General features: G+C 65.4%; 58 protein-coding genes and 1 pseudogene (1 of these 59 cut by a window edge). 35 read left to right on the top strand and 24 right to left on the bottom strand.

Features of this window, described 5'->3' with window-relative positions:
- Window positions 1–1,816, top strand: the 3' portion of a protein-coding gene (thiC, locus tag ACFSC3_RS08425) for a phosphomethylpyrimidine synthase ThiC (protein WP_380939963.1). The gene continues 29 nt to the left of window position 1, outside the view; only the last 1,816 of its 1,845 coding nucleotides appear in the window; its start codon lies beyond the left edge, outside the window; the stop codon is at window positions 1,814–1,816.
- 79 nt (window positions 1,817–1,895) lie between these two features.
- Entirely contained in the window at window positions 1,896–2,918 is a 1,023-nt protein-coding gene (locus tag ACFSC3_RS08420; protein ID WP_380939962.1) for a ParA family protein, read from the top strand.
- A gap of 31 nt (window positions 2,919–2,949) precedes the next feature.
- Here ACFSC3_RS08420 and ACFSC3_RS08415 read toward each other — a convergent pair whose 3' ends face one another.
- Together ACFSC3_RS08415 and ACFSC3_RS08410 are read right to left on the bottom strand one after the other, a co-directional pair.
- Window positions 2,950–3,216 (bottom strand): Txe/YoeB family addiction module toxin, encoded by a 267-nt coding sequence (locus tag ACFSC3_RS08415; protein ID WP_380939961.1) that lies wholly within the window; start codon window positions 3,214–3,216, stop codon window positions 2,950–2,952.
- On the bottom strand, window positions 3,213–3,464 hold the full coding sequence (locus ACFSC3_RS08410; protein WP_380939960.1) for a type II toxin-antitoxin system Phd/YefM family antitoxin: 252 nt from the start codon (window positions 3,462–3,464) through the stop codon (window positions 3,213–3,215). Before ACFSC3_RS08410 ends, ACFSC3_RS08415 begins: the two co-directional genes overlap by 4 nt.
- Before the next feature lie 44 nt (window positions 3,465–3,508).
- Between ACFSC3_RS08410 and ACFSC3_RS08405 the strand changes: the two genes are divergently transcribed.
- The 3 genes from ACFSC3_RS08405 to ACFSC3_RS08395 all read left to right on the top strand — a co-directional run bounded on the left by ACFSC3_RS08405 (window position 3,509) and on the right by ACFSC3_RS08395 (window position 6,388).
- Window positions 3,509–3,925 (top strand): VOC family protein, encoded by a 417-nt coding sequence (locus ACFSC3_RS08405; RefSeq protein WP_380939959.1) that lies wholly within the window; start codon window positions 3,509–3,511, stop codon window positions 3,923–3,925.
- A 46-nt stretch (window positions 3,926–3,971) separates the two neighbouring features.
- Window positions 3,972–4,448: a GNAT family N-acetyltransferase gene (locus ACFSC3_RS08400; protein ID WP_380939958.1), complete on the top strand. Its 477-nt coding sequence runs from the start codon at window positions 3,972–3,974 to the stop codon at window positions 4,446–4,448.
- 266 nt (window positions 4,449–4,714) lie between these two features.
- Entirely contained in the window at window positions 4,715–6,388 is a 1,674-nt protein-coding gene (locus ACFSC3_RS08395) for an SGNH/GDSL hydrolase family protein (protein WP_380939957.1), read from the top strand.
- Window positions 6,389–6,671: 283 nt separating this feature from the next.
- Here ACFSC3_RS08395 and ACFSC3_RS08390 read toward each other — a convergent pair whose 3' ends face one another.
- Window positions 6,672–7,244: a PEPxxWA-CTERM sorting domain-containing protein gene (locus tag ACFSC3_RS08390; protein ID WP_380939956.1), complete on the bottom strand. Its 573-nt coding sequence runs from the start codon at window positions 7,242–7,244 to the stop codon at window positions 6,672–6,674.
- Window positions 7,245–8,417: 1,173 nt separating this feature from the next.
- On the opposite strand from ACFSC3_RS08390, the gene ACFSC3_RS08385 reads away from it, so the two are divergent.
- The 5 genes from ACFSC3_RS08385 (at window position 8,418) to ACFSC3_RS08365 (ending at window position 12,246) form a co-directional block, all read left to right on the top strand.
- On the top strand, window positions 8,418–9,305 hold the full coding sequence (locus ACFSC3_RS08385; protein WP_380939955.1) for a nucleotidyltransferase domain-containing protein: 888 nt from the start codon (window positions 8,418–8,420) through the stop codon (window positions 9,303–9,305).
- Window positions 9,302–9,931, top strand: a complete 630-nt coding sequence (locus ACFSC3_RS08380) for a Cap15 family cyclic dinucleotide receptor domain-containing protein (RefSeq protein ID WP_380939954.1) — start codon at window positions 9,302–9,304, stop codon at window positions 9,929–9,931. The genes ACFSC3_RS08385 and ACFSC3_RS08380 overlap by 4 nt, the downstream gene beginning before the upstream one ends.
- A gap of 42 nt (window positions 9,932–9,973) precedes the next feature.
- Window positions 9,974–11,131, top strand: a complete 1,158-nt coding sequence (locus tag ACFSC3_RS08375) for a restriction endonuclease (protein ID WP_380939953.1) — start codon at window positions 9,974–9,976, stop codon at window positions 11,129–11,131.
- Between the two features lie 267 nt (window positions 11,132–11,398).
- Complete coding sequence (locus tag ACFSC3_RS08370; RefSeq protein WP_380939952.1) at window positions 11,399–11,728, top strand: hypothetical protein; 330 nt, start codon at window positions 11,399–11,401, stop codon at window positions 11,726–11,728.
- Window positions 11,725–12,246 (top strand): hypothetical protein, encoded by a 522-nt coding sequence (locus ACFSC3_RS08365; protein WP_380939951.1) that lies wholly within the window; start codon window positions 11,725–11,727, stop codon window positions 12,244–12,246. The genes ACFSC3_RS08370 and ACFSC3_RS08365 overlap by 4 nt, the downstream gene beginning before the upstream one ends.
- A 94-nt stretch (window positions 12,247–12,340) precedes the next feature.
- Here ACFSC3_RS08365 and ACFSC3_RS08360 read toward each other — a convergent pair whose 3' ends face one another.
- Together ACFSC3_RS08360 and ACFSC3_RS08355 are read right to left on the bottom strand one after the other, a co-directional pair.
- Entirely contained in the window at window positions 12,341–14,044 is a 1,704-nt protein-coding gene (locus tag ACFSC3_RS08360) for a hypothetical protein (RefSeq protein WP_380939950.1), read from the bottom strand.
- A gap of 407 nt (window positions 14,045–14,451) precedes the next feature.
- Window positions 14,452–14,595 (bottom strand): hypothetical protein, encoded by a 144-nt coding sequence (locus ACFSC3_RS08355; RefSeq protein ID WP_380939949.1) that lies wholly within the window; start codon window positions 14,593–14,595, stop codon window positions 14,452–14,454.
- Between the two features lie 95 nt (window positions 14,596–14,690).
- On the opposite strand from ACFSC3_RS08355, the gene ACFSC3_RS08350 reads away from it, so the two are divergent.
- The 3 genes from ACFSC3_RS08350 (at window position 14,691) to ACFSC3_RS08340 (ending at window position 15,791) form a co-directional block, all read left to right on the top strand.
- The gene (locus tag ACFSC3_RS08350) at window positions 14,691–14,861 is read left to right on the top strand and encodes a hypothetical protein (RefSeq protein WP_380939948.1); all 171 of its coding nucleotides are present in this window, start codon (window positions 14,691–14,693) and stop codon (window positions 14,859–14,861) included.
- Window positions 14,862–14,943: 82 nt separating this feature from the next.
- Window positions 14,944–15,141, top strand: coding sequence for a hypothetical protein (locus ACFSC3_RS08345; protein WP_380939947.1), 198 nt, complete (start codon window positions 14,944–14,946; stop codon window positions 15,139–15,141).
- The gene (locus tag ACFSC3_RS08340) at window positions 15,138–15,791 is read left to right on the top strand and encodes a UPF0149 family protein (protein ID WP_380939946.1); all 654 of its coding nucleotides are present in this window, start codon (window positions 15,138–15,140) and stop codon (window positions 15,789–15,791) included. The genes ACFSC3_RS08345 and ACFSC3_RS08340 overlap by 4 nt, the downstream gene beginning before the upstream one ends.
- A gap of 27 nt (window positions 15,792–15,818) precedes the next feature.
- Here ACFSC3_RS08340 and ACFSC3_RS08335 read toward each other — a convergent pair whose 3' ends face one another.
- The 3 genes from ACFSC3_RS08335 to ACFSC3_RS08325 form a co-directional block, all read right to left on the bottom strand.
- On the bottom strand, window positions 15,819–16,109 hold the full coding sequence (locus tag ACFSC3_RS08335; protein ID WP_380939945.1) for a hypothetical protein: 291 nt from the start codon (window positions 16,107–16,109) through the stop codon (window positions 15,819–15,821).
- Between the two features lie 94 nt (window positions 16,110–16,203).
- On the bottom strand, window positions 16,204–16,977 hold the full coding sequence (locus ACFSC3_RS08330) for an alpha/beta fold hydrolase (protein WP_380939944.1): 774 nt from the start codon (window positions 16,975–16,977) through the stop codon (window positions 16,204–16,206).
- Window positions 16,978–17,003: 26 nt separating this feature from the next.
- Entirely contained in the window at window positions 17,004–17,447 is a 444-nt protein-coding gene (locus ACFSC3_RS08325; RefSeq protein ID WP_380939943.1) for a DUF72 domain-containing protein, read from the bottom strand.
- Between the two features lie 119 nt (window positions 17,448–17,566).
- On the opposite strand from ACFSC3_RS08325, the gene ACFSC3_RS08320 reads away from it, so the two are divergent.
- From ACFSC3_RS08320 to xth, 3 genes are all read left to right on the top strand, one after another.
- The gene (locus ACFSC3_RS08320) at window positions 17,567–17,758 is read left to right on the top strand and encodes a DUF3606 domain-containing protein (RefSeq protein ID WP_380939942.1); all 192 of its coding nucleotides are present in this window, start codon (window positions 17,567–17,569) and stop codon (window positions 17,756–17,758) included.
- A gap of 148 nt (window positions 17,759–17,906) precedes the next feature.
- Window positions 17,907–18,029 carry a hypothetical protein gene (locus ACFSC3_RS20935; RefSeq protein ID WP_417774580.1) on the top strand — a complete coding sequence of 41 codons (123 nt, stop codon included), beginning with the start codon at window positions 17,907–17,909 and terminating at the stop codon, window positions 18,027–18,029.
- A gap of 5 nt (window positions 18,030–18,034) precedes the next feature.
- The gene (gene xth, locus ACFSC3_RS08310; protein WP_380939940.1) at window positions 18,035–18,808 is read left to right on the top strand and encodes an exodeoxyribonuclease III; all 774 of its coding nucleotides are present in this window, start codon (window positions 18,035–18,037) and stop codon (window positions 18,806–18,808) included.
- A gap of 107 nt (window positions 18,809–18,915) precedes the next feature.
- On the opposite strand, the gene ACFSC3_RS08305 is transcribed toward xth, so the two are convergent.
- From ACFSC3_RS08305 to ACFSC3_RS08285, 5 genes are all read right to left on the bottom strand, one after another.
- Window positions 18,916–19,584 carry a hypothetical protein gene (locus ACFSC3_RS08305; RefSeq protein WP_380939939.1) on the bottom strand — a complete coding sequence of 223 codons (669 nt, stop codon included), beginning with the start codon at window positions 19,582–19,584 and terminating at the stop codon, window positions 18,916–18,918.
- A 242-nt stretch (window positions 19,585–19,826) separates the two neighbouring features.
- Window positions 19,827–20,270, bottom strand: coding sequence for a hypothetical protein (locus tag ACFSC3_RS08300; protein WP_380939938.1), 444 nt, complete (start codon window positions 20,268–20,270; stop codon window positions 19,827–19,829).
- 703 nt (window positions 20,271–20,973) lie between these two features.
- Entirely contained in the window at window positions 20,974–22,818 is a 1,845-nt protein-coding gene (locus ACFSC3_RS08295; protein ID WP_380939937.1) for a hypothetical protein, read from the bottom strand.
- Window positions 22,815–22,949, bottom strand: a complete 135-nt coding sequence (locus tag ACFSC3_RS08290; protein WP_380939936.1) for a hypothetical protein — start codon at window positions 22,947–22,949, stop codon at window positions 22,815–22,817. Before ACFSC3_RS08290 ends, ACFSC3_RS08295 begins: the two co-directional genes overlap by 4 nt.
- A complete protein-coding gene (locus tag ACFSC3_RS08285) occupies window positions 22,946–23,431 on the bottom strand; it encodes a LysR family transcriptional regulator (RefSeq protein ID WP_380939935.1) in 486 nt (161 codons plus the stop codon). The genes ACFSC3_RS08290 and ACFSC3_RS08285 overlap by 4 nt, the downstream gene beginning before the upstream one ends.
- A gap of 90 nt (window positions 23,432–23,521) precedes the next feature.
- Here ACFSC3_RS08285 and ACFSC3_RS08280 point away from each other — a divergent pair, with 90 nt between their 5' ends.
- Both ACFSC3_RS08280 and ACFSC3_RS08275 read left to right on the top strand, forming a co-directional pair.
- Window positions 23,522–24,706 (top strand): acyl-CoA dehydrogenase, encoded by a 1,185-nt coding sequence (locus tag ACFSC3_RS08280; RefSeq protein WP_380939934.1) that lies wholly within the window; start codon window positions 23,522–23,524, stop codon window positions 24,704–24,706.
- Window positions 24,706–25,188, top strand: a pseudogene (locus tag ACFSC3_RS08275) (CaiB/BaiF CoA transferase family protein); the annotation flags it as partial. The gene ACFSC3_RS08280 and the pseudogene ACFSC3_RS08275, both read left to right, overlap by 1 nt.
- Before the next feature lie 406 nt (window positions 25,189–25,594).
- Here ACFSC3_RS08275 and ACFSC3_RS08270 read toward each other — a convergent pair.
- From ACFSC3_RS08270 to ACFSC3_RS08250, 5 genes are all read right to left on the bottom strand, one after another.
- On the bottom strand, window positions 25,595–25,879 hold the full coding sequence (locus ACFSC3_RS08270) for a hypothetical protein (protein ID WP_380939933.1): 285 nt from the start codon (window positions 25,877–25,879) through the stop codon (window positions 25,595–25,597).
- A gap of 186 nt (window positions 25,880–26,065) precedes the next feature.
- Window positions 26,066–26,416, bottom strand: a complete 351-nt coding sequence (locus ACFSC3_RS08265; protein WP_380939932.1) for a hypothetical protein — start codon at window positions 26,414–26,416, stop codon at window positions 26,066–26,068.
- A 149-nt stretch (window positions 26,417–26,565) separates the two neighbouring features.
- On the bottom strand, window positions 26,566–27,126 hold the full coding sequence (locus ACFSC3_RS08260; RefSeq protein WP_380939931.1) for a YciE/YciF ferroxidase family protein: 561 nt from the start codon (window positions 27,124–27,126) through the stop codon (window positions 26,566–26,568).
- A gap of 114 nt (window positions 27,127–27,240) precedes the next feature.
- The gene (locus tag ACFSC3_RS08255) at window positions 27,241–28,707 is read right to left on the bottom strand and encodes a PAS domain-containing hybrid sensor histidine kinase/response regulator (RefSeq protein WP_380939930.1); all 1,467 of its coding nucleotides are present in this window, start codon (window positions 28,705–28,707) and stop codon (window positions 27,241–27,243) included.
- A complete protein-coding gene (locus tag ACFSC3_RS08250) occupies window positions 28,643–29,419 on the bottom strand; it encodes an MHYT domain-containing protein (protein WP_380939929.1) in 777 nt (258 codons plus the stop codon). The genes ACFSC3_RS08255 and ACFSC3_RS08250 overlap by 65 nt, the downstream gene beginning before the upstream one ends.
- Window positions 29,420–29,568: 149 nt before the next feature.
- Here ACFSC3_RS08250 and ACFSC3_RS08245 point away from each other — a divergent pair, with 149 nt between their 5' ends.
- A complete protein-coding gene (locus tag ACFSC3_RS08245) occupies window positions 29,569–30,183 on the top strand; it encodes a GyrI-like domain-containing protein (protein WP_380939928.1) in 615 nt (204 codons plus the stop codon).
- Window positions 30,184–30,227: 44 nt separating this feature from the next.
- Here the strand turns inward: ACFSC3_RS08245 and pelA are convergent, their stop codons facing one another.
- Both pelA and ACFSC3_RS08235 read right to left on the bottom strand, forming a co-directional pair.
- Window positions 30,228–31,490, bottom strand: coding sequence for a pectate lyase (gene pelA / locus ACFSC3_RS08240; protein ID WP_380940892.1), 1,263 nt, complete (start codon window positions 31,488–31,490; stop codon window positions 30,228–30,230).
- A 501-nt stretch (window positions 31,491–31,991) separates the two neighbouring features.
- Window positions 31,992–32,222 (bottom strand): hypothetical protein, encoded by a 231-nt coding sequence (locus tag ACFSC3_RS08235; RefSeq protein WP_380939927.1) that lies wholly within the window; start codon window positions 32,220–32,222, stop codon window positions 31,992–31,994.
- Window positions 32,223–32,533: 311 nt separating this feature from the next.
- Between ACFSC3_RS08235 and ACFSC3_RS08230 the strand changes: the two genes are divergently transcribed.
- From ACFSC3_RS08230 to ACFSC3_RS08215, 4 genes are all read left to right on the top strand, one after another.
- Entirely contained in the window at window positions 32,534–32,713 is a 180-nt protein-coding gene (locus ACFSC3_RS08230; protein WP_380939926.1) for a ribbon-helix-helix domain-containing protein, read from the top strand.
- Window positions 32,710–34,686: a hybrid sensor histidine kinase/response regulator gene (locus tag ACFSC3_RS08225; RefSeq protein WP_380939925.1), complete on the top strand. Its 1,977-nt coding sequence runs from the start codon at window positions 32,710–32,712 to the stop codon at window positions 34,684–34,686. Before ACFSC3_RS08230 ends, ACFSC3_RS08225 begins: the two co-directional genes overlap by 4 nt.
- Window positions 34,687–34,697: 11 nt before the next feature.
- On the top strand, window positions 34,698–37,958 hold the full coding sequence (locus ACFSC3_RS08220; RefSeq protein ID WP_380939924.1) for a PAS domain S-box protein: 3,261 nt from the start codon (window positions 34,698–34,700) through the stop codon (window positions 37,956–37,958).
- Window positions 37,959–38,335: 377 nt separating this feature from the next.
- Window positions 38,336–39,331 carry an HWE histidine kinase domain-containing protein gene (locus ACFSC3_RS08215; RefSeq protein WP_380939923.1) on the top strand — a complete coding sequence of 332 codons (996 nt, stop codon included), beginning with the start codon at window positions 38,336–38,338 and terminating at the stop codon, window positions 39,329–39,331.
- A 4-nt stretch (window positions 39,332–39,335) separates the two neighbouring features.
- Here the strand turns inward: ACFSC3_RS08215 and ACFSC3_RS08210 are convergent, their stop codons facing one another.
- Both ACFSC3_RS08210 and ACFSC3_RS08205 read right to left on the bottom strand, forming a co-directional pair.
- Entirely contained in the window at window positions 39,336–39,467 is a 132-nt protein-coding gene (locus ACFSC3_RS08210; protein WP_380939922.1) for a hypothetical protein, read from the bottom strand.
- A 2-nt stretch (window positions 39,468–39,469) separates the two neighbouring features.
- Complete coding sequence (locus ACFSC3_RS08205; RefSeq protein WP_380939921.1) at window positions 39,470–39,931, bottom strand: OmpW/AlkL family protein; 462 nt, start codon at window positions 39,929–39,931, stop codon at window positions 39,470–39,472.
- 123 nt (window positions 39,932–40,054) lie between these two features.
- Here ACFSC3_RS08205 and hemN point away from each other — a divergent pair, with 123 nt between their 5' ends.
- Together hemN and ACFSC3_RS08195 are read left to right on the top strand one after the other, a co-directional pair.
- The gene (gene hemN, locus ACFSC3_RS08200; RefSeq protein ID WP_380939920.1) at window positions 40,055–41,380 is read left to right on the top strand and encodes an oxygen-independent coproporphyrinogen III oxidase; all 1,326 of its coding nucleotides are present in this window, start codon (window positions 40,055–40,057) and stop codon (window positions 41,378–41,380) included.
- A gap of 58 nt (window positions 41,381–41,438) precedes the next feature.
- Complete coding sequence (locus tag ACFSC3_RS08195) at window positions 41,439–42,140, top strand: Crp/Fnr family transcriptional regulator (RefSeq protein WP_380939919.1); 702 nt, start codon at window positions 41,439–41,441, stop codon at window positions 42,138–42,140.
- A 38-nt stretch (window positions 42,141–42,178) separates the two neighbouring features.
- Here the strand turns inward: ACFSC3_RS08195 and ACFSC3_RS08190 are convergent, their stop codons facing one another.
- The gene (locus ACFSC3_RS08190) at window positions 42,179–42,838 is read right to left on the bottom strand and encodes a Crp/Fnr family transcriptional regulator (RefSeq protein ID WP_380939918.1); all 660 of its coding nucleotides are present in this window, start codon (window positions 42,836–42,838) and stop codon (window positions 42,179–42,181) included.
- A 161-nt stretch (window positions 42,839–42,999) separates the two neighbouring features.
- Between ACFSC3_RS08190 and ACFSC3_RS08185 the strand changes: the two genes are divergently transcribed.
- The 10 genes from ACFSC3_RS08185 to ACFSC3_RS08140 all read left to right on the top strand — a co-directional run bounded on the left by ACFSC3_RS08185 (window position 43,000) and on the right by ACFSC3_RS08140 (window position 52,158).
- Window positions 43,000–43,299: a hypothetical protein gene (locus tag ACFSC3_RS08185; protein ID WP_380939917.1), complete on the top strand. Its 300-nt coding sequence runs from the start codon at window positions 43,000–43,002 to the stop codon at window positions 43,297–43,299.
- Window positions 43,300–43,343: 44 nt separating this feature from the next.
- Complete coding sequence (gene ccoN, locus ACFSC3_RS08180) at window positions 43,344–45,008, top strand: cytochrome-c oxidase, cbb3-type subunit I (protein WP_380939916.1); 1,665 nt, start codon at window positions 43,344–43,346, stop codon at window positions 45,006–45,008.
- Window positions 45,009–45,018: 10 nt separating this feature from the next.
- On the top strand, window positions 45,019–45,753 hold the full coding sequence (gene ccoO / locus ACFSC3_RS08175) for a cytochrome-c oxidase, cbb3-type subunit II (protein ID WP_380939915.1): 735 nt from the start codon (window positions 45,019–45,021) through the stop codon (window positions 45,751–45,753).
- Window positions 45,750–45,914 carry a cbb3-type cytochrome oxidase subunit 3 gene (locus tag ACFSC3_RS08170; RefSeq protein ID WP_380939914.1) on the top strand — a complete coding sequence of 55 codons (165 nt, stop codon included), beginning with the start codon at window positions 45,750–45,752 and terminating at the stop codon, window positions 45,912–45,914. Before ccoO ends, ACFSC3_RS08170 begins: the two co-directional genes overlap by 4 nt.
- On the top strand, window positions 45,907–46,875 hold the full coding sequence (ccoP, locus tag ACFSC3_RS08165) for a cytochrome-c oxidase, cbb3-type subunit III (RefSeq protein ID WP_380939913.1): 969 nt from the start codon (window positions 45,907–45,909) through the stop codon (window positions 46,873–46,875). Before ACFSC3_RS08170 ends, ccoP begins: the two co-directional genes overlap by 8 nt.
- Complete coding sequence (locus ACFSC3_RS08160) at window positions 46,862–48,400, top strand: 4Fe-4S dicluster domain-containing protein (RefSeq protein WP_380939912.1); 1,539 nt, start codon at window positions 46,862–46,864, stop codon at window positions 48,398–48,400. Before ccoP ends, ACFSC3_RS08160 begins: the two co-directional genes overlap by 14 nt.
- Entirely contained in the window at window positions 48,397–48,855 is a 459-nt protein-coding gene (locus tag ACFSC3_RS08155; protein WP_380939911.1) for a FixH family protein, read from the top strand. The genes ACFSC3_RS08160 and ACFSC3_RS08155 overlap by 4 nt, the downstream gene beginning before the upstream one ends.
- Window positions 48,852–50,990: a heavy metal translocating P-type ATPase gene (locus ACFSC3_RS08150; RefSeq protein ID WP_380939910.1), complete on the top strand. Its 2,139-nt coding sequence runs from the start codon at window positions 48,852–48,854 to the stop codon at window positions 50,988–50,990. The genes ACFSC3_RS08155 and ACFSC3_RS08150 overlap by 4 nt, the downstream gene beginning before the upstream one ends.
- The gene (gene ccoS / locus ACFSC3_RS08145) at window positions 50,987–51,133 is read left to right on the top strand and encodes a cbb3-type cytochrome oxidase assembly protein CcoS (protein ID WP_380939909.1); all 147 of its coding nucleotides are present in this window, start codon (window positions 50,987–50,989) and stop codon (window positions 51,131–51,133) included. Before ACFSC3_RS08150 ends, ccoS begins: the two co-directional genes overlap by 4 nt.
- 440 nt (window positions 51,134–51,573) lie before the next feature.
- Window positions 51,574–52,158 carry a hypothetical protein gene (locus ACFSC3_RS08140; RefSeq protein ID WP_380939908.1) on the top strand — a complete coding sequence of 195 codons (585 nt, stop codon included), beginning with the start codon at window positions 51,574–51,576 and terminating at the stop codon, window positions 52,156–52,158.
- A 288-nt stretch (window positions 52,159–52,446) separates the two neighbouring features.
- Here the strand turns inward: ACFSC3_RS08140 and ACFSC3_RS08135 are convergent, their stop codons facing one another.
- Entirely contained in the window at window positions 52,447–54,804 is a 2,358-nt protein-coding gene (locus ACFSC3_RS08135) for a hypothetical protein (protein ID WP_380939907.1), read from the bottom strand.
- Between the last annotated feature and the right edge of the window lie 303 nt (window positions 54,805–55,107).

Genomic DNA, 55,107 nt, shown 5'->3' with positions numbered 1-55,107 from the left:
GAAAGTCACCACCGGCCCGATCCGCGGCAGCCGCAAGGTGCACGTCGGCCCGCTGAACGTCGCGATGCGCGCGATCGACCTCGAGCCCTCGTCCGGCGAGCCGCCGCTCAACGTCTACGACACCTCCGGCCCCTACAGCGATCCGAACGCGCGCATCGACATCATGGCCGGCCTGCCGCAGCTGCGCCGCGACTGGATCATGGGGCGCGGCGACGTCGAGGCCTATGACGGCCGCGAGGTCCGCCCGGAAGATAACGGCCAGCTCGGCCCCGACCGCTCGGGCGGGGTGCCGCAGTTCCCCAACGTCGTCCGCCGCCCCTTGCGCGCCAAGGCCGGCGCCAACGTCAGCCAGATGCACTATGCCCGCCGCGGCATCATCACCCCCGAGATGGAATATGTCGCGACCCGCGAGAATCTGGGCCGCGAGATGCTCCGCGAATATGTCCGCGACGGCGAGAGCTTCGGCGCCGCCATCCCCGACTATGTGACCCCCGAATTCGTCCGCGACGAAGTCGCCCGCGGCCGCGCGATCATCCCCAACAACATCAACCACCCCGAAACCGAGCCGATGGCGATCGGCCGCAATTTCCTGGTCAAGATCAACGCCAACATCGGCAACAGCGCCGTTGCCAGCAACGTCGCGACCGAAGTCGACAAGCTCGTCTGGGCGATCCGCTGGGGCGCGGACACGGTCATGGACCTGTCGACGGGCCGCAACATCCATGACACGCGCGAATGGATCATCCGCAACTCGCCCGTCCCGATCGGCACCGTCCCCATTTATCAGGCGCTCGAAAAGGTCGGCGGCATCGCCGAGGATCTGACGTGGGAGATCTTCCGCGACACGCTGATCGAACAGGCCGAACAGGGCGTCGATTACTTCACGATCCACGCCGGCGTCCGCCTGCCCTATGTGCCGCTGACCGCCAAGCGCGTCACCGGCATCGTCAGCCGCGGCGGCAGCATCATGGCGAAATGGTGCCTGGCGCACCACAAGGAGAGCTTCCTCTACGAGCGCTTCGACGAGATCACCGAGATCATGAAGGCCTATGACATCGCCTATTCGCTCGGCGACGGCCTGCGCCCCGGCTCGATCGCCGACGCCAATGACGAAGCCCAGTTCGCGGAGCTCTACACGCTCGGCGAGCTCACCAAGCGCGCCTGGGAGCAGGACGTCCAGGTGATGATCGAAGGCCCCGGCCACGTGCCGATGCACAAGATCAAGGAGAATATGGACAAGCAGCTGGAAGCGTGCGGCGAGGCGCCCTTCTACACATTGGGGCCGCTCACCACCGACATCGCGCCGGGCTATGACCACATCACCAGCGGCATCGGTGCCGCGATGATCGGTTGGTACGGCACCGCGATGCTCTGCTACGTCACGCCCAAGGAGCACCTCGGCCTGCCCGACCGCGACGACGTGAAGGTCGGCGTGGTCACCTACAAGCTCGCCGCCCACGCCGCGGACCTGGCCAAGGGCCACCCCGCCGCCAAGCTGCGCGACGATGCCCTCAGCCGCGCCCGCTTCGAATTCCGCTGGCGCGACCAGTTCAACCTGTCTTTGGACCCGGAAACGGCCGAGCAATACCACGACCAGACGTTGCCCGCAGAAGGCGCCAAGACTGCGCATTTCTGCTCGATGTGCGGGCCGAAGTTCTGTTCGATGAAGATCACGCAGGAAGTGCGCGACTTCGCGGCGAAGCAGAATGCGCCGGTCGAGACGTTCGTCGCGGCGGAAGAGGCCGAGGCCGGGATGGCCGGGATGAGCGGCATTTTCAAGGAGAACGGTGGCGAAATCTACCTAAGCCGCAAGTAGCAATGCAACAGAACAATGATCATTCTTGACACCTTCTTGTAACAAAGCTACATATGCTCGTAGCAGAGAGGAGGTGACTATGCGAACGATGGGTTTCTGGAATAACAAGGGTGGTACCGGAAAGACGAGTCTTTCCTTTCAAACGATCTGTGCGTTCGCGTCGCAGAACCCGAAGGCTCGCATCCTCGTCATTGATGTCTGTCCTCAAGCAAACCTAAGCGAGCTTTTTCTCGGAGGGCAGGAACATGACGGCGGTAAGAATCTGCTTGTTCTCCATGGTCAGCCTGGTCGGCAATCCATCGGCGGATATTTCCAAACACGACTGCCGAAACCGTTCGATGGCGCCGGGATCGCAGTAGCAAACTACGTATCTAAGCCTAGTGACTTTAATAAAGTTATCCCAAGAAATATCAATCTTCTTGCCGGCGACCCACTACTTGAACTTCAGGCCAATGCGATTTCAACGCTTGCTAACACTCAAATTCCGGGAACTAATAGCTGGATTGCTGTTGTCTCGTGGTTGAGAGACTTCATAAGTTCCGCAGAAGACGACTACGATTACTGCTTTGTGGATATGAATCCAAGCTTTTCGATGTACACGCAAATTGCCTTGGCGGCATGCGAACGCGTGGTCCTTCCTGTCACCGCCGACGATTCATCCCGTCGCGGCATCCAGAATGCTATGAGTTTAATTTTTGGGATCAAGCTGCCGTCTGAGATATACGCGCAGCATAACTTCCATACTCGTATGACCGATGGGAAGCTACCGCTTCCTAAAATTCACTTAATTGTTAAGAACCGCCTTACTCAGTATATCAAGGTAGCAAAAGGATATGCTGCGGTCCTTGATGGAATATCGAATGATGTTAAGTCAATTCTTTCAAGTTATCCTGCATTCTTTACATTCAGTAAAGTGAAGGATGGAATCAAGGAAATTAAGGATTTTCAGACGTCAGGCGTCGTGGCATTCGCTCGCGGAGCTCCTTTCGTGTCGATGGTATCGGGTACGCTAAGTGTCGCGTCTCAACGGGTGAAGGTTAATAAGGACCAGTTGGACGAGAACCGCGCGATAGTAAGCGATCTTGCCAAGAGCCTCTGGTAGCAAAAGGTGAATTCATGGCGCAGTGCTAATTTCAATGATGATACCGGCACTGCGCCACCTGCAGCACTTGTTCCGCTCCGCTCCCTGCGGCCCCATACACCAGCCGATGCTCGCGGCTGATCCGGCGCGACCACCAGCCTGACAGATTGCCGCTCAACGGTTCGGGCTTGCCGGTGCCTTTGAACGGGTGGCGCCGGCATTCCTCGATCAGCCCGTTCAGCTTTTCCAGCATGGCCGGGTCATTGTCCTGCCAGTGGCGATAATCGTCCCACGCCGTCGGCCAGAACGCGACCTTCACGGGAAGGGGACGGCCTTGTCCTCGCCACTCTCGAATCCGCGCACAGCGTCGAGCAGGCGGGCGGCGTTCTTCGGCGAGCCGAGCAGGTACAGCGTCTCTTCGATCGACGCCCATTCGCTTTCAGAGATCAGCACCGCCCCCTCCTGCCCGCGCTGGCGAGTGATGGCGAGGGGCGCGCGGTCGGCGACGACCTTGTCGATCATCGACTTCAGGTTTTCGCGCGCTTCGGAATAGCTGACGGCGTGCATGCGCCGTATATGGACAATTTCTTGTCCAACGTCAATGTGGCGCCATGCCCCACCTCGCCCACATCACCCTTGTCGTCCGCGACTATGACGAAGCCCTCGCCTTCTACGTCGGCACGCTCGGCTTCGACCTCGTCGAGGACTCCCATCAGCCCGACCAGGACAAGCGATGGGTCACCATCCGCCCGCCCGGCGCCGGGCCGCACGCGACCACCATCCTCCTCGCTCGCGCCGCGACGCCCGAGCAGGCGGCGCGGGTCGGGGATCAGACCGGGGGGCGGGTCGGCTTCTTCCTCGCCACCGACGATTTCGACCGCGATCATGCGCGCTTCACCGCCGCCGGAGTGACTTGGGTCCGGCCACCGGTCGATCAGCCCTATGGCCGCGTCGCGGTGTTTGCCGATCTGTACGGCAATCTGTGGGACTTGATCGAACATGCGCCCGGAGCAGCCACGTCTGGCTGAGCCTCACGGCGGGACAGTCGGCGCCGGACGCGCTACAGGCACCGCCATGCTGACGATTCAGCCCTATACCGACGCCCTCGCGCCCGCCTTCCACGAGATCAACGCCGCGTGGATCGCCGACATGTTCACGCTCGAACCGCATGACGAGCATGTCCTGTCGCACCCGCGCGAGGCGATTATCGACCGGGGTGGCGTCATCCTGTTCGTGCAGCACCCGGAGCACGGCGTGATCGGCACGGGTGCGCTGATGCCGACCGGCGGGGGTGCGTATGAGCTGACCAAGATGGGCGTGCGCGCCGATGTGCACGGCTCCGGTGCCGGGGCGGTGCTGCTCGACGCGCTGATCGCCCGGGCGCGGGCGCTGCCGGATATCACGGCGCTCTACCTGCTGACCAACAGCCGGTGCGCGGCGGCGATCCACCTCTACGAACGCGCCGGCTTCGTCCACGACGCCGATATCCGCGTGCGCTACGGGGCGACCTATGCGCGGTGCGACGTTGCGATGCGGTATCCGCTCGGCTGACGGATGCGCGAAAGCCACAGCGGCGGCGCGACCTTTCCAACAGCCATCGTAAAGTTGGAATTGCTCTGATCTATCCTGGGGGATGACGATCGAGCCCATCGCCGCGCCCCGCGCGTCCGCCGCGCCGCCTTTACCAAACCCAGGACCTTCCGCGCGACGCATTCGCGCAGGATAGACGCTCGTCCGCCGATCGACCGTGCCCCAGCCGCGCGCGTCCGGCTCGCCATAGCACCGCACATCACCGACATGACTGGAAAGGACCGCCGATGCCGACGCTTTCGCTCGACCTGGGATTGACTGCACCACGCCTGGTGCGCGGCGACGGAGTGGTCGCACCGACGCCCACGCCGACACCGCCCCCTTCGCCCACGCCCGCACCGACCCCTACCCCCAGCGCGACACCCGTCCTCACGCGGATGGCCTTCGCCGGCGACAGCATCAGCGCGCATGCCGCCGGGGTGCCAGCCGTGTGGGCCGCGAACAATTCGGACGTGACGAGCCAGAACTTCTCCCAAGGCGGTGCCGGGATCGGGTCGCCCTCGGACGCAGACGCGGACGGCGCTAACAGCTTCTACGGCCGCCTGAACGCGCTGAAGGCGTTCGCGCCGGTCGCGGTGCTGATGTTCTTCGGCGCGAACGATGTGCTGTCCTATGGCGGCACCGATGCGGCGAGCTATGCCGCGTCGTTCATCGCCCGGTACAAGGACGCGGTTTCGGCCCTACGCGCAAGCGGCGTGCAGCTGATCGGCGCGGGTACGCTGTTGCCGAACGGCGCGGCCGACACGCAGATGCACAACGACGCGCGCGTGCTGGTCAACGTCCAGCTGCGCGCCGGGGTCGGCGACTGGCTCGACTATATCGTGCCGTTCGGCGAACACCCGCTGCTGACCCTCGCAAACTTCCAGAACTCCAGCTATTCGGACGGCAACGTCCATCCGAACGCGGCAGGCTATGCGGTCCTGAACGAGATCGCTGCCGATGTGCTGGGGCCGATCAAGGCGCGCTCGACCGCGACGACCCCGACGCAGTTCGCCTTCACCGACCTCAACAACCAGGCGGCGGGGTCTACCGCCATCGGGTCGGTACGCGTGACCGGCATGGGGATCGGGCGGCGCGCGACGCAGACCATGACCGGCGCGGGCGATATGGCGACCGGGCAGGGGGCGTTCGGTACGGCGGCCCGCGACGTGATGAACGGCGACGTGGCGCTGCGGCGGTTGGTCAATTCGGCCAGTGCGGACACGGCGGTCGACGGGCCGCTGACGATCGGCACCACCAGCGACACGTTCACGGTGCGCACCGCATCGGCGTCCCCGCCGGTGTCCTTCGCGGCGCTGGCCGGCAGCACGGCGCAGGTAAACGAGACGCAGGGAAGCGGCCCCGTCACCTTCGCGGCCATTCCGTTCCCCGCGGGTCGTCCGGTCGTTGCGTTGTTCAAAGAGAACACACCGCCCACTGGCGTCACGATCAACGGCGTTGCCGCAACGTTGCTCGTATCGACCGATTCGGCCTTCTACCTGTACGCAGGACCGGCCAACCAAGCGCTCGCGGCAGGCGATTACGACATCGTCGTCAGCGCCCCGGCAACCAGCTTCTACGGCGTCAAGGTGTGGGCGGGTGCTGCCGCCAACTCGACCAAGGCGATCGGTCAGACCGCAAAGCTGGCTTATCAGTATCGCGGTGACGGGGACCACGCGGCCGATGCTGCTCTCACAGTCGGGATCGGCGGGCAGGGTGTGATCTTCTACCTGCGCGACAATGACACGCCGGCGCCGACCTTCGTCAACGGGACGACCGTCATCCGGTATCCTGCGTCGACCTTCAGCCCCAGCTACGGCCTTGTTGTGGGGCACTGGGGAACCTTCAACACGTCGCAGACGCCCGCGGCGAACACGACTCAGTACGGCAATGACATGCTGCTGGCGGCGGTGCTGCCATGATCGGAGGAACCATGGTGCGCAATGCGGCCGGGCTTGACGTTCCACTCCGACTGGTTCGGGGCATGGGACGACACGATGGCCGCCTGGAAGGCCAATTGCATCGACAAGCTGCTGAACTGTTCGGGCGGCGACCTGGGCAATGGGCGTCAGATCAAGAACGCCTGGATACACAGCGATCGGGCCAACCCGCGGTTGGGCCGATCCCGAAAAACTGATCACAGCAAAAAGCCGCCAGCCTTTCGACTGACGGCTTCACGCCCGACCCGGTATGCGGAGGCCGTAATCAGGCGAAGTTGACGGCCGCAACCTGCTTGCGACGACGCATCGAGGCGCCGATCCCGCCGAAGCCGATCAGCATCATTGCCCAGGTTGCCGGTTCGGGTACGGCAGCGGCGGCAGCCTGCGCAAATTGCACATTTCCGCTCAGGCTCGAGTTAAGCAGTTCGCCTTGCAACCTAATGCCGATCCCGGCTTCTGCCGGAAAATAGCACCCCACTGTCTGCAAGCAAAAATAGTTGACGCTGCTGCCGGGGAACGGGTTCTGAAACAGGGCGTAGTTGGCGCCCTGTGCGCTGAAATCGAAGGACAGTCCCGTGCTCGTCGCTGTCAAGGCGTTGCCGCCAATCAGAACTGAGCCATTGTTGTTGGTAACAGTGAAGCTGTCGGCGCCATCGTTGATCAGGATGTTGAAGGCCGTGATGTTGGCGCCGCTCAGCACGCCAATAGTGTCGTCGGTGGTGATCGATCCCGTGGCCGATCCCGCGCCGACCGAGGTGTTGAACGTGTACACGGCGGCACTAGCTGGCGTGGCGACAGCGACGGCGACAGCCGCGCAAGCGATGGATGCGAGTTTCATAAAACTCCCCCCAAGGGCGGCTCCCCACCGCCCGAGGCGCTTCAGCGCGTGACGAGGCGCCGAGCGCGTCGAAGGGTCGAAGGGTCGAAGGGTCGACTGCATCGACAAGCTGCTGAACTGTTCGGGCGGCGACCTGAGCAATGACCAGTAAGACAGCGACCGCGACGACCACGGCTGCGACAGGCTTGTTCATAAAACCCGCTCGTTGGGCTCAGGCGGGCTTAGGTAACCGTCGCGCGCAAGAGTCGGGGACGTGCGTCGCATGCATGCTGTACCGACCTGTCGATAGTCAGCGGAAATTGGCGGAAGTCCGCCGCATTCAAACGCACCACGCGGAAAGGTGATGCAACAAGGGCCTAGTGATCATCTGACCACCAAGCCCTTGTTTTCAGTCCGGTTTTGTCCTTTGACGTTCCCGCCTGCCCTCGCCCCCCTCGGGTGACAACTTGTAACTTCTGCCCGCGGTCAACCGCTTTGCCCGAAGTCACGTTAATCTGCCACGATATTGCCCGATTGAGCGTGATCAATGAGTTAGGAGAGGGTTTCAGCTGAGGGTCGCGGGCTCGTTTCGGGACTATGCAACATGCTCGCCGCGTGGGGGAGAGCAGGTCGACCTCACACCGCTGGCGGACTAGTGGGTCGGAACCTGTAGATCATGCGAAGGCTGGCGCATCAAAGACTTTGGCTAGTTCCAAGGCGATGGGTCGAAATGGCCTGTTAGATTGGCCCGAACGCGGTCGGCGGGAATGAATAGAGGGGTTTCTCGGGGAAGCCAGCTGCATGTTCGCAGTTGAGCGTAAGCGGAACGTCCGCTTGCGGTGGGCAGCAGACTGTCTGCTCTCTGGCGCTGTTCGGTCTAAGCTGCCTTTCGTTCAGGTAGCCGGGCAGGTGCGGCTCAACCGCCGGTCACTGGTGGTAAGCAGACCGGCAACTTAAGGCGAAGCACGACGCTAAGCGGGCCTGCGTTCATGTTCGCCACCAAATTTCTTGTGCAATGCTGATCAACGAAGGTGGTCGGCACGCTTTCTGTCGGTTGCCAAAGACCTTCGTTCCGGGAGCGGGTGAACGCTCATAGAGGCAGAAGCCTGTAAGGCGGCTGAGCGGGATCTCCGTCAGGAGTAGGTTGGGGTAGCCGCGTTTGCATGCTCATCTATACTCCCCGCGGGAGGCGCGATGATGAGGTTTACCGAGGATCAGCTGGCGCGCTGGGCAGCGCCACCATCGCAGACCGAGCGCGACCGGATGGACAACGCCGAGCGCGCCGTGCGCAACGCGATCGCCGCCAGCGACGCACTGAAGGCCCGCACCGTCAGCGTGTTCGCGCAGGGCTCCTACCGAAACCGTGTCAACGTCCGGCAGGACAGCGACGTCGACGTGGCCGTCCTCTGCACCGATACCTTCTTTTGGGAGGGGCCGCCCGGCGCCACGCTCCACTCACTGGGCTACGTCGACGCGACGTACCACTTCCCGGACTTCCGCCGCGAGGTCGGAGAGGCGCTCGCCAGCCACTTCGGCTCGGGGGTGACGCCCGGAGACAAGGCGTTCGACATTAAGGCGAACAGCTACCGCGTCGACGCCGACGTCGCTCCCTTTTTTGAGCACCGCCGCTTCGACGGCGCCGGCTCATACCTGCGTGGGGCCGAGATGTGGACCCGGTCGGGGGCGCGGACCATCAACTGGCCCGAGCAGCACTACGCGAACGCGGTCGCGAAGAACGACGCCACCGGCCGCTCTTTCAAGGGCTGCGTGCGGATCCTGAAGACGCTTCGGTATGCCATGCTCGCGGACGGCGTGGCGTCGGCCGCAGCCACCACCAGCTTTTTAGTGGAGTGCTTGGTGTGGAACGTGCCCAACGACCAGTTTGGCAACGCGACCTGGGCATCCGATATTCGCCACTGCCTCGCCTTCCTTTACAACAACACGCGCTCCCACGAAGACTGCGGGCAATGGGGGGAGGTCAGCGAGCTTAAATATCTGTTCCACGGCCAGCAGCCCTGGACTTGGCAGGGCGCCCACAGCTTCGTGGCCGACTGCTGGGACTACCTCGGGTTCGAGCCATGATGACGCGCAACCAGATCACGACCTTCCTCGGCCTGTCGGTCGCCCTGTGGGTGGGACTGCTGCTCTGGCGCGGCATACCGGTGACGCTACCGATGCTGGCACCCTTCAGCCTCGTCGTCGGTGCCGTCTCGGGCATCCTCCTGACCTTCGACCGGTGGCTCTGGAACTGGCCGATATTCCGCGGCTGGCTCGTCAGGCGGCCTTACCTACACGGCACGTGGCGCGCGGAGATCGTGAGCGACTGGGTGGACCCGTCCACCGGCGCTGGTATTCCGCCCATCATGGCGTTCATGGTCGTCCGTCAGACGGGATCAGCACTCAGCCTGCGGCTCCTCACGGCCGAGTCCCGCTCTGAGAGCGTCTCCGCCGGGGTGGAGGTGTGCACCGACGGCACCTTCGAGATCAACGTTGCCTACCGCAACCGGCCGGGCAGCCCCTTTCGGCATCGCAGTGAGGTGCACTATGGAGCAATGCTGCTGACCACGGAGTCCTCGACGCCGACCCGGCTGGAAGGCGAATACTGGACCGATCGGAAAACGATCGGCAGCGTCACTCTTACCGACCGGCGGCGCGGCCACCCTGCTACGTTCACCGAGGCCCAGGACGCCTTCGCAGTGGTGGACTGACCGCGACGGTTGCCCGATCGGTTCCCGCCGCTATCATCACGCATGATCAAGGACGACGAATACCTCGAACGCATTGTCGCCGGCATACACGCGGTGAGCAGCGGCGACGCAGAGGTCCGCTGGAACGAGCGCATCAACGGCCGGCAGTTCGACGTGGTCGTACGCTTCCGCCTGGGCAGCCTCGACTACCTCGTCCTCGTCGAGGTGAAGAACCGGACCCGGCGGGCCAGTGCGCAGGATGTCGAGGCTTTCGTGACCAAGGCGCGCGACCAGCAGGCGAGCAAGGCCGTGTTCGTGACGGTGGCCGGCTTCCAGGAGGGCGCGGTGGCAGTCGCCCGCCGGCACGGAGTCGATCTGTTTACGGTCGCCTTCGACGAGGACACCCCAACGCTGTCGGCAGCCACCACCTTCATCACGCATGTAAACCCCGACTACGAGGGGGACGCGACCCCGAGTCTATCCCTCGGCGAACCCGTCCTCGTCGACGCCATTGAGGATGCCGAGCTCGAGTATGCCGACGGTGCCCGCTTCACCGTGCCCTCCGAGGCGTCGCAGATGAACTACTACGCGGCGAAGACTAGGCTCGCTGACGGTCGCAGTCTCGGCGACATCATGCAGTCAGCTCCGCGCCGCGCGATGGCGGAAGGCCGCAGCCGACAAGAGATCGTCGACCTGTCGCCCGGCGTGGCCGTGGAGCCACCGGACGAATACCATTTCCCGGCTGGAACGCTGACGCGGGTCAGGCTGACGTTCGTGGCGCGCATGTCGCGCCAGCTGTCGGGCAACATCGGTATCGAGCCGACGTCCTTCACTAGTCCGGTGGTCTACACGAACGTCCTGAGCGGCGAGGAGACGACCTACACACTGGACCAGCTTCCGCTCAACACGGAGCCACTTGTGCAAGGCGGCTTCTACCTCCAGCTTCACCCGCTGCGCTACTACCATTGCGCGAAGGTCGAGGGCGGCAGCGTCACCTGGCGGCTGATCGAGAGCTTTCAGAACCTGCAGCTGATACGCGGTACCTACACCCAGCAGGAGAAATATGGCACGTTCTACGTGCCCGTAGGCGACACGACCACGGTGCGGCGGCTCGAGGGCAGGCTGGCGGACTACCTCAGCCTGTCGGGACGCGGGCCCCCGGTGGCGCCAAAACCTCCGGCCGGTGGGAGGAAGAGACCGAAGGCGCTTCGCGGCAAGTGATCGCCGGGCGGCGCCTAGCATCGCACCCAGGATGCCGCGGAATATCTTCGCTTTGACGGCAGCGCCACCGCCGCCTACCCCGAGCAGCGACCGCATCGAGAGGAGGGTCCTCAACTGACCGAGGGGCTCGGACACAATCTGCGCATAAAGTACGGCCTGACGAGCGAACCGGACGACGACGGGATCGCCGCGTGGGCGGTAAGGGCGCGCGAGCTGGAAGCCGGCACGGACAACCCCGAGCAGGCGGGCCGACGCGCGGCGCTCGAGGTGTTCGGCGAGCTTGACGTCATCGCCTACTTTTCGCGGGCGGATACGATCGAGGCGCTCCTGGCACGGGCGCTGTTAACAGGAGGGAGTAACGGCATGCGCGAGATAGGCGTTGGTCTGCGGATCAAATACAGGCTGCGGCAGGTGCCCACCGAGGAGGAGGCCCACCGCTGGGCCGCCCTCGCGGATAGCTATGCGCGCGAGGGGCTGGATCCGGAGGAGGCAGGGCGCCGTGCCGCGGACGAGCTTTTCGAGATCGTCCCGAACCTTGTGCTTAAAGCGGAGGCGGACACCATCGAGGCGCTGCTCGCGCAGGCGAGGAAGAAGTGACCGCCCAGGTCGCGTCGGACCTCCTCCCCTGGGCCAAGGACGTCGGCCTGCCGATCGTCGGGTTCCTGGCCGGCTTCGCGACTTCACGCTGGACGCTGAGCAAGAAGGACCGGAAGGACCTCGAGCAGAAAAACTACGAGAACACCGAGAAGCTCACGGGGGAGCACGACGCTGCCTACCACGCCTACACCGGCGCAATCGGAGGGTTCTCGAACGCGGCGTCCGCAGACCTTGGCCTGTTCTTTGAGGTCGCCACGAAGGGCGACCGCTACCTCCTGCAGCTGAACCGCGTCGCGACCGCGATCCTGTCCGGGAAGGTGGACGAGGAGGCCCGGAATCAGACCCTATTGCCGATCATCCGGTCCGCCGCGTCGCGGACGCTGCCCGACCACTACGCCACCCTACGCGCGATCGCCGACAAGCACGGCTTCACATACAACGGCGAGCTGCGGCGGAAGGACTACGGGGCGATCTACGACGTCGTGGAACGATACGGACCCGGTCCCGATTGGGGGTGATTAAGTCTAGCGCGATGAACGAGCGTCCAGCATCGGGTCGTCCTCAAGCCAGCGCGGATGTCGGGTTTTGGGTCTGAGCGCACCGGAACGTATATTATTCGTCCGACTCTATCGGATCGTTCAGATCGACCCCAAGGGAGGCAATCCGACGAGCCCGAAGCGGCGACTTCGCGCCGATGCGGCGCAGCGCCGCCACCACCCTATCGGTTATGCCAGCCGACATCTGTTCGCCAGAGCGGCCCAATTGGAGGAGCGTCTGGATCGCCGGCTTCATCACGTCGCCCGACAGCGCTTCGAACATCCGCTCGAAATCGTCTGCCGAGCAGCGCGCCATCACTGAGATGTCGGACCGGTCCCAGCCGCGACGCGTGCCGAGCGCGCGCAGGACGTGCATCGGTTCGCGTGCGTCAACGTGCCGCGCAGCGCGCTCGGCGAAGGCGTCGCGCAGGCCGTCGTCTAGCTGGTCGTCGCGGGTGAAGTGGTGACTGCCGATGTCAAAAAACTCAGGTCGCTCTCCGTCATGTGCGGCGACGTAGTCCCGAACCAGCGTATCCGCCTCGCTGCCTCGGCCGTTCTCCCGCAGCAGGCGAATAGCGCTGTTAATGTTCAGAGGCGAGATCCAGCGAGCCTCCGCCGTGCCCGCGTCGCGTAGCGCGTCAAGAAACTCGTCATCATCCGTGGTAAGCGAGCCGTGGTACATGTCCTGCCACACACGCGAGAACTTGCCACCACGCTGGTTGTGTCGGTGGCGCTCCTCGGCCACCGCCGCCGCCACGTCGAGCAGCTCCTCGTGGAAATAGCCTGCCGCCGCGCCCTCAATCACCACGCGGTCGAGATCGTCAGCGTGCGCGAACGGATAGTCCCCAATTGCTTCTCGCCAGCGCTGCTCGTCCGCGTCGGGCTGATTATCCTGCAGGCGCATAAGGTAGGCGACGCTGTTGTAATTTCGGACGAACGAGAGCGGCGGGGCGGCAGAAGGCTGCTGGACGGACCAGCTGGCCAGCACCAGCGTCGTCACGGCCTGATCGACTACGCTGGCGTCCCGGCCATTAAGCAGTTCGGCAAGACGACGCGCCAGCCTGGCAGTCTTCACGATTACTCTAATGTTCGTGATGCCGAGCGACACACTTCGCGCACGCAATAGTCTGGAAAGGTCGTCATCTTCGCGAAGAGCAATTGCGGCCGCCTCGTCGGCGGTGGGCGCGAATAGTAGCGTTAGGTCGGCGACCTTTTCGATCTGATCCGCGAACTCGGCGGCCTCGTCTCCCAGACGCTCATCGTTAAGCAGCAGCACAACCTTGCAGCGCCGCTCCTCCTTCAGGAAGGACGCGAGTCCCAACACATCGCGGATGGCCAGCCCTGGCCCCGCTCGCTCCAGGTCGTCCAGGCAGACGAGTTGGTCGCGGACAAACAGGAAGGCCGAGCGGTAGATGGCGCTCGCCACACCTTGACCCTTGAAGAACGGCAGCACAATCTCGAGTAGTGGCCGGGCCTTCCGACCCGTGGCGATCCCTTTGGTCAGTAGCGTTTGGAACGTGTCGGCGTCAGCACCCGATACAGCGTGCTGACGGTCAACGGTGTTCTCGAACACCGCAAACCGCAGATCTTCAAGTGAGTTCAACCCAAACAGCGAGACGTATGAGTAACCAGGCATCGCCAGTTGGCCGGCCGCGATCGAATCGGCGAGATGGCGCTTCCACGCGAAGGTTTTGCCGACGCCCCATCGCCCGCGGATGCAGAGCACTCCCGGCTCAGCGGTCGCCAGGAACCGCGCAATCTCCGCCGCCACCAAATTCATAATTCGCCCCGCAACCGCTCCACATCCAAGATCAAGCGCCGAATGCCGCCGCGAGACACTTGGCATGCACGAAGGTCACGTCGGGGATACTGCAATACGGAGGATCGATTGGCTAGGGCAGTATCCTCTGCGACGCGGTAAGACGGTCTGCTTTCACCCTTCTTGCCGTGCGAGGCCGCCTTTCCGTAACCAGCTCAGGTCCGGCCGCATGGCGAATATTTATAGATGTCCGCGTTCGGGATTCAGCTGTCCAACTTGAACGTCGATTATCAGGTCGGCACCGCTCGTCGACAAGTCGGAGCTTGCTGTTTCCCGTGCTTCGCTCCCGCTCGCCAGACAAGGGCGCCGCCGCGATGGTTGGCCCCAATCTTCGAGTAAATCCTCGCCACGCGATTTTGCACGGCACTTTACGATATCTCGAGATGCTCGGTGATCGCTTCGTCGTCGAAGTCTTCGCAGATATGCTTGAGGGATTCGCGCTCGCGCAGACCTAGCTCGCCTGCGGGTGGGTGCGGTGCCGGCTGCCGGAGAGTGGTCAGCTTGTCGAGCACCGATCGGCTGAGCCCGCTCGAATCTTCGAGAACCTCGTAGATAGCAGTCCCAGGTTCAGCTTCGCTGCGTCGCCATTCGATGCCAAGCGCGAGGCATGGGTGAGATTTCCGCTGCTGAAGAGACTTGGGAGTGCTTTCCGCGCGGTCGCGTTCGGCTCGACGACGCGATGATCTTCCGGTGCATCCGCGCTGCGCTGGCGGCCAGATTGGAGCCGACGTCACGCGACAAGCCCGCCCTGTTCGCGGCGGACGCCGAAGGCAATTGATGCGCTCGGCGATCGGACCTGTCGTTGCGGCCGTCAGCCTCGAATGGTGCCAACGCCAACACAATTCTGCTAGCACCGGCCAATGCTGAAATTGCAGACCAAGCGCCGGCTGCTGAATGCCGGTCGTGACCGCGACCGCCTGGCCGCCATCGAGGCCTCCGTCGCGGCGCTGACCGACGATGATCTCCTCGATCTCGCTGACATCTTTGCCCGTGGCGGTCCGACGCCGCTTCGCGATATCGCGGGCGCCGAGATGCAGCGTCGCAACATCACGCTGTGAGTCGGTATCCCTCGCGCTTCCGGCGTCTCGACGACGCGCTCGCCGACTTGCCCGTCGAGGAGCCGATGCTGCTGACCGAGCTCGACGGGTTCTTGACCGGCCTGGTGATCGGCCCGGAGGCAGTGCCTGCCACCGAATGGATGGCCGTCATCTGGGGCGAGGAAGCCGAAGGCGTCCCACCGTTCGAGGATCGGCTGGACGTGCAGTGGTTCGCCACGGCGGTGACGGCGCGGCACGAAGAGATCGCGCGGGATCTCGCCCGTGGGAAGCTGCAGCCGATCTTCGATGCCGACCCGCGCTCCGGCGACGTGCTGTGGGACTATTGGATCGACGGCTTTGCCGAAGCAGTCGCGCTGCGTTCGAAGGCCTGGCATGCGTTGGCCGACGACGTGCAGATGGCGGACCCGCTGGCGCGACTGGCCACGCTCATCGCAATCGCGCGAGAGGAAAGCGACCTCGACAGCGTCGAGATCAACGCGTTTCAGGACCGTGCCGTGGCGGAGCTGACTGGCGTCGTGCAGCAGCTCTATGCCGGACGAGTGCGATCGGCGGACGCTCGCACGGGCGGCGCTCCGGCGCCGACGAAGGTCGGACGAAACGACCCGTGTCCTTGCGGATCGGGCAAGAAGCACAAGCGCTGCTGCGGCTGATCTACGTAAGTCTGGCGAACGAGGGGATTACAACGGCCCGTCGATATCGAGCCGCGCCAACGGGCGGGCGAGTGTGCCGGAACTGATGAAGAGGCGATCGACACCGACCGTTGTCGCCCACGCGATCCCGGCCGCTTCCGCCTCGTGCGCGGACAGAAAGGTCGGCCCACCGACGATCGAAACCGACTCCGCGTCCTGCGTGTCGTTGCACAGTGCCGACGCGGTCAGTCGGAACCGGTGATCGACCTGTTCCTCTATGGCTATGCAGTCGACATCCGCTTGCGCCGGCTCACCGATCGGAAGTCTGATCAATTCCATGGGTTTCCTCGTTTATCGGGAGGTGCTGGGGTTACGGGTTGAATGGTGGAATGCGGTATCATCTGTGACGCTTCGCAGGCTGGGGAAGGAGAGATCACCGCGTCGCTTTTAGGATCAACGACGTCGCTTCGCGGGGCACGTCCCACACCGGAAAATGACCGCATTCGTCGAACCAGTGCAGGGTCGCCGAGGGAAACGCCGAGAGCGCGCGGGCGGCTTGGCGGGGCAGGCACAGGCGGTCCTGCCGACCCCAGCCGATGACGATGCGGCATGTCGGGTCGGCGGCAGGACCCGTCTGTTCGGGGCCGTTGGCCAGGTCGTTCACCAGGGCATCGAACGTCGGCGTGTCGGTGATGCCCGTCAGCTCCGTGCACACCAGCTCGGCCGACAAGGCAGACGGCCTAGCCGAGAGCTGGGCGAGCAGGACGGCCCGCGCGGCCGCACTGCGGCTGATCGCCGGCAGACGGGATCGCAGGACGCGAAGCAGACGCGCGGACAGGCCGATCGTCGTGCGAAAGAAGCCGCGTTCCCAGCCACGCCAGAAGCCGCCTGGATCCAGGGCGACCACGTTGCCGACCTTCCCCCGCCGCGCGAGCTCGAGCGCGATGCGGGCGCCCATCGAGCTGCCCACGGCATCGATGCCGACCAAGTCGTTCGCGACGAGATAGCGCTCGACGCTGGCGACCAGCCCTTCAAACGTGCCGCTATCCGACCGGGCAGGCGTGGCGCCATGCCCCGGCAGATCGATGGCGATGACCGATCGCTCCACGGCCAAGTCGTGCAGGATCGGCTGCCAAGCATGCCAGCTGCTCCCCAATCCATGAATGAGCAGGAGGGGCTTGCCGATGCCGCGGGTGATCTGGTGCATAGGAGCTTTCGCGCTGTTCGCGTTGCTCAACGAGCGAAGCAGCATCTCGGCATCAAAGGCCGGACGAGGCGGTTTGAAAAGGCAGCCTGTAGTGCACTGTCCGAACCTTTCACTCCCACCGTCGCGCGATCGAACGCGAAGCTCGGAGGAAGCTGCAGAAGAAGTATGTCCAGCTTGCCTTCGAGGCCGCCGACCTCGTCCATGAACCGGTCGAGCGGGTCGATCACATCGATGAGCCGCCGAACGTGGCTGATCTCCTTCGGCATCTTGACCGAGAAGCGGAAGTCGTCGGGCGTCGATGCAGCCCATCGCTCCCAGGTCTGACGACGATGCGGCCTGTAGAAAGAGGTGTTCACCTCGACGCTGGGCATCACCGCTGCATAGCGTTCGAGCGTAGTCCCCTCATTTGGGAAGGAGGACCTCTCGGACGCCGGTATGGACCAGCCTGCGGTGCCGATCAGCGGTGGCATGGGTAGCCAACCGCTCTGATGGAAAACCGTTCAAACTATCGCACTTACCCAAGTCAATGGGCGTTTCGTTTCGGAACCAGGCCAACCGATCGTTCCTTCTTACCGAGAAGGAGAGGATGATGGCCGACGACAAGAGCAAGCGTGGTGCCGCAGACCGCGCCCGGGTCGCTGCCGGAGAAGGCTACGAAGTGAACTACTTCGCGCGCAAGCATGGCATCACGAAGCAGCAGGCCGAGGATCTGATCGCGAAGGTCGGCAACGACCGGGAGAATTTGAATCAGGCGGCGTCGAAGCTCAAAAAGGCAAAGTGATGCTCGCTGCACCTGTGGTCAGAACCTGGATTACACGCGCATCTTCGTCAACTAATTGCGCAATCAGCGCGTCGCGACGGCGGTCATGCCCTTTACCGTGCGGGCACGCTCCGGCGCTCCAGTGGCGGCGCCGATCACCTGGGGGGAGATGAAGACGGTCGACACGTTCTATCATTCGCATGCCGGCGAAGGCGAGGAGCTCGTTCCGCAGGCGGCATCGGAGGCGCTCGCCGGATGGGGGCGGGCCGACCAGGTCCTCCCGGAGCTCTGACGTCCATGAAGATCGCCACTTACAACGTTAATGGCGTCAACGGCCGTTTGCCGGTGCTTCTTCGTTGGCTCAAGGAAGAGGCGCCCCACATCGTGTGCCTTCAGGAACTGAAGGCGCCACAGGACAAGTTTCCGGAAGTCGCGATACGCGAACTCGGATATGACTCGGTCTGGTTCGGTCAGAAGAGCTGGAACGGCGTCGCGATCCTCAGTCGGGTCGGCGAGATTCACGAGACACGTCGCGGCCTCCCCGAAGATCCCGATCCGACGCAGAGCCGCTACCTCGAGGCGGCAGTCAGCGGGATCATCGTCGCAGGCCTTTATCTGCCCAATGGCAATCCGCGCCCCGGCCCGAAGTTCGATTACAAGCTCGACTGGTTCGAGAGGCTTATCGAGCATGCTGGGACGTTGATCGGGAGCGGCCTGCCGGTCGTCCTCGCAGGCGACTTCAACGTCATGCCGACGTCGGCGGACGTCTACAAGCCGGAGCGCTGGCTCGACGATGCGCTCTTCGCGCCGGAAGTCCGGGCGCTCCATGCCCGACTGATCGATCAGGGATGGACGGATTCGCTGCGCGAGATGCACCCCGGCGAAATGATCTACACCTTCTGGGACTACTTCCGGAACGCCTACGCGCGAAACGCGGGGCTGCGCATCGACCATCTGCTTCTGAGCCCTGCCCTCGCCAAGCGGCTCGAAGCCGCGGACGTGGACAGGCATGTGCGCGGTTGGGAGAAGACCAGCGACCACGCGCCGGCGTGGATACGGCTTGCCGACTGACCGTTCCGGTGCGTCTGCCGAGGGGCTCGAGGGCAACACTCGGCGACAGGCGTCTGGCGTTCTCGAAGAGAAGGACCGAGCGGCTGCCGCCGCTCGGTCCTATGCCGTCAGACCGCCGCAGTGCGCGCGTGCGAGGACGAATGGCCGCCGTTCCGGTGCAGGACGTCCTGCACCTGCTGACGGTCGATGCCGCTGGCGTTGACCGTGACGAGCACGCCCCCGTCCTTCAGGCGGTCTCCGTAATACGCGGAGTCTTCGTCGCTCACGCCGTGCTTCTTGAGCGCCTCGTTGAAGGTGCCCGCGGCCGCGCCGGCGACGGCGCCGATCGCGACCGCTTCTGGCACCGCGGACGCAGCGATCGCGCCAAGCGCGGCGAGCGGTCCGACGCCGGGGATCGCGAGCGCCGCGACGCCCAGGCCCGCGCCGAGAGCCCCCCCGCCGAGGATGCCGCGCAGGATGTTCGTGTGCTCCTCGTCGGTCACCTCGCCGCCGCCCTCGCGGGTCGTCATCGTGCCTTTCGATTGCGCGATGAGGGACAGGTCTGCGTCGTTCACGCCAAGCTGGCGAAGTTCGGATACCGCGCGCTCGGCTTCCGAGTTGCTGTCGAAGATCGCGGAAACGACGCCGGTGCTGCCGCCGGTCTGATGCGCCCGCTCGGCGCCCATCGCTCCCGATACGCCGCCGCTTCCACCGGTGAGCGTGTTCGCCGCCCGATCCAAGGGACCACGATTGGGATCGTCGAAACCAAACGCGCTGTTCTCGCCATTGTCGTTCAAGGCCACTCTCCTGTTACGCCACTGCCATGATCGCGAGCTTGACGGCCCCGACGGCCGACGCTTCGCTCGCCTGGCAGCGCCTCAACCCGTGGCGGCAGGCATGGTTCAGGATATAGTGATTGATCTGAAGCACCTGAGTGCCGGACCCGGGCCTCGATCAGTCGCCAGCCATCTCGGATGGCCGCTTTCGCGATCGAGCCTGATCGGCGCGCAAGCGCTCGATCAGGCTTGTCTGCAAAACCTCACCCGATGGATTCTGGCGTCCTCTGCGCACGCACGACTTCGCGAAGCTCAGGCAGCGTGCGGTTTCGCAGATAGTCCGCAAATTCCTCCGCACCGTCCGCGTCGATCGTGTAGCTGTCGCGCGTCAGGATCCCGTTTTCGAGATGCGGCAGAACGATGTGCACGTAGAACACCTGCGCGTGCTCGTCCTCGACGCGGGGCTTGCCGAAGACGTTGATCGGGCTCGGCTCCAGGCGCAGAAGCTCGAGATCGATGCCTTCGGCTCCCGCTTCGGAAGCGACCTCCGCCACTGCGTTGGCGATGGCGCGGCGACTGGCGGCGGCCTCGGGTGCGCGATTGACGGCGCGCTGCATGTAGAGGACGAAGTTGTCGGCCAACTCGGCCCGGCGGGCCGGGGTGTCGATGACGTTGTCGGTGACCACGGTCGAAAGGACGTGATCCATTCCTTCGCCGGCCTTGAAGGGGAAGCTGATCGTGGCTGAGGCGGCGCTGCGCAGCTGAATGCTTGCCTGATCGATCAGTCGTTCGGACAGACGAGCGTCCTCGACCTTCCCCGCCAGGATTCGCTCGAACGCCTTGATGTTGTCCAGAAGGTCAGCCGCCGAGCTGTTTGCGCGTGTAGTCATCTTTTTTCGTAGCTCCTAAAGGTTCACTCGCTCGCTCATCCCGCGTTCTCTTGCGGCGCAGAGCACCCTGCGCCAGCAAGGTTGAGATTGCCTTTCTCGGCAGGAACCCTGCCGGGCCTTCCAGGCGTGAGGCGGTCGTTCTGGGCATATCGGCCTCCGCCAGTTCAGTTTCGGTCGAAGGCCATCAGTCGGCCGGGGTCCGCGTGATCGGCGCTCGGCGCGATCGACCGCCACGTCCGTTTGGGGCCGAGGGCGTGACGACTCGCTTGTGCCAGGCCCAACCACCTCGAGCCATTTCGCGCTGCAGGACCGACTGAGGGCCGACAGCCATCGCGGCGGCCCATCCGTCGGCGGCTAAGGCCTACCGGCCTATTCCACCTTTGGTGAGGGCGTGAACGGTCGCGAGATCGAATTCGCGCCCGGTCCGAGGCGGAACCCGACTGGATCAGGGCGTCTAGTTCGTCGGTGCGATGAGGCTCGAGCCCAGCTTGCCAATGCTCGATCTCCCCGGCACGCGACGTCAGTCCGGATTCGCGAGAGCCTCGAACTTCGCGCGATCGTATCCGGCATCCGAGAGCTTCTCGATGCCGTGGCGGGCCATGAAGTGTCGCACGCCCTTGCAGCCCGTCGACAGCCTCAGCGCGGCTTCCGCGGGGGCGATGTGGGTCTTGGCCAGATCGAGCACGAAGGACGTCGGCACTTCGCCCGACCGGGTCCGCGTCCCCTTCCAGTCGCCCAGGACGGTGGCTCCTGCGCTCAGGCGGAGGTTCAGGATCTCGATCGCCTCAGCCTTTAGGAGTGTCATGGGGGTGGGCGTTCCGGCTCCGTCTGCGGACGGCAGGCCCAGAAGAAGTGCAGCCGTTTCCGTCGCGACGCGAATTCCGTCGACCACGGTCTTCGCGTTTGGGTCGAACTCGAATGCGATGCGGCCCGCCAACATGGCGGAAAGCGCCTCTGGCCAGGGCTTGAACCGCCCGCCGACGATCCGCATCGCCGTCCGCAGCGGAATGGTCTCGCAATCGATCGTGCGGGAGGCGGCCGCGAGGCGGGCGACGAAGGCGTCGACGGACTCGCGGTATATCCGCCCGCCGACATCGCCCGGCGCGAACATGGCCGCTTCGAGCACACCGGTTGCCACGAGCGCGTCGACGGTTTGGGAGCTGGCGCCGAGCAGGACCTCGACGGCGAACCGAGGGACCATCTGGCGGCCCGCCAGCCGATCGATCGCGGAGCGTTCGACGAGCGGGACCGGCCGTCGCTGCGGGAGGCCGAGGTGGAAGACCGTTGGTATGTCGCCCCTCCTGCGCGCGGCCGTGAGTTCGGAGGCGTTGACACTCAGCCGGGATGCCGCGTCCATGGTCCGATAGCCGCTGGCGGCGTTGTTTTCGAGACGGTCGCACAGGAGCGACACGGCGTGGCGAGCGTCCGAGCGCATCTTTGAACGCCTCGGAAGGTTCAGGAAGGCCAGCGTTGCGCCGTCGTTCCCGTCGCCGAAGCGACCTTCGCGGGTGGAGAGCCGCTCGCCGATCAGGCGCTCGAACCTCTCGGGCCAGCCGACCATCATCGACCAGGCGCTCGCCACGGCTGCCGTCACGGCCGACGGTGGGGCGGCCTGATCGAGAACGCGCTTGTTCGACGCGTAGCGTATGCACGGGTCGACGACGCCCGCGATCGCGCTGAGGAGATCGAGCAGCGCGCCGCCGTCCAGCCGAGCGAGACCGTCGGGCAGCAGGGATTGGGACGCCTCGCGTCGGGACGGGTCGGGGTGGAACAGGCCCAGGGCGTCGAGGAGGTTCTGGCGAAGGTCTTCGGGAATCTCGTCGGCGCGGGCGCGGGTCAACTGCTCGCCGCAGCGGTCGCAGAGGTCGATGCCGTTGGTCCAGCGCCAGTGCTGGACCGCGCCGCAGTGCGGACTCGGACAGTGCTCGACGAGAAGCTGCCAGGTCTCCTCGCAGAACGGGAACGGCTTCAGCATCCAGAGCGCCCGGTGGTGCGGCGAGGCCGCGAGCGAGGCCGGAGCGTAGCGTCGGACGCTCCCCGCGACGTGCCTCGGATCGATCCTGAGGCCGAAGAACGCGATCTCGCGCGTCTCGAGCGACGTCACGGTGCAGCGCTCCGCGAGGTCGTCCGGGTCGGCGCCGATGCACCGAGCCACCAGCCGAACGCCTTCGGGTTCCTGTCGGGACAGGGCCGCATGGTGCGAGAAGCTGGCGCCGGCCACCCTGGTGAAGTCGAGCATGCGCGTCGCGCACTCGGCGGCCGCAACGCGGCCGAGCAGGCCGTCGGCCGACTCGCCCGGCAGAGGGGCGAGGACGGTCCGGACCTGCAGGCCGATGCCGGCGTGGCGATCGGAGGCCGCGCTCACGCGAACGGGTTCCGGTCGAGGAAGCTGACGCGAAGCGCGTAGGCGCCGACGGCATCGCGCAGGTCGTCGACGCTGATCGACGCGCCGCCGCGCCGGATGGCCAGCACCATCGCGCCGCGGATGATGCTCATGAGCGGGCGCAGGCGACCCTGGGACGCCTCGCACAGCTTCCGCGCCACGGACGCCTTGCCGAGGCCGGAGAGGTCCGGGAGCAGGCCGTGCGCCACGATGGCGTCGTCGACGTCCATCGCGAACCGCGTGAACAGCTCGCCGACAGCGCGTTAGGCAGCGCGCCGCTCAGCGCAGCGGACAGCACGTAGCCGATTCGGGCCGGGCCGGCCTCGCCGCGCCCTGCCATTCGACCGATCCGCTCGGCGCGCTCGACCTGCGCGATCGCGGCGCGCGCCTCGACCAGGAAGATGCGGCCGACTTGCGTGAGGGATACGGCGGAGCGCCGGCCACGATCAAACAGCAGGGCGCCGAGCCGATCTTCGATCCGCAGCACCTGCGTGCTCAATGCCGATTGCGCAATGCCCAGCCGGTTGGCGGTGCGTCCGAAATGCAGTTCGTCGGCAAGCGCGACGAACAGCCTCATGGCTTTCAGCTCAATCATCCGGTGATCTCGTTACGCGATCAAATCCGCGCATTCCAGTAATTGAACTGATCATTGGATCTGCCGATGGTTTGGCCGAGGGAGAGCGAGATGGCCGACATGACGAAGTTCGAGTGGGCGGATCCGTTGCTGCTAGACGGACAGCTTTCGGACGACGAGCGGATGATCCGCGACACTGCCGCCGACTACGCCCGCGAGAAGCTGGCGCCGCGGATCGTTTCCGCGTTCCAGGACGAGACCACCGACCCGGCGATTTTTCGGGAGATGGGCGAGCTGGGTCTGCTCGGCCCGACCGTGCCGGAGGAATATGGCGGAGCGGGCGTATCCTATGTCGCCTATGGTCTCATCGCGCGCGAGGTCGAACGCGTCGACTCGGGTTACCGCTCGATGATGAGCGTGCAGTCAAGCCTCGTGATGTATCCGATACTCGCCTATGGTTCGGAGGCGCAGAAGCAAAAATATCTGCCGAAGCTGGCATGGGGCGAATGGATCGGATGCTTCGGCCTGACCGAGCCGGACGCCGGGTCGGATCCGGGCGGGATGCGCACGCGGGCGGAGAAGATCGACGGCGGCTATCGCCTGTCGGGATCGAAGACCTGGATTTCCAACGCGCCGATCGCGGACGTGTTCGTGATCTGGGCGAGGTCCGACGCCCATGGCGGCAAGATCCGCGGGTTCGTGCTGGAAAGGGACGTGAAGGGCCTCAGCGCACCGAGGATCGAAGGTAAATTGAGCCTGCGCGCGTCGATCACCGGAATGGTGATGATGGACGGAGTCGAAGTGCCCGAGGACGCGTTGCTGCCGGAGGTCGAGGGGTTGAAGGGGCCGTTCGGATGCCTCAACCGCGCCCGCTACGGTATAAGCTGGGGTGCGATGGGCGCGGCGGAGTTCTGCTTACACGCGGCGCGGCAATACGGCCTCGACCGTCATCAGTTCGGCCGTCCGCTCGCCGCGAAGCAACTCTATCAGAAGAAGCTCGCCGACATGGAGACCGACATCGCGCTCGGCCTGCAGGCGAGCCTGCGCGTTGGCCGGCTGATGGACGAGGGAACGTTCGCGCCGGAAATGGTGTCGCTCATCAAGCGCAACAATGTCGGCAAGGCGCTCGACGCCGCCAGGACGAGCCGGGACATGCACGGCGGCAACGGCATTTCGAGTGAATATCAGGTCATGCGGCACCTGATGAATCTCGAAACGGTCAACACCTACGAGGGCACGCATGACGTGCACGCGCTCATCCTGGGCCGTGCGATCACAGGGCTGTCGGCGTTCTGATGAAGCCGCTTGCAGGCCTGCGGGTCATCGAGCTGGCGCGAATTCTGGCGGGGCCGTGGTGCGGGCAGCTGCTCGCCGATCTCGGCGCAGAGGTGATCAAGATCGAGCGGCCGGGCCGCGGGGACGACACGCGCCACTGGGGGCCACCGTTCGTGACGGGTGCGGGCGGCGTCAATCTCGGCGCGGCCTATTACCATTCGGCCAACCGAGGCAAGACGAGCCTCTCGATTGATATCGCGACGCCTGAAGGTCAGGCGCAGGTCCGTGGACTCGTCGCCGGCGCGGATGTGCTGATCGAGAACTACAAGGTGGGCGGGCTGGTTCGTTACGGCCTTGACCAGGTCGCTCTGTCGAAGGTCAATCCCCGGCTCATCTACTGCTCGATCACCGGATTCGGTCAGGACGGCCCTTATGCCGCGCGCGCCGGCTATGACTACATCGCTCAGGGAATGAGCGGTTTCATGTCATTAAACGGCGACCCTACGGCCGACCAGCGGACGGTTTGAGAAGCTCATCTAGCCGTAAGTAACTGACCCTAAGCGGAAAAATATGATTTGCGGCAACGCTTTCGCGATTCCAGGGTAGATCCGCAAAACTTTGGTGGTGAAGCCGGTTTCGATATTTGCGGAATCAAGCGTTGCGCCTTGGCGGGACCGCACGGTCCTGATCAGTTGCCGCCAAACCGGCCGGCCCCCTTCGCTGCGCGCCCCGACCCGAAGCCGTCCATCCAGGCCATTCGCAGAGTGAGGTGCTCGTGAGGAAACGGGCATGCGGCCGCTCGTTCGTCGGGTTCGATTCCGGCTTCGAAACCTCTCATATATGCTGCTTTCGTCGTCGCGCCCCCGGTGAATGACCGTCCCGCCGGCTCGTCGCAGCTGCCCGATGCGGTCACGGCCGAGCTCCCGACTGCTTCTCCTTCTCGACGCCGGAACTGTCGTGCCCGGGCGCGAGCATGGCCTCGTCCGTGACGGGAGGTCGAGAGCAGGAACTGATGTCCGGCCTTTGAACGACGAAGGTTCGCCCGTTCTGGCCGACCTCGACCGCTACGGCATCCCACATCGCCAACAGCTGAATGGCCCGGTCTCTGGCTTCGTCGTCGCCGCTCAGCGCGTCTAGGTGGAACGGTCGCCCGGGTCCGTTCCGCGTCACGCACTTGAACGAATAGACGACCATGGTGGCAAGATTATCGTTTCGGTTATGGCCCGCATTAAACACGATCAACGCCGGTCGGCACGCGATCGCATCCTGGGATTACCGCGTCGGCAAAGTGCTGTGGTGTCCGGGGCGACTGAACGGTTCCAGTTAAGCGCATCGCGCTGCGCACCTGCACATAACTCGTCGGTTGCGGCGCTCGCCTTGTTATGACGACGCCTGCGCCCCGACCGAGCGGCGCCTTTTACGTCGACGTCGGACTTCCATCGACCGGCAGACCGCCCCTTCAGCGATGGATATCGCAGTTAGCCAAAAGCTGAGCGTCGCGACGAACGCCCCGGGTCGGAACTCGTCTTCGATCCCGAGCTTGTGGGGCACGGACGTGGCGGGATCGTCCGCCACGAACGGAGCTGGCCATCCTCCCAGTTCGCGCGGCTTCCAATTCTGTTCCAGCGGACCGTCAAAGCCATACATGGCGCGTTCGTCCGATCGCGGTTCGATCGCCACGCTCGCGATGGTAAGCGTGAGCGCAATACATACGCGGAGCCAGATATTCATTGCGGAGCCCCTCGGCCGATCTGGCGATTTGACACACCGACGGTCGCGCGGTGGGTGGCGAGCATCGCGACCGCGACTGCGACGCGTGAACCTGGACCGGCCGGAACATGCTGGCTCCGGCCGGTCCCGGGCCGGGTTCGGCAGAAAGCCTATTCGGCTTTGACCATCGCCTCGGCGTTCACCGTCGCGTCGGCGATGCTCGTGAGATCCTCGTCGGTCTGCGCCTCTTCCTGAAGCGTTTCGTCGAGCAGCTTCGCAGCGTCGTCCAGGCCGAGCACCAAGGCCCAGCGCTTCAGCGTTCCGTAGCGGGTGATCTCGTAGTGCTCGACCGCCTGGGCGGCCGCGAGGAGCCCGGCGTCGAGAGCCGGCGTGCCCTTGTATTCGTCGATGATCTCTTCGCCTTCCGACAGAATACCCTCGATCGCGTCGCAAGTCTTGCCGCGAGCGGGTTTGCCGATGATCTCGAAGACCTGCTGAAGTCGCTCGATCTGCCCCTCGGTCTGCTCCTTGTGCTTTTGGAAAGCGGCCTTCAGCTGTTCGGACTGAGCTGCGCGGGTCATCTTGGGCAGGGATTTCAGGATCTTGCGCTCCGCATAGTAGATGTCCTTCAGCGTGTCGTGAAATAGCGTTTCGAGGGTCTTTGCCGCCATGTCTGAGCTCCTTGCTTGGTGAGAGACAATCCCGGTGCCGTCGGCACTGATATCGATCACGCACCGCACAACGCCGCAGGCTAGAACCGGCCCATATGATTCTGATTGATCGCAGTTAATCGCGCTCGCCGCCACCGTTCGAGGCCCCCAGACTGAGGAGTCGATGTCCGGAGATCAGTTTGCCGAGCGTGCGATCCGACGAAGGCAGGCTGCGAGTTCGTCCTTGCGATACGGTTTCGTCAAGCGCGGCACAGACACGTCGAGGGCTTCCATTTCCGAGTAGCCCGACACGAGCAGCGCCGGCACCTCCGGTCGGAGCGCTTGAACGCGCTGGATGAGGTCGGTCCCGCTCAAGCCGGGCATCAGGTGGTCGGTGACGAGCAGGTCGATGTGTCGACCCGCCGCGACGATCCGCACTGCCTCTTCGCCGGACTCGGCCTCGACGACGTCGTAGCCGAGGTCGGAAAGCATGTCGGCGGTGCTCATTCGCACGAGCGCCTCATCGTCGACCAGCAGCGCGGTGCCGGAGGCGGTCGTCGGCGGGACGTCGTCTGGGATCCGTCCGTCTTCCGCCCTGACCGCGCTTTGCGGCAGCCAGAGGTCGACGTTGGTTCCTAGACCCGGGCGGCTGGTGATCGTGAGCGCTCCGCCGAGCTGTGAGGCAAGACCGTGCACCATGGAGAGACCAAGCCCTGTTCCCTTGCCGATGCCTTTGGTGGAGAAGAACGGCTCGACTGCCTTGGCCAGCGTCTCGTCGTCCATTCCAAGCCCGGTGTCGGCGACCGACAGGCGCAGATAGTGTCCGGTCGGCAGTCCGGACGGGTGCGCCGTGCGGATCGATTCTCTGCTTGCCGAGATGCGTAGGGTGCCGCCGTCCGGCATGGCGTCGCGTGCGTTCACGGCCAGGTTCAGTATCGCCATCTCGAGCTGGTTCGGATCGGCCTTCGCGGGCGGCAGCTCGGTCGGCGCATCGACGACGACCTTGATCTGCGGTCCGGTCGTGCTCGCAACTAGATCCGCCATGCCCTTCACCAGCGCCGCAACGTCTACGGGGACCGGCTGCAGCGGTTGTCGGCGCGCGAACGCGAGCAGCCGCTGGACCAGTGTTCTTGCCCGTTCCGCCGACTGCGCGGCGCCCGCGATCAGGCGCTGCTCGCGTTCGCTGCCGATGCCCTTGCGCTGAAGCATGTCGAGACTGCCGACGATCGGCGTGAGAAGATTGTTGAAGTCGTGCGCGACGCCCCCGGTCAGTTGGCCCATCGCCTCCATCTTTTGGCTCTGGCGTAGCGCGTCCTGTGCCTCCTCGCGCTCGCGTATCGCCGCGTTGATGCGTGCCTCCAGCGTCGCGTTCAACTCGCGCAGCGCGTCCTGCGCCTCGCGCCGGGCGGTGATCTCCAGTGCCGTCCCCGCAACACGGACGCATCTGCCCTGTTCGTCGAAGATCCCACGACCCTTGGCCGCCACCCAGCGGACCATCCCGTCCGCCCGACCGATGGTCCGGTATTCGACGTCATACAGCGTGCGCTGCGCGGGATCCGTCGCAGCGGCGAACGCCTTCGCAGTCGCCTCGCGATCCTCAGGATGAAGCCCGTCGTAGAAGTCCGCGAGCGTCACGGGAGTGTCCGGTGCGATACCGAACATGGCCTTTGTCCGCGCCGATCGCCGTGGCCAGAAAGGCCTGGCCGAGGCTGGCAAACCCTTGCGCATCGTCGACGGGCATGGCTGCGCGCGTGAAGTTGGCCGCATGCATGCCGGAATAGTGCATGCCCGAGATCGCCGCTCCCATGACGACCGCGGCGGCGGCCCGGCGACCGATCTCCTGGCGTTGTGTCGCCAGCCAGACCGCGACGGTTGCAGCTACGATGGCGACTATGATGGAGATTGCCACCCAGCGTAGGTCGTAGTGCAGGGTCGCCGGCATTCGCATCGCTGCCATTCCAACGTAATGCATCGTGGCGACGCCGGCACCAATCAGCAGGCCTGCGCAGAGCGTCCGACGCGCCGTCGGCATGGACCAGTCGAGCAGCGCGAGGCCGCCGCCAGTGAAGCCGATGGCGAGCGCAAGCGAGCCGACGGTCGGCGCGAGGTCGTAGCTCGTCGCCATGCCGGGCATGCGAAAGGCAAGCATGGCGACGAAGTGCATGGACCAGATCCCGCCGCCCAGTGCTATCGCCGCTGCGGCGAGCCATACCTGTCGAGTGTGGTCCCGTGCTTCGCGGACGCGTCCTGCGAGACTGAGTGCGGTGAAGGACGCGATGATCGCGACGACGATCGACAGGGTGACCAGATAGAAGTCGTGAACACCATGGAGGATCATCCCCCAGGTGATTCCACAGGCCGCGAAACGGCGCAATATTCCGCTTGACGCTCGAGAAGGACGATTCCGGCAGAGTTTGAAATGTCATCCGATACGGTGGCGATGCGTGTGTCGCGTTGCCGAAACCGTCGACCTGTAATAGCCTAAAGGGTCTCTTGTCGTTGCACGCAATCGGTGAGGCAGAGATGGAGAAGATCGATCTCAAAAGGCAGCTTCGCGCGCTCTTCAATCCGCCGAAGCACGACTTTGTTGACGTTGTCGTTCCGACGATGTCCTTCGTTAAGGTGGACGGATCGGGCGATCCCAACTCCGCTGCCGAATACAGGCAGGCGGTCGAATGGATCTACGGCGTGAGCTACGCGATGAAGTTTGCAGCGAAGAACCGGTTGGGTCGCGACTACGTGGTGCCCCCGCTGGAAGCGCTTTGGTGGTCGGACGATCCCGGCACGTTCGCGCGCCGCGAGAAGGATCGCTGGCAATGGACCGTCATGATCCTCGTGCCTGACTTCGTGACCGGCACCATGTTCGAGGACGCGGTCGCGAAGACGTTGACGAAGAGGAACGACCGTCCGCCGTCGCTGCGGTTCGAGCCCTTATCGGAAGGAAGGTCGCTCCAGACCTTGCACATCGGCAGCTATGATGACGAAGGGCAGACGCTGAAGCGCCTGCACGAGGAGGTCATGCCCGGCATGGGCGTTACCTTCGATGGCCCGCACCACGAGATTTACCTCAGCGACCCACGCAGAACCGAGCCATCCAAGCTCAAGACCATTCTTCGGCAGCCTGTCCGCGCAATCTAGTCGAAGCGCGCTGCGCGCGAGAACCGCGGGCATTCGATCCGGGGTTAGCTTCGTGACCTGACCCAAGCACGGTAGAGCGAGAGGGCCTTAGCGGGATCGGAACTGAACCAGGCATACCCGTTTCTCCGCTCTACGCTGATTTGACCGACGTCATCGACGATGCGTCGGTCACGATCTCCGAAGATCGGACGGAAGGCGGGGATGCTGTAGAATCGTGCCCAGATCGGCGGCGAGCCGACGCTGGGTGTGAGACCACCCGTATGGCCCGGCGACCGGACGAACGCCGCGTCTGCGATCCTGCGATCGGTCAACCAGGCGACGCCGGCGTCTACCGCACGGATCGCGGCCGGCGAAGGGCTCGGTCGGCCCATCAGCAGGATCAGTATTCCCGCGCTCTCGGATGAAGACAGCGCGGCCGGCTCGAAGTTGCGGGCCCCGACGGGTTCGAGGGTCACCGCGTCGTGCTGCTGCCCCCATCCCGTGGGTTTGCCATCGACCACCACTTGGGTCCGGAGGATCAGGGCAATGGCGCGATCGTGAGCCGAGCGAGCCCGCGCAGCTAGGGCGGGAGATACGAACGCGAAATCTCCCGAACGCCGAGCGACGTTTGCCAGCAGCGTCACGACGTTCGCCATGGCATTGTCGTTAAACGTCACAGCGTCGTGATACCCGCCCTGCAGGGGATACACCTGGGGCCACCCCCCGTTCGGAAACTGCGCGGTCTGCAGGTAGGTGACGGCCCGCACGATCGCCTTTCGCCAGCGGTCGCCTGCCCGGCCCGGGGCGACGGCCTGCACCCGGGCCAAGAATCTCACTTCCGTCGTGGTCGCTCCGTTGTCGATGGTGCCAGCGTAGTCCCAGCGGGCGTCCTGAGCTACCGCCCCGCCTTCGCCCTCGACCGACAGGTAGTGCTGTCCGCGGACGCGCGGCGGTCCGCTGCGGTCCGCATTCTTTCCCCATCCGCCGGCGGGTGTCTGGAAGCTGACTATCGTGTCCGCGATCCTCCGCGCGTCCACGGTGCCATACCACGCGGCATCCCGATCGAGCGGCATGCTGGCCGTCCCCTTCCCGGCTCGGACCGCCGGGGGAATTCTTCCGTCAGTCCGCTCGCGCGCCAACGCGAGCCGGTCCGCCGCAGCGAGGCGTTCCGAGGTGGCGAGATACGCGGTCCAGGCGTCGCGGTCCTGCTGCGCTTCGGCGATGCGCTCTCGGGTGAGCGGAGAGGCAGGCGTCATGGTTCCAACGACACCGGCCTGCGTGGCCTCTAGCGGGAGGCCAGCGCTCGCAAGCATCAGCGCAAATGTCACGTTCTTCAAGGCAGCTCCCTTCGCCAATCACACTTGTCGGAACAGGCTGTGGCCTACGCCCCTGCCTGACACCGCGCTAGATCCTTGCACCCCGTAAGTGGGGCTTTCCACCACCTGCTCGGAGATCGGCCTTCGCGGCTTGGCGTAGGGCGCTCGTAGGGTTGGTCGCCAGATGCGTCATAGGGATCTTGTGATCGTGCTCGCTGTCTCGAGGCGGTCGACGAACGCTCGACCGACGTTTGAAGGCCGGCTTCGGTGGGGGCGCCGCTTGAAGAGGACCTTGAAGTTCGCCGATTGCAGAGCAGCGGCAGGGTTCACTGAAGCCGATCGTGAAAACGGCGGCAAAATTCATACTCAAAAGCACGAAGTAGCGAGCCTGCAGCGTCGATCGGTGCCGGCTCGAAGACTTTGGAAAAGCGTCTGGGCGCGGTCGACCGCGCGTGCGAGCGGCCCCGGTGTGCAAGCGACTGCCGTGTTTCCGAGCGCGGCGTGTCGCAAGTCTCAACGGGCCTTGAAGACCGCAACGTCGCTTCTAATGCCGTTGCGATCGCAGAATGCGGAGAAGTCGAAACCGAGGCTGTCATAGAAGGCACGGACGGCCGTGCCGGCGGCCGCGAGGCTCGCTAGGCTTTCCCAGCACACGATCGCGATGATCGTTGGCTCGCCGAGATTGTCGAATCTTTCGAGAACCTGATCGCTGAGGTATCCGCGCTGCCGCCGCAACGTCTCCATCTTTCTTTCCAGGAGACGTCCGCAATCGTCCCGGACGTCGTCTGGGACAGTCAAGGTATAGACACGATAGAATATCCTCGCGCCTTCACAATCCTTCCACGAGCGGATCTGCGAGAGCGAACTCGTGACGTCAACGCAATGGTTAGGGGACAGCAAACGGCAGCAATGCGCGGACCAATTTTCGAGGAATTTCGATCGGGCAAGCGGAGGACTTTCCGCCCCGGGTGTTCGGGCAAGATCCGATAAGTCCGTGGAACCGTGCTGGGCGGTAGGTGTATTGCATTGTCCTGCACCCTGCTCCCAGAGGCCAGATGCCGCGTCGACAGACACGCACCATTTTGCTCAGCCAGGAACTCGATCGCGTCGTGGCGGATCAGGTGGCTTCGGGCCACTATTCATCGGCGAGCGAGGTCGTCCGGGCGAGGCTGCGCACGCTGATCGAGGGTCAATCGAGCCCGGATGCCACGCCTGTCGGAGACTCTGTCGGATGAACGATCCGGTCCTGGCCCAGCAGATCGTCGACAGCTCGACCGATTTCGCGATCATCACCTTCGACGAAGGCGGTCTCGTCACGAGCTGGAACGTCGGAGCCGAGTCGATCATGGGCTGGACGGCGGAGGAGGCGCTCGGCCAGCACGGACGCATGATCTTCACCGAGGAGGATCAGGCGGCGGGCTCGCCAGAGGACGAGATGAAACGCGCGTCGATCGACGGGCGCGCAGTGGACGAGCGGCTTCACGTCCGCCGCGACGGCAGTCGGTTTTGGGGTTCCGGCCTCGTTATGCCGCTTACCGGCGGGTCCGGCTTCGTGAAGATCGTCCGTGATCGGACGACGGAACGGGAGACCGAGCGCCGTCTGGCCATGCTGACGGACGCGCTGCCCGGCTTCGTGTTCGAGGCGGATGCCGATGGTCACTACGTGCGCATCAACGCACGGTTCAAAGCGTATACCGGCCGTGAGAGCTCAGGTCTTCTCGGCGACCGATGGCTTGAGACCATACATCCCAAGCACCGCGATCGCGCGCGAGACGCCTGGAACGAAGCGGTCGACACCGGCACTACGTTCGAGCAGACCTATATGGTGGAAGGCGCGGACGGCGAATATCGCTGCTTCGCTTGCCGAGGTGTTCCGGAAACGGACGATCAGGGGCGGGTCCTTCGGTGGATCGGAACCTGCGTCGATGTGGAGAGCGAAGCCAAGGCCAAGGCCCTGCTCGAGGATCTGAACATTTCGCTTGAGCACGCGGTGACCGATCAGGTGGCGGCGTTGGAAGAATCGAAGCGCAGCCTCCTGGCCGAGGTCGCGGAACGCGAGCGGATCGAGGAGGCACTGCGACAGAGCCAGAAGATGGAGGCGATCGGACAGCTCACCGGCGGCGTCGCGCACGACTTCAACAATCTTCTGACCGTAATCCTGGGGAGCGTCGACCTGCTCGCTCGTCCGGGGCTCGCCGAGGAGAAGCGGACTCGATATCTCGCCGCGATCAAGGAGACGGCCGAGCGCGCCGCGAAACTCACTAATCAGCTTTTGGCCTTCGCACGACGGCAGCCGCTTAAGGCCGAGCACTTCGACGTAGCCGATCGGCTTCGCCAAGGGATGGAGGTCTTGCGAACCGTGTCCGGCTCGCGGGTCGAGATCGATCTCCAGATCAGGTGCGAACCGTGCGTCGTCGATGCCGATGCCAACCAGTTCGAGACCGCGATCCTCAACATGGCCGTAAACGCGCGCGACGCGATGGAGGGTGAGGGGTGCCTGACCATCCTCGTCGAGGAGCGCGGGGAGATCCCGGCGACCCGGGGGCATGCCGCGGTCGAAGGTCGGTTCATCGCGGTGGCGGTCAGTGACACCGGGAGCGGCATCAGCGAGCAGGATCTGCCGAGGGTCTTCGAGCCGTTCTTCACCACTAAGGACGTCGGCAAGGGCACCGGACTTGGGCTCAGCCAAGTGTTCGGCTTCGCAAAGCAGTCCGGCGGCGACATCATCATCGAAAGTGCCGGGCCGGGCGCGGGCGCCTCCTTCATCCTTTACTTGCCGCGGGCGGCTGACGGGGAGGTCCATGGCGAAGCGGACCTCAAGCCGCCGACTGCTTCGACGCCCCCTTCCGGCGGCGGATGCGTGCTGCTGGTCGAGGACAACCATCTGGTGGGCGAGTTCGCGGCACATCTGATCGGCGACCTCGGCTACGGCAACATGTGGGTGTCGAGCGCGCAAGAGGCCTTGGAGCTGATCGAGGCGAATCCCGAGAAGTTCGACATGGTGTTCACGGACGTCGTGATGCCCGGCATCTCGGGAATCGAGCTCGCCGAGAGGCTGCGCGTCAGCTTCCCCGATTTGCCGGTGGTGCTGACCAGCGGCTACAGCCACGTTCTCGCGGCCGAAGGATCGCACGGCTTTGATCTCCTCCAGAAGCCCTATACCGCCGACGGACTTGCTCAGGTGTTGAAGAACGCGACGACGAAATGAATTCGAGTGACATGACTGATATCAGCGACGTCGAAGCGCGGCGTCTCGAGACCTTGGCGCGCTACGACGTGATGGACACCCCGCGCGAGCCCGCATTCGACGAGGTGGCAGCCCTCGCCGCTAAGCTCTGCGATGCGCCGATCGCGGTTGTGAACCTGATCGGCGAAGGCCGGCAGTTCTTCAAGGCCGAGGTCGGGCTCGGGGTTCGAGAGACCCCGCTGGAAAGTTCGTTCTGCGCGAGGGCAATCCTTGAAGAGGAATTTCTGCTCGTCCCCGATGCGACGCAGGATTCCCGCTTTGCCTGCAACCCGCTGGTCGTGAATGAACCGCACCTGCGGTTCTACGCTGGCGCTTTGCTCAAGACCGGAGAGGGGCTGCCGATCGGGACGTTGTGCGTGCTGGACACTCGCCCCAGGCAGCTGACCGAGCTTCAGCAGGACACTCTGCGCGTGCTGGCGCGGCAGGTCATGGCGCAGCTGGAGCTGAGACGCGCGCTTGAGGAGCGTAGCCGGCAGCTGGCGGTCGCGGAGGCGATCGAGCACGATCTTCGCCAAGCGCAGTCCGATCTTGCCGAAAGCGAAGCGCGCTTCCGCATTATGGCGGATGGCACTTCGGTGATGATGTGGGTGACGGATCCCCAAGGGCACTGCATCTACCTCAATCGGGCCTGGTATGAGTTCACCGGTCAGAGCGAGGAGGAAGCGCTCGGCTACGGTTGGCTTGACGCAACGCACCCGGAGGACAGGCCCCTCGCCGAACGGGCGTTCGTCGAGGCCAACGCAGCCCAGCGGCCGTTTCGCGTCGAATACCGGCTGCGCCGTCCGGATGGCGCCTATCGTTGGGCGATCGATGCGGCGACACCCCGCTTCGGTGCTGACGGAGCCTACCTCGGCTACGTCGGGTCCGTCGTCGATATCGACGAACGGCGGGGGGCTGAAGACGAGCTGCGCCGAGCGAAGACGCTGCTCGAAGCGGTGATGGAAGCGGTGCCCGGCGTCGTCTACGCCAAAGATCGCGAAGGTCGGATGCTGGCGGCGAACCGCGGGACGGTGGACCTGGTGGGCAAGCCGCTGTCGGAGATCATAGGGCGCACCGACCGGGAGTTTCTGGATGATCCCGTGCAGGCCGAGGCGGTGACAGCCAACGACCTGCGAGTCATGAAGGAAAATCGCACCGAAGCGATCGAGGAGCAGGTCAGCTTTCCCGATGGGCGCCGGGCGACCTGGCTTTCGACGAAGGCACCGTTCCGGGACGCTCAAGGGACGGTTGTCGGACTGGTTGGCTCGTCTGTCGACATCAGCGACCGCAAGCAGGCCGAGGAACGGCTGCGGGACAGCGAGGCGAAGTTCCGGCTCATGGCCGACGCCGTGCCTCAGATCGTTTGGATCACGGACGCACAGGGTCGCATTGAGTTCTTCAACAAGCAGTGGGCCGACTACGTCGGTGCGCCGGATCATCCGTCAACGGCGGCCGAGGTGTCCCGGAACTACGTCCATCCGGACGACGACGCGCGCACGATGGCGGCGTTCGACGAGGCTCGGAGCTCCGGCGGGGTATTCCAGATCGAGCATCGAATTCGCCGCGCCGATGGGGTCTATCGGTGGTTTCTGGTCCGGGCCGACCCTTTTCGCGACGAACGGACCGGCGAGATAGTCCGATGGTTCGGCGCGTCGGTCGACATCCAGGATCGCAAGGCGGCGGAACAGGCGCTTCTCGACCTCAACGACACGCTCGAGCGACGGGTCGAGGCGGCCATCGCGGACCGCGACCGCACATGGAACAACGCTCGCGACCTACTCCTCGTCGTTGGAACGGACGGCATCTTCCGCGCCGTCAATCCAGCTTGGTCGCAGATTCTGGGGTGGCGTTCGGAAGATCTGGTGGGCCGCGCCTATCTCGACTTCATCCACCCGGACGATCACCCTTCGAGCGAAGGCGCTCTCGCCACTGCCTCGGCAGAAGATCTGCCGGCGTATGAGAATCGTTATAGACATCGAGACGGCTCGTTCCGCTGGATCTCGTGGGTGGCGGCTCCCGAGGGTGAATTGATCTACGCGTCGGGTCGGGACGTGACGTCCGACAAGGTCCGTCAGGAGCAGCTCGAGCAGGCGCAGGAGCAGCTTCGACAGGCGCAGAAGATGGAGGCGGTGGGTCAGCTCACCGGTGGAATCGCCCACGACTTCAACAATCTGCTTACTGGCGTGATCGGTTCGCTGGACATAATGCAACGCCAGATCGCCAAGGGCGACACGAGCAGGATGGAGCGCTACACGACGACCGCGATCACGGCGGCGAACAGGGCTGCCGCCCTGACCCATCGCCTGCTGGCGTTCTCGCGCCGTCAGCCTCTCGATCCCAAGCCGGTCGGCGCCAACCGCCTGGTCACCGGGATGGAGGAGCTGCTTCGGCGCACGATCGGCGAGGCCGTTCGGCTCGAGATCGTGACTGCCGGCGGCCTATGGAACACGCTGTGCGACCCGCATCAGCTCGAGAGCGCGATCCTCAACCTCGCGATCAACGCGCGCGATGCCATGCCCGAGGGCGGCACGCTCACGATCGAAACGTGCAACGCCCACCTCGATGATGCGTATGCGGCGCGTCAGCGCGAGGTGAAGCCCGGTCAGTATGTCTGCATCTGCGTCACCGACACGGGCGTCGGCATGACGACCGACATCGTGGCAAAGGCGTTCGAACCGTTCTTCACCACGAAGCCGATCGGTCAGGGCACGGGCCTGGGTCTTTCGATGATCTACGGTTTCGCCCGGCAGTCCGAGGGCTACGCCAAGATCTATTCGGAGGTCGGCAAGGGAACGACCTTCAAGCTCTACCTTCCGCGCCACTACGGCGAGGGTGAGGAAGAGGAAGGCCAAACGGTCGAGCTTGGCGACGAGCACCGCGCCGAACGCGGCGAGGTCGTTCTCGTGGTCGAGGACGAGACGGCCGTTCGCGCCCTCGTCGTGGACGTGCTTGAGGAGCTTGGCTACCGAGCGATCGAGGCGGTGGACGGCCCTTCCGGGCTGAAGGTGCTGCAGTCGAAGCGACGCATCGACCTACTCGTCACCGACATCGGCTTGCCCGGCCTCAACGGTCGGCAGCTCGCTGACGCGGCGCGCGAGCGACGCCCCGAATTGAAGGTGCTCTTCATGACCGGATATGCTGAGAACGCCACGATCGCGAACGGCTTCCTGGAGCCAGGCATGTCGATGATGACGAAGCCGTTCGCCATCGACGCGCTGGTGACTCGTATCAGGAGCATCATCGAAGCGACTTAGGGGATCCCGGTCAGACACGGTTTGGCGATAGGGGTTTCTCGCCCCCCGTGAACGGTAACTTGACCACGTGCCGGCAACGTTGAGCAGGCCGTCAACCGGTGCTGAGAGCTCCGTCCACCTGCGCGAAGCACCGAATGCTCAGGCGCGCTCCGAGCGTCCGGCGGCCGGCAGCGCGACGTCTAGCGTGCCGCGATGAGCGCGGCGTCCAAGCTGCGTCGATGAACCGGGACACCTGAAGGGACTTTCCACCGAAACGGAGGTATTGTTCATTGACCGAGTGATTTCGCGAACCCAATTCGCCCGCGGGAGTGATCGGGCGCCAGATCGCGCGCTAGGATCGGCGTCGAACTGCCGAGGGAATTCAACCGGGGTTTTGTATGACCGACGTCAGTGCAGAGGATGCAGCAATCGTGCTTGCGCGCCAGGCGCTGTCGCTGCTCAAGCGGGCAGACGCCGAGGACAGCGTTCTTGTCGAGCATCTCTCGCGTGGACTGAAGGCCGTCGCCAGCCGACAGCAGTGCGCTTCGGGCCCGGGGGGGCCGATCGATGAAGGATCCGAGCATTGCCCCGACGGGGCAGCCGCAACGACAGGTTGCGGTCACTTCACGACGATAGACGGCCGACAACTGCGCCTAGAGCCTGAGGCTTTGCACCGCATCACTGCGGAAAACGGTCAGACCGTGCTTCTGCTAAGTGACGGAACAGTGGAGCGCCTCAGGGATTCGTTCGAGTCCGTCGCCGCCCGGCTTGGACATGTGGAGCTAGATCCTCAGGCGGCAGCTCTTGGTGGGCTGATCGCTGTTGGAGCGGCGCGGCATCAGCTTCGAAACCTGCTCGCCATCGTTTCGGCTCTGATCGGTCAGGCTCTCGACCATGACGGTCCGACGGTTGAGACCGGCCGGGAGATCGCAGCGCGCATTTCGATGTTGACGCGGATCAGCGACCTGCTGCTTCAGCCCGATGGTCGGTTCGACGATCTCGCAACCCTGATCCGCATGTCACTGGCCGAAGGGGGGACGGGTCGGGTGCTCATCGCGGGACCGGACCTGCCGATCAGCGCGGCCAACGCGGCGGCTCTGGCGCTCGCGCTTCATGAGCTCGAGGTCCACGCTCTCCGGTTCGGCTCGCTCAGCGATAGAAACGGTCATGTGGAGGTGCGATGGGAGGTCAGCTCCCTCGACGAGCCCTATCTCTGGCTGCAATGGGCCGAGCGAAACGGTCCTTATCGCCAATCGACGCTATCGTCAGGTTTCGGCAGGCGGCTGCTGCTAACGGCAGCACCGCGTCGACTGCGCGGCGCGGCCGATCTTCAGGAGCTCCCGTCCGGTCTGGTCTGGTCCCTGCATGCGCCGGTCGCGGCGCTCTGCGCCTAGTCGGTTACTCCGAGATCTTCGGCCTCTCGGTATCGCCGTCGATCAGCGCCTCCACCGCAGCCGTGCTGATCCGCTCGGCCGACCGGAGCGCGGCCGGCGGAGTCATCGCGACATCGATGGAGTCCGGGCCGGTCACGATCACCGCGCCTTGAGCCGCTTGGGCGTGGAACGGCTCTCGTTCCAGAAAATCGTGTAGTTGACGCCGGCACCTACGTATGGCCGCAGCCTCCCATGCGGGTTTAAGTGATACTGTGCGGTCAGCGTCGGGGGTAGCGCCCAGGTGGAAGCGAGCCGGCCGATGCCGCCCGTCGTGCCGGAGGTTCCCCGCGCATGATGCCGCGTAGTGGAAGCGATGAGCTCGAAGCCGATCACATCCGTGGCCATGTATGTGACGTCGACCTCCGGCATCGCCGCATTGTCGAGGCCGATGCGCTCGTTTGGAAACGTCGGGGAGATGCCGCTCGACCGCTCGTTCGGCGCGACCACGATGGCGCGGGCGCGCAGCAGGACGTCCCCCGCGCGGATCCCCGTCCCCACCGTCTGCGCGGCGGCTGGCGCGGCGACCGCAAAAGCCGCCGCGAGTGATATAGCAAACTTCATGTCTCACTCCCTGATTGCGGAATGGCGACTAGGCCGGCCGGGACAGGGGAGCCTTGTCGGATCGCAAGTTCTGGTTTGACGGCTGTCAAGGCGAGGGCGCGGAGGACGGCTACTTCAAGCACGATGAATTGGCGCTATCATCCTGATCTGCTCGCGCGGCCCGTTCCGCGCTACACCAGCTTTCCGACCGCCGCGGAGTTCGGCGACGGAATGAAGCCGGCCGACATGGCGGAAGCGCTGGCTGGGGTGCGCGACGACGAGGAAGTGTCGCTCTACCTCCACGTCCCCTACTGCCGCGAGCTCTGCTGGTATTGCGGATGCAACACGGGGGCGGCCAATCGCGACGCTCGTCTCGCCGCCTACGTCACGCGGCTGGGCCAGGAGATCGACCGCGTGGCTCGCGCTTTGGACGGGCGCGGGCGGCTGTCCAGGATCGCCTGGGGCGGCGGCAGTCCGGACGCGTTGGCGCCCGAGCAGTTCGACGCGCTGATGGCGAGGCTGGCGGACGCCTTTCCTCGAACGGGCGCGTCTATCTCGATCGAACTCGACCCTCGTGGCTTCGACGCGCACTGGGCTGAGCGGGTCGCGCGCCACGGCATCAGACGCGTCAGCCTCGGAGTGCAGACCTTCGACGACGGGATCCAGCGCGCGATCGGTCGGGTTCAGCCCACCGCGGCGATCGCCTGCGCGGTCAGTCGGCTGCGCGCCTCGGGCGTCTCGTCGTTAAACTTCGATTTGATGTATGGGCTGCCGGGACAGTCGTCACGAGAGTTGCGCGAGACGCTCGACACAGCCGTCTCGCTCGGACCCGATAGGCTCGCCGTCTTCGGCTACGCGCACGTGCCGCACCTGATCCCCCGTCAACGTCAGATCGATGCTAGCGAGCTTCCCGGTGCGGCCCAACGCTTCGCCCAGGCTGAGCTGGCGCATGGTAGACTCACCGCGGATGGCTATCAGCCGGTCGGCTTCGATCACTTCGCTCGGCCGGACGATCCGCTCGGCCAGGCGTCGCGCACGGGTGGGTTGCGCCGCAACTTCCAGGGCTTCACGGACGACTCCGCGCGCGTGCTGATCGGGCTGGGAGCGTCGTCCATCAGCGTATTTCCTCATGTTCTGCTTCAGAACGAGAAGAACGCCGGGCGCTATCACCTGCGCATCGCCAATGACGGGTTCGCGACGTCGCGGGGCATCCGGCGCTCGCCGCTCGATCAGCGCCGGGCGGCGGCGATTGAGTCGCTGCTGTGCACAGGCAGCGCCAACCTGGAGGGCATGCCTGACCTGTCCGACATCCGCGACGCGCTCCAGCCCTTCGTCGATCGCGATCTGGCCGAGTGGAGGGCCGCCGTGCTGACCACGTCCGGGCAGGCGTCGCCCTATCTCCGCTCGATGGCGGCGACCATCGATCCCTATCGTTCGGGCGGGACCAGCCGCTTCAGCAGCGCGGTCTGAACGCCCCGCCGAGGCGGGATACCTGACAACGACCGTCGGATGTGGCAGGGCGAGATCCATGATCGCCGTGCCGACCCGCTGCATCGACTGCGCCGTCCGCGACGTCGCCCTTTGCGCTAGCATGTCCGATGACGAGCTGCGTGCGCTGAGCGACATGGGCCGTCGTCGCGTGCTTCCCGCAGGGCAGGTGGTAAGCTGGGCCGGCGAACCGAGCAGCAGCTGCGCCAGCGTGGTCAGCGGCGCGTTGAAGGCGACGGCATCCACGGCGGACGGGCGCGAACAGATCGTCGGTCTGCTGTTCCCGGGCGACTTCGTCGGACAGCCGTTTCAGGACGACGCTTCGCTCACGGTCACCACGCTGGTCGCGACGGACCTCTGCATCTATCCGCGTGCGGGTTTCGAGCACGTGGTCGACGACCACCCCCGGATGGAACGCCTGCTTCTCGAGCGCACGCTCGCCTCGCTCAGCCAGGCACGCGGCCGGATGCTGTCGCTCGCCCGCAGAAGCGCGAAGGAACGGGTCGCGGGCTTCCTTCTCGAGCTGGCAGACCACACCGGGGAGAGCGGCCCGGACGGCATCCGCGTTCGAATCCCTATCAGCCGCGGCGACCTCGCCGACTATCTCGGACTGACGATCGAGACGGTAAGCAGGCAGCTGACCCTGCTGAAGGCTTCGGGCGTCCTCGGCGTAGCGCGGGGCGGGCGCGACTGCACGATCCGCGACCGCGCGCGACTCGAGGGCGTCGCCGGCCCGCAGTAGGCCGGAGCTGGGCGCGACCGCAGAACCGACGGACGCCGTCAGCCTTCGGCGAGCTTCTCCAAGCGAGCGCGGTCAAGGACCAGGACCCGGCCGCGGCCTGCACGCACTACGCCGTCCCGGTGCCAGCGGCTCATGAGCCGGCTTACGGTGTGCAGCGTCGTGGCTGCCAGTTCTGCGATGTCCTGGCGAGACTGGGCGACGTCCGGTCTGCCGCTCTCGTCGATCATGCGGATGAGGACGCGTGCGACGCGCGGCGGCACGTGGAGCGTGGACACCTCGTGCAGCCGCTGGAGCATCTCCTCGTTTCGCGCCGCGACGACGTCGAGCAGGTTCGCGGCGAAAGGAGGATGCTGCGAAATCAAGGCGCGGATGCGCTCGGCTGGCCAGGTCAGGATCCGGGTCGGCGCCGACGTAGTGGCGCTTGCGGGGTAGGGCGTCCGCCGGATGACCGCCACGCACCCCGGAATGTCCCCGGGGCCGAGCACGTGCAGGGTGATCGCCGCCCCGCTCGAGGAGGTGCGCCACACGCGAACGCTGCCGCCGAGTATCAGAGTCAGCTGGTCGGCCGCATCCTCTTCATGAAAGAGCGCGGCGCCGGCCGGGACCGAGCGTTCGATCGCCGCCGCCATGACGACGTGCACGGTCTCGTCCGGCAGGCCCGCCAGGATGGGCGGAATGATCTTGGACGGGTCGAGCATGGGTCGCCTGGCTGCAGACCCTGGGCGGAATGCCCGGGGCCCTTCGCGCCGGGTAAAGGGGCTTTCAGCCGCCCGTTCTTTGACCGCCGTCAAATTCAATCCCGGACCGGCATGTCACTGACCGGCGGAAGCCGTGACAGACGTGCGGCTGGGAGGTGGCAGTGCCGATCGGCGTCTATACGGGTGTCTTCGCGCTTATGGCGGTTCTGACGATCGCCTCTGGCGTCTATCTTCTGATCCACGCTCGCGAAGTGGCGCGTGCCGTCGGCAGGATGGACGGCGACATCGTGGCCGGGCCTGCGCGGGGCGATGGACGTCGATCGCGGCTCCCGATCCGTGTCGTGCTCGCCGTCTTCCTGGTCGCCATGACGGGCGTCGGCGCCTTCGTCGTCCTCTACGTGACCCGCGTGATCGGCCCCGAGACGGTGCGGTCGCAGCCGGCCGGAGTGCAGCGGCCATGACGCGCCCGCACGACAGACGCTCCCAGCCTTCGAGAGGTCACGACATGGATGCGATCGTTTCCAAGGCGGGGGCCTGGCTGCTGCTGGGCGTGGTCGCGCTGTTCGCGATGCTGCTTTCGGCGGATGGCGGTTTCGCCGTGCATATGGCGATCATGGGGATCGCCGCTCTCGCCGTCGCCTTCCTCACCATGAGCGGCGTCGGCCGGCTCGAACTGGCGCCGTCCATTCCGCAGGGTCGCTATGACGACGAGCCGATCCGCTGGGGCCTTGTCGCAACGGTGTCCTGGGGACTGGTCGGACTGCTGGCGGGCGTGTTCATCGCCGCGCAGCTGACCTTTCCGGCACTCAACTTCGGCCTGGAATATACGACCTTCGGGCGCCTTCGACCGCTGCACACCTCCGCCGTCATCTTCGCCTTCGGCGGAAACGCGTTGATCATGACGAGCTTCTACGTCGTCCAGCGCACGTGTCGCGCGCGCCTCGCCTTTCCGGGCCTCGCGCGCTTCGTGTTCTGGGGATACCAGCTGTTCATCGTGCTGGCCGCCACCGGCTACGTCCTCGGCGTCACGCAGAGCCGGGAGTATGCCGAGCCCGAGTGGTATGTGGACCTGTGGCTGACGATCGTCTGGGTCGGCTACCTGATCGTGTTCGTCGGCACGATCGTCAGGCGCAGCGAGCCGCACATCTACGTCGCCAACTGGTTCTACCTTTCGTTCATCCTGACGATTGCGATGCTGCACGTCGTCAACAACCTGGCGATCCCGGTCTCGCTTCTCGGCTCGAAGTCCTATTCCGCGTTCGCGGGCGTGCAGGATGCGCTGACCCAGTGGTGGTATGGCCACAACGCGGTCGGCTTTTTCCTGACCGCCGGCTTCCTGGGCATGATGTATTACTTCGTGCCGAAGCAGGCGGAGCGGCCGATCTACAGCTATCGCCTGTCGATCATCCACTTCTGGTCGCTCATCTTCCTCTACATCTGGGCGGGTCCGCACCACCTTCACTACACGGCGCTGCCAGACTGGGCGCAGACGCTCGGAATGGTGTTCTCGGTCATGCTCTGGATGCCGTCCTGGGGTGGCATGATCAACGGGCTGATGACGCTGAACGGTGCATGGGACAAGATCCGGACCGACCCGATCATCCGCATGATGGTCGCCGCTCTCGCCTTCTACGGCATGGCGACCTTCGAGGGCCCGATGCTGTCGATCAAGGCGGTCAATTCGCTCAGCCACTACACGGAGTGGACGATCGGCCATGTGCACGCCGGCGCCCTCGGCTGGAATGGCATGATCATTTTCGCGGCGGTTTACTACCTGGCCCCGCGTCTTTGGGGCCAGGGCCGTCTCTACTCGCTGCGCATGGTCAATTGGCACTTCTGGCTCGCGACCTTCGGCATCGTCCTCTACGCCGCGTCGATGTGGGTGGCGGGCATCACCCAGGGGCTCATGTGGCGCGAATACGGGTCCGACGGCTACCTGGTCTACGCCTTCTCCGAGGTCGTGGCGGCAATGAAGCCCTACTATCTCATCCGGATCGTGGGCGGCGTCTTCTACTTCTCAGGCGCGGTGCTCATGGCCTGGAACGTCTGGATGACGTGTCGCGGCCGCGTGCGCGCCGAAGCCCCCATGTCGTCTCCCGCCTACGATCCGGAGGCTGACCGGCCGCTTGCGCCAGCGCGCGGCGCTTCCAGCCCCCTTCCCGCCGAATAGGGCCCGCGCCATGGCTTCCAAGTTCTTCGACCACAAGAGGATCGAGCGCAACGTCACGCTGCTCGCTGTGCTCGCCTTCGTCGCCGTCGCGATCGGCGGCATCGTCGAGATCGCGCCGCTGTTCTGGATCGATTCGACGATCGAGCGGGTGCAGGGCGTCCGCCCCTACACGCCGCTGGAGCAGGCCGGCCGCGACATCTACGTCCGCGAGGGCTGCTACAGCTGCCACAGCCAGCAGATCCGTCCGTTCCGCGACGAGGTGGAACGCTACGGCCATTACAGCTTGGCGGCCGAAAGCATGTTCGACCATCCGTTCCAATGGGGATCGAAGCGAACCGGGCCTGACCTCGCTCGCGTCGGGAGCCGCTACTCCGACGAGTGGCACGTCCAGCATCTCAAGGATCCACGGTCCGTGGTGCCCGAATCCGTCATGCCGCCCTACGCATTCCTGGCTGGCCGCGACCTGAAGACGGACCTCACCGCCCGCGACCTGACGGCGCTCCGCAGGGTCGGCGTGCCCTACAGCGAGGAGGACATTCGGAAGGCGGCCGCCGACGTCATCATCCAGGGCGGCGGCGAGGGGGATGCGGACGACCTCAGGAGACGCTACCCGAAGGCGCAGGTCCGTGATTTCGACGGCGACCCTAACCGCCTGACCGAGATGGATGCGCTGGTCGCCTATCTCCAGATGCTCGGCACCACTGTCGACGTGTCGAAGGCCGGTCCGCAGGAGACCCGGCAGTGAGCTACAACCACCTGCGCCATCTCGCCGACAGTTACGGCCTTCTCTTCATGGGGATAGTCTTCCTGACCCTGGTCGGCTGGACCTTCCGTAGCCGTGCCCACGAGCACCACGCCCGGGCCGCCAACATGATCTGCGAGAGCGAGGACCCCCGCGATGGCTGACAACAGGCGCTTGGACGAGGCGACCGGCACCCACACGGTCGGGCATGAGTGGGACGGGATCGAGGAGCTCGACACGCCCATGCCGCGATGGTGGCTGTATACGCTCTACGCCACGATCGTCTTCGCGATCGGCTACTGCGTCGCCTATCCCGCATGGCCTCTCATCGACCGGGCGACGGGAGGCTTGCTGGACTGGTCCGCGCGCGGAGCGCTGGCTGAGGATCAGGCGAGCGAAAGCCGCCGCAAGGCGCCCGTGGAGCTCGCCCTGTCGCGCATCCCGATCGAGAGGCTGCCGGAGGACTCGCGGCTGATGCAGGCCGCCGTCGCGGGCGGGTCGGCCGCGTTCAAGGTCCATTGCGTCCAATGCCACGGATCAGGGGCGGCTGGGTCGAAGGGGTATCCCAACCTCAACGACGACGATTGGCTGTGGGGAGGCGATCTGAAGACCATCCAGCAGACGCTGACGCACGGGATACGGCAGCCCGGCCACGAGCAGACGCGGATGTCGATGATGCCCGCCTTCGGTCGCGACGGGATCCTCAAGCCCGAGGAGGTGCAGGACGTGGTCGCCTATGTCCGGACGATCTCGCGCCAGCAGCGCGCCGATGCGTCGGCGCGCAGGGGGGCGACCGTCTTCGCCAATAACTGCGCGGTGTGCCATGGCGCGACCGGCAGGGGCAACCGTGAGCTTGGGGCCCCCAATCTGACCGATGGCATCTGGCTATATGGCGGCGACACGGATTCCCTGACGCAGACCGTCGCCAACGCCCGCTACGGCGTGATGCCGTCCTGGGGGCACCGGCTCGATCCTGTCACCATCAAGATGCTCGCCGCCTACGTCCACTCGCTCGGCGGCGGCGAAGCGATCGTTCCCCAGACGCCGGCGGCGGGTCGTGCCGCGACGTCCAATCCGGAAGGCGCGACTCCACACGTCGTGCAGCAGACGAATGGCAAGCCCTGAGGACCTTACCAAGGTCCAGTATTTCGAGGCGCGAAGGAAGGTCTTCCCGAAGGCGATCGACGGCACGTATCGTCGGCTGAAGTGGGCGATCATGGCGGCGACCCTGACGATCTACTACGTGACGCCGTGGCTCAGGTGGGACCGGGGCGAATACGCTCCGGACCAGGCGGTGCTGGTCGACATCGCCAACCGCCGCTTCTTCATGTTCTCAATCGAGATCTGGCCGCACGAGTTCTACTACGTCGCCGGCCTCCTCGTCATGGCGGGTATCGGGCTCTTCCTCGTCACGTCCTCGGTCGGACGCGCCTGGTGCGGCTACGCCTGCCCGCAGACGGTGTGGACAGACCTGTTCGTCCACGTGGAGCGCGTCATCGATGGCGACCGGAACGCGCAGATAAAACTGGAGCGCGCGCCGCTTGGGCTTGAGAAGATCGCGAAGCGGATCGTTAAGCACGCTGTCTGGCTGCTGATCTCGGTCGCGACCGGGGGTGCGTGGATCTTCTACTTCGCCGACGCGCCGACGTTGCTCGGCCAGGTCCTCGACGGCACTGCGCCTGCTGTGGCTTACGCCACCATCGCGGTGCTGACGGGAACCACCTACATGCTCGGCGCGATATTGCGCGAGCAGGTATGCGTATACATGTGCCCTTGGCCACGCATCCAGAGCGCCATGCTCGACGAGCGATCGCTGATGGTGACCTACAAGTATTGGCGCGGGGAGCCACGCACGCACGGTCTCAAACGCGCCGGTCCCGCCGCGCACCAGCCCGACGGCGATCAGGCGGCGGAGCCCCAGGCGGGGCTGCCAAGCCTCGCGATGCTTGCGGCCAGCCCGGAGAAGACGCCGCGTATCGGCGACTGCATCGACTGCAACGCCTGCGTCGCGGTGTGCCCGACGGGCATCGACATTCGCAATGGCGCCCAGGTCGGCTGCATAACCTGCGCGCTCTGCATCGACGCTTGCGACCAGGTGATGGCGAAGATCGGCCGCCCGCCGCGGCTCATCGGATACAGCACCGTGGAGGACGAGAGGATTGCAGGGGAAGGCGGCGAACCCGCGCCCGCCATCAAGCGGCTGCTGCGCACGCGGACCATCCTATACTTTCTCGTTTGGGCCGGCATCGGTCTGGGGATGCTCTTCGCGCTCGGCACGCGGAGTCGGCTCGACGTCTCGGTCCAGCAGACGCGGAACCCGCAGTATGTGATCCTGTCCGACGGGGCGGTGCGCAACGCCTACACCGTCAAGGTCCGCAACATGGAAAACCGGCCGCGCACCGTCGAGATTGCCGTGCGCGACCTAGCAGATGCAACCATGTGGGAAGAGAGCGGATCGCGCCACGAGGCGGCGTCGAGCATTCGCCTCCGGATCGCCGCCGATCAGGTGGGCCGCACGCGCATCTTCGTCGCTGCGCCTCCTGAGGGCGAGGCGCGAGAGGACATCGAGGTCGTGGTCCGGGCGCTCGACAGGGAGGGCGGCGAAGCGATCGACCAGAGCTATTTCGAACGGCCGGGCGCGTCGCGGTGAGCAGGCGATTCACCGGATGGCATGCAACGACGATCCTCGTCGCCATGTTCACCGTGATCATCGGCGCTAACTTTGTCATGGCGCGTTTCGCCATCCGGACGTTCAGCGGAACCGTGGTCGACAATAGCTATGTCGCCAGCCAGCACTTCAACCGCTGGCTCGCGGCGGCGGACGCTCAGACAGAGCTCGGATGGACGCTGGACGTCGCGATGGATGCGGACCGGCGCGTCATCGTAGGGACGCACGGCCCCGAGGGCCCCCTCGCCACTGCGTCGCTCACAGCGATCGCCTCGCACCCGATCGGTCGCGTAGCCGAGCGGTCGGTGCGTATCGCTCCGATCGGCGACGGGCGATTCCGCTCGATCGACCCTCTGCCCGCCGGCCGATGGAAGCTGCGCTTCACGCTCCGTGACCGCGGAAAGCGGGCGATCTTCGACGACGAGGTGCCGGCGTGAGCGCGCCTGCGGCGATTGGGTCCGGCGAAGGCTGCGCGACCAGCGTTTTCAACGTGCCCACGCTGCACTGCGCAGGCTGCATCGCCAAGCTCGAGGGCGGTCTTGCCGCCGTCGCCGGAGTGATCGAGGCCCGGGTGAACTTCACCGCCCGGCGCGTAAGGGTGACGCGTCTGCCTGAACTGACCGACGACGCGGTGAAGTCGGCCATCGAACGGCTCGGCTTCCCGGCCGAACCGTTTCTCGGAGAACTCGATCCAGCGACCGACCGCGAGACCCGTGCCCTGCTGAAGGCGCTGGCGGTCGCGGGCTTCGCGTCGATGAACGTGATGCTGCTGTCGGTGTCGGTATGGTCGGGCGCCGATGGCGCGACGCGCCAGCTGTTCCATTGGCTATCTGCCGCCATCGCGCTGCCGGCTGTCGGGTATTCGGGCAGGACGTTCTTCGGAAGCGCTTTGGCGGCGCTGCGGCACGGTCGGACGAACATGGACGTGCCGATCTCGATAGGCGTGCTCATGGCCTGCGCGATCAGCGTCTACGAGACGGCTACCTGGGGACCGCACGCATACTTCGACGGCGCGGTGACGCTGTTGTTCTTCCTGCTCGCCGGCCGCACGCTCGACGCGATGATGCGCGCGCGCGCGCAGGACGGAGTCGCGGCGCTTCTGCGCCAGACCCCCGCGGGCGCCACCGTCTTGGGAAAGGACGGCGCGACGGCGTGGCGACGCGCCGAGGAGCTTGCACCGGGAATGCGGATGATCGTCGCCGCCGGCGACCGACTGGCCGCCGACGGCGTCGTCGAGGCGGGCCGGAGCGCCGTTGATCGGGCGCTCATCACTGGGGAGAGCCTCCCTGAACGAGTCGGCCCGGGATCGGCGGTGCTTGCCGGCACGATCAACGTCGACGGCGCGCTGACCGTCCGGGTCACGGCGGCCGGCGAGGCGACCGCGATCGCGGACATCGCGCGGATGATGGAGGCGGCGGCGCAGGGACGATCACGCTACGTCCGGATCGCCGATCGCGCGGCGCGGTTCTATGCGCCTGCCGTCCACACGCTCGCGGCGCTGAGCTTCGCGCTGTGGATAACGCTGGGTGCGGGCGTCCATCAGTCGGTTCTGATCGCCGTCGCGGTCCTCATCATTACCTGCCCCTGCGCCCTCGGGCTGGCGGTCCCTGTCGCCCAGGTCGTTGCAGTCGGCGCGCTGATGAGACGGGGAGTGCTGGTCAAGGACGGCGCCGCGCTGGAGCGCCTGGCGGAGGTCGACGTCGCGTTTTTCGACAAGACCGGCACCCTGACGCTTGGCCGCCCCACGCCCGTCGGCACCCTGCCGCTCAGTGCGGCGGAGCGACCGATCGCGCTCGCGCTTGCGCAGGCCAGCCGACACCCGCTTTCGCGTGCTCTGGCCGCGGCGCTGGCGCAGGACGGCGTCGCTCCGGCCCCTATCGAGCGCGTGGTGGAGAATCCCGGTCTCGGCGTCGCGGCGGAGAGCGGCTGCGGTGGCGCGAGGCTCGGCCGGCCCGACTGGATGGGCGCCGACGACGCCACTGCTTCCCTCGTCGCCGCATTCCAGCTTGAGGACCGCCCGACGCGGATCCTCGTGTTCGAGGATGCCGTGCGTCCAGATGCCGCATCGGTGATGCGGCGAATGGAGGATATCGGCGTGGCATCGTCGATCGTGTCGGGCGATCGTGAAGCTGCCGTCAGGAAGATGGCGGATGCGCTCGACATCGGCGCGCGTTCGGCGATGACGCCGGGCAGCAAGGTCGATGCGATCCGATCCGCGACCACCGAGGGCCATCGGGTGCTGATGGTCGGCGACGGGCTGAACGACGCGCCGGCGCTGAAGGCTGCTCACGTCTCCATCGCCCCCTCGTCGGCCAGCGACGTCGGCCAGCAGGCTGCGGACCTCGTCGTCCTGGGCGACTCGCTTGAGTCCGTTCCCGTCGCGATTGCGGCCGCGCGAAGGACCTTGCGGGTCGTGCGGCAGAACATCGGGATCGCGGTGGTCTACAACGTCGTAGCGATTCCTCTTGCCTTCGCGGGGCATGTCACTCCGCTGGTCGCCGCTCTGGCCATGTCGGGATCTTCCCTCCTCGTCGTGGGGAACGCGACGCGGCTCCGGGCGGCGGCGCGGTGAGCGGTCTCGCCGTTCTCATTCCCATTGCGCTGCTGCTCGGCCTGAGCGGACTGTGCGCATTCTTCTGGTCGATCCGCTCGGGCCAGTTCGAGGATCTGGACGGTGCGGCCGTCCGTATCCTGATTGACGAGGACGACGAATGACATCGGGGGCGCGGCTGATCGGATCGACGCTCTCCGCGCTCGCGCTCTGCGTTCTGCGCCCGCTGGGCGAAGGAGCGGTTCTGCTCGTGCCGACGTGTTCGGGTGGCTGGGCCTCCGTTCCGGTCGGACCTGCCGGACAGCACGGGGATGATGGAGCCGCCTGCCACGCGGCATGCCTCCCTCGACGGTCGGGCGAGGCGGCGGAAGACTCGGATCTTGCGGACGGATAGGATCGGCGTCGACACATTCTCGTCGCGTCCTGGTGCCGGCCGAGCAGGTCGGAGGCGACGCGGACGTGTCCAGCGCTCGCCGACGGACGACGGCGGTGTCGATCGCTCCGCCTTGGAGCTGATCGCGTAAGGCGACGGGTGCATTTCGGCCAGGCAGCGGGTGATGGTTCGGTCTGCGCAAGGTCGATTTGACGTTGGTCAAGGCTGCGCGTGGCTTCCGCTGCCATTGCGGCTGGGAAGGAGAAGCACACCATGAAGCACAACCGTCTGGAGGGCAGCGTCGTTGCGTTCACCCGACGCTGGCACGTCATACAGGAGGTCGACCTCGTCCGATTGATCGGCGAGCACCGACGCCGCGCCGCGCTCTGCGAAAGCGTCGAGGCGGTCGCCGACGCTCTACCGCTGCTTCCCGACCCCGCCGTGGCCGAGATGCTTTGTCGCGAGCTCGACGACATGGTCGCTGGCAACGAACGGGACGAGCTGCCCTTCCTCGAAGCGATGCTCGTGGACGGCCACGACGATCCGCTCGCGGCCGCGCTTCTCGATCAGGTCAGGATCCGGTGTGTGGACGATGCGGCCAAGGCGGCCGACGTCATCCGCGCCCTGCGGGCGCCTTTGCGCACGCGCCGTCCGCTTCACGCGGACGCACTCGGCTACTTGCTGCGTGGTTTCATCGAGGACTGCCGCCGTGCGATCGGCTTCGAGCAGCTGACGATCCTAGCGGTTGCCGGTCACCGGCTGACGCCCGATGCTCGAGCGCTTCTCATCGACTGCCTGACGCCCGGACCCGCGTAGGGTAAGAGAACTGATCCACCGGGACGCGGACACGCATCAGCGCATCGCCCGCTGCCCTCGGCCAAAGCCGGTCCTGGGCGCAGCGAGGTGTCGGCGTGACGTGTCCGTGACCGGACGACGCGCGGGATGCTGCACTGCGGCCGATGCGAGTCCACCGCCTTTCGCCGCGGCAACAGGCGGTCGCGTCAGGGGTCAGTTGGCATCTGTCGATCCAGGCCAGATTCGACGACGGCGGACGCAGACCGGGGATCGCCTTACGAGGTGATCGCCAGCCCGCGTCCGCCGGCCTCAGTTGGACTTGAAGAAGATCATCGACGAGAGAGGCTCGAGCCTCACACGTCCTCCGGCGGGCATGGCGCGGCCGCTGACGAGCTCCGAACCGTCGTGCGGGGGAACCACGAACGTGGCGGGCTTGGAGTCGCTCATGTTCATGACGACTGTGTAGCCGCCGTAGTTCAGGACGTATCGGTCGCCTCGTCCAGCGTAGAAGCTGTCTCTGCCGGGCGTTACCTTCACACCTGCCGGTGCCGCCGCGATCGGGAGGCTGCTGCCCGCTTCGGCGCTCGAACGTCCGTAAGCCTTGTTGATGGCGTCGTTATACATCAGCGCAACCTTGTCTGGCCGGACCCAGGTGCTGCCGCTGGGGGTGAACGCCGTATCGACGGCTACCGTGGCGATGCGATGCCCTCGCGGGCCGCTCGTCCAGACCCGCGCCAGCCCGTTGATCCCCATGTTGGCACGCCAGTAGAGCGACGCGAAGACGCGCTCCTCGCCGCGCTTGATGGTGACGACGCCGTTTTCCGGATCAGCGAACGCGAAGTCCGGAGCGCTTACGCTCATCGGTAGCTTGGCGGCCTGATCGGGGACGCTGATCATGGCTGCGAAGTCGTCGATCACGTCGAGCAGGCCGTAAGTGCTCCGGAAGCTCTTGTCCTGCATCTGCGCTCGGATCGGCCCCCAGAGCTGGTTGTCGGCGATCATCTGCTGGGCGTAGCCGATCAGGGTCGGGTCCCGCGTCAGGACCGCGGCCTGGAAGGGGCTGGCGGCGCCTGGCCGCAGGTCCTGCAGGTAGGTCACCGCGCCCGGAGACTTGGGATCGCGCCAGCCGATGTCCGTCATCATCCGCATCGCGGCGAAGCCTTCGTCGTCCGCCGCGGGATAGCGGAACACTCCTCGTGCGCGTGCCAGCGCGGAAAGACGGGCGAGGATCTTGGGATCGCCCGGCGCATCGAACGTGGGGCGGGTCGCGTCGTAGGCCCAGGAGACCCAGTCGAGCACTTCGCCATAATGTCCCACGTAGCCGAGCTCGCGGGTGAGGCCCATGCGGGTGACCGTGCGGAAGTCGGTGCCGACGACGGGAACCGCCGTTCCGTTGCTCGATAGCGACTGGGCATAGCTCGGCTTGCCGTCCGGAAGGTCCGCCCCGCGCCACGGTTCGATTCCGATCGCTTCGTAGAGGTAGCGACGGGCCTGATCCTCGGGGAGCGCCTTCGCCGGGTCGAGCACTCCGATGCCGCGGTTCGCGAGATACAGCCCGAAGGTGTCCACGATCATCGACTGGTTCGCGTAGAGCCGGCGATGCTGCCGGAACCAGTCGCGTGACGCGGTCAGCATCTCGAGATAGGCGACACGGCGCGGCGCGCGCGTGCCGGATCGCCATCCGATCTCTTCGTCGAGGAACGGCTTCAAGACGTCCTGACCGAGCACGAGAGTCTGACCGAGCGGGCCGAAGCCGAACCAGTCGGGGTTCCAAGTGCTCTTCTCGTTTCGCACGACCATGGGGTCGGCCGCGTAGGCGACCGCGAAGCCGTCCATGCCCTTGAGGATCGCCGGGACGATCCTGGGGTCCTTCGCCAGCGGCGACCAGCTCTTCAGTCGGAACCGGGCGAGGAAGACGATCTCATGCTGACCGAGGGGGCGCGTGGCCGTGAGCAGCCCCCGGACCGTTCCCTCGATGCGCTGGCGGATAGCCGAAAGCGTCTCGGCGCCGGCCATCTTGGGTCCGATCCGTCCGGGGCCAGGACGCTTGCCCGCGACGGCGAGCTTACCGTCGTCGATGCCGGCCGGCGGATCGAAATAGGCTCCGTCGTGCGTGAAGAGCCCGTAGACGCCCCGCGATGGCGCGGTCATCGCGCGTTGAAAGCGGTCGAAGGCCAAACCGTAGGGCCAGATGTTGCCGGTCGCCTCGATCGCGCAATCGACCGTCTGCCGGCCCTTCGTGACGGCCGCCGGCAGCAGCAGGGTCCGATAGAAGAAGGCGCCGGGGAACTGCGGCGCCACGGCGCCGATGTCGAGCTGCTCGAGACCGCCGAGATGCGCGTCGCCCACCTGCTTGCCGTCGCACAGCAGGACGAGGCGGCCGCTGCTCGCTTCGCCGCCCCAGAGCCTGATCGTCAGGTAGGTTAGAGCGTCCGGTCGCACCTTCAGGCGGAATGACGCGAGCCCTCCCCGCCAGCCGCCGTCGCGCGGATTGAGGCGCAAGGCGGTCTGCCCTGCCGCGCCCTGGACCGTCTCGCCAGCGTCGATCCTGACCGAATGGGCAGCGAGCCCGCCGCTATCTGAGAACAGGATCGCGTCGATCGTCTCGGCGTGTCCCGCGACAGGGCATGTGAACAGGACGGCTGCGCCCATCAAACGTGCTTTCATCATCTCTCCCCCAGGTGTTTCCGGCGAGCATAAGATAACGATATCTGTTGGCAAGTTTGATTTTTATCTGTCACGACCTGCAAGGGAAAGGCTCGTTGGCGCAATTGCTTTAGCAGTTTCAAAGGTTCGAGCGTGATATCGATATCGTCAGCGGGTTCGCGCGCGAGCGCTTGCCTGTGCGGGAGCGTGCGGCGCCGCTCCGTTGATGGGTGCAAGTGGTCGCGGGGCTGCTCGACGGAGAGCGCTCGGTGCTATGTCAAAGCATCAGCGGGCGGGCATGGCGAGCGGAAAACCGCCTGTCCC

It is taken from the genome of Sphingomonas floccifaciens (assembly GCF_042681125.1).
Lineage (GTDB): Bacteria > Pseudomonadota > Alphaproteobacteria > Sphingomonadales > Sphingomonadaceae > Sphingomonas > Sphingomonas floccifaciens.
This window is presented reverse-complemented; position numbering and strand designations above follow the sequence as displayed.

Excerpts from the sequence above, each read along its gene's own strand:
- ACFSC3_RS08420 (WP_380939962.1), top strand. The coding sequence starts at position 1,896 with ATGCGAACGATGGGTTTCTGGAATAACAAGGGTGGTACCGGAAAGACG.
- ACFSC3_RS08410 (WP_380939960.1), bottom strand. The coding sequence starts at position 3,464 with ATGCACGCCGTCAGCTATTCCGAAGCGCGCGAAAACCTGAAGTCGATG.
- ACFSC3_RS08405 (WP_380939959.1), top strand. The coding sequence starts at position 3,509 with ATGCCCCACCTCGCCCACATCACCCTTGTCGTCCGCGACTATGACGAA.
- ACFSC3_RS08400 (WP_380939958.1), top strand. The coding sequence starts at position 3,972 with ATGCTGACGATTCAGCCCTATACCGACGCCCTCGCGCCCGCCTTCCAC.
- ACFSC3_RS08395 (WP_380939957.1), top strand. The coding sequence starts at position 4,715 with ATGCCGACGCTTTCGCTCGACCTGGGATTGACTGCACCACGCCTGGTG.
- ACFSC3_RS08390 (WP_380939956.1), bottom strand. The coding sequence starts at position 7,244 with ATGAAACTCGCATCCATCGCTTGCGCGGCTGTCGCCGTCGCTGTCGCC.
- ACFSC3_RS08385 (WP_380939955.1), top strand. The coding sequence starts at position 8,418 with ATGATGAGGTTTACCGAGGATCAGCTGGCGCGCTGGGCAGCGCCACCA.
- ACFSC3_RS08380 (WP_380939954.1), top strand. The coding sequence starts at position 9,302 with ATGATGACGCGCAACCAGATCACGACCTTCCTCGGCCTGTCGGTCGCC.
- ACFSC3_RS08375 (WP_380939953.1), top strand. The coding sequence starts at position 9,974 with ATGATCAAGGACGACGAATACCTCGAACGCATTGTCGCCGGCATACAC.
- ACFSC3_RS08360 (WP_380939950.1), bottom strand. The coding sequence starts at position 14,044 with ATGAATTTGGTGGCGGCGGAGATTGCGCGGTTCCTGGCGACCGCTGAG.
- ACFSC3_RS08350 (WP_380939948.1), top strand. The coding sequence starts at position 14,691 with ATGGGTGAGATTTCCGCTGCTGAAGAGACTTGGGAGTGCTTTCCGCGC.
- ACFSC3_RS08345 (WP_380939947.1), top strand. The coding sequence starts at position 14,944 with ATGCTGAAATTGCAGACCAAGCGCCGGCTGCTGAATGCCGGTCGTGAC.
- ACFSC3_RS08335 (WP_380939945.1), bottom strand. The coding sequence starts at position 16,109 with ATGGAATTGATCAGACTTCCGATCGGTGAGCCGGCGCAAGCGGATGTC.
- ACFSC3_RS08330 (WP_380939944.1), bottom strand. The coding sequence starts at position 16,977 with ATGCACCAGATCACCCGCGGCATCGGCAAGCCCCTCCTGCTCATTCAT.
- ACFSC3_RS08325 (WP_380939943.1), bottom strand. The coding sequence starts at position 17,447 with ATGCCACCGCTGATCGGCACCGCAGGCTGGTCCATACCGGCGTCCGAG.
- ACFSC3_RS08320 (WP_380939942.1), top strand. The coding sequence starts at position 17,567 with ATGGCCGACGACAAGAGCAAGCGTGGTGCCGCAGACCGCGCCCGGGTC.
- ACFSC3_RS20935 (WP_417774580.1), top strand. The coding sequence starts at position 17,907 with ATGAAGACGGTCGACACGTTCTATCATTCGCATGCCGGCGAAGGCGAG.
- xth (WP_380939940.1), top strand. The coding sequence starts at position 18,035 with ATGAAGATCGCCACTTACAACGTTAATGGCGTCAACGGCCGTTTGCCG.
- ACFSC3_RS08300 (WP_380939938.1), bottom strand. The coding sequence starts at position 20,270 with ATGGATCACGTCCTTTCGACCGTGGTCACCGACAACGTCATCGACACC.
- ACFSC3_RS08290 (WP_380939936.1), bottom strand. The coding sequence starts at position 22,949 with ATGAGCATCATCCGCGGCGCGATGGTGCTGGCCATCCGGCGCGGCGGC.
- ACFSC3_RS08285 (WP_380939935.1), bottom strand. The coding sequence starts at position 23,431 with ATGATTGAGCTGAAAGCCATGAGGCTGTTCGTCGCGCTTGCCGACGAA.
- ACFSC3_RS08280 (WP_380939934.1), top strand. The coding sequence starts at position 23,522 with ATGGCCGACATGACGAAGTTCGAGTGGGCGGATCCGTTGCTGCTAGAC.
- ACFSC3_RS08270 (WP_380939933.1), bottom strand. The coding sequence starts at position 25,879 with ATGGTCGTCTATTCGTTCAAGTGCGTGACGCGGAACGGACCCGGGCGA.
- ACFSC3_RS08265 (WP_380939932.1), bottom strand. The coding sequence starts at position 26,416 with ATGAATATCTGGCTCCGCGTATGTATTGCGCTCACGCTTACCATCGCG.
- ACFSC3_RS08255 (WP_380939930.1), bottom strand. The coding sequence starts at position 28,707 with ATGTTCGGTATCGCACCGGACACTCCCGTGACGCTCGCGGACTTCTAC.
- ACFSC3_RS08245 (WP_380939928.1), top strand. The coding sequence starts at position 29,569 with ATGGAGAAGATCGATCTCAAAAGGCAGCTTCGCGCGCTCTTCAATCCG.
- ACFSC3_RS08235 (WP_380939927.1), bottom strand. The coding sequence starts at position 32,222 with ATGGAGACGTTGCGGCGGCAGCGCGGATACCTCAGCGATCAGGTTCTC.
- ACFSC3_RS08230 (WP_380939926.1), top strand. The coding sequence starts at position 32,534 with ATGCCGCGTCGACAGACACGCACCATTTTGCTCAGCCAGGAACTCGAT.
- ACFSC3_RS08225 (WP_380939925.1), top strand. The coding sequence starts at position 32,710 with ATGAACGATCCGGTCCTGGCCCAGCAGATCGTCGACAGCTCGACCGAT.
- ACFSC3_RS08220 (WP_380939924.1), top strand. The coding sequence starts at position 34,698 with ATGACTGATATCAGCGACGTCGAAGCGCGGCGTCTCGAGACCTTGGCG.
- ACFSC3_RS08215 (WP_380939923.1), top strand. The coding sequence starts at position 38,336 with ATGACCGACGTCAGTGCAGAGGATGCAGCAATCGTGCTTGCGCGCCAG.
- ACFSC3_RS08205 (WP_380939921.1), bottom strand. The coding sequence starts at position 39,931 with ATGAAGTTTGCTATATCACTCGCGGCGGCTTTTGCGGTCGCCGCGCCA.
- hemN (WP_380939920.1), top strand. The coding sequence starts at position 40,055 with ATGAATTGGCGCTATCATCCTGATCTGCTCGCGCGGCCCGTTCCGCGC.
- ACFSC3_RS08195 (WP_380939919.1), top strand. The coding sequence starts at position 41,439 with ATGATCGCCGTGCCGACCCGCTGCATCGACTGCGCCGTCCGCGACGTC.
- ACFSC3_RS08190 (WP_380939918.1), bottom strand. The coding sequence starts at position 42,838 with ATGCTCGACCCGTCCAAGATCATTCCGCCCATCCTGGCGGGCCTGCCG.
- ccoN (WP_380939916.1), top strand. The coding sequence starts at position 43,344 with ATGGATGCGATCGTTTCCAAGGCGGGGGCCTGGCTGCTGCTGGGCGTG.
- ccoO (WP_380939915.1), top strand. The coding sequence starts at position 45,019 with ATGGCTTCCAAGTTCTTCGACCACAAGAGGATCGAGCGCAACGTCACG.
- ccoP (WP_380939913.1), top strand. The coding sequence starts at position 45,907 with ATGGCTGACAACAGGCGCTTGGACGAGGCGACCGGCACCCACACGGTC.
- ACFSC3_RS08160 (WP_380939912.1), top strand. The coding sequence starts at position 46,862 with ATGGCAAGCCCTGAGGACCTTACCAAGGTCCAGTATTTCGAGGCGCGA.
- ACFSC3_RS08135 (WP_380939907.1), bottom strand. The coding sequence starts at position 54,804 with ATGAAAGCACGTTTGATGGGCGCAGCCGTCCTGTTCACATGCCCTGTC.